The 54473-nt window shown below is 73.2% G+C and carries 57 protein-coding genes and 1 pseudogene (1 of these 58 running past the window's edge); 34 read left to right on the forward strand and 24 right to left on the reverse strand.

Features of this window, described 5'->3' with window-relative positions; genetic code table 11:
* Positions 1-241: 241 nt before the first annotated feature.
* The 9 genes from MKL01_RS08135 to MKL01_RS08175 all read right to left on the reverse strand — a co-directional run bounded on the left by MKL01_RS08135 (position 242) and on the right by MKL01_RS08175 (position 9172).
* Positions 242-1048: a TetR/AcrR family transcriptional regulator gene (locus MKL01_RS08135; RefSeq protein ID WP_243904711.1), complete on the reverse strand. Its 807-nt coding sequence runs from the start codon at positions 1046-1048 to the stop codon at positions 242-244.
* Positions 1049-1151: 103 nt separating this feature from the next.
* Positions 1152-1940: a pyrroline-5-carboxylate reductase gene (gene proC / locus MKL01_RS08140; protein ID WP_409566220.1), complete on the reverse strand. Its 789-nt coding sequence runs from the start codon at positions 1938-1940 to the stop codon at positions 1152-1154.
* Between the two features lie 41 nt (positions 1941-1981).
* Positions 1982-2491, reverse strand: coding sequence for a YbjN domain-containing protein (locus tag MKL01_RS08145; RefSeq protein WP_243904712.1), 510 nt, complete (start codon positions 2489-2491; stop codon positions 1982-1984).
* Positions 2492-2781: 290 nt separating this feature from the next.
* Positions 2782-3066 (reverse strand): accessory factor UbiK family protein, encoded by a 285-nt coding sequence (locus MKL01_RS08150; protein WP_243904713.1) that lies wholly within the window; start codon positions 3064-3066, stop codon positions 2782-2784.
* A 144-nt stretch (positions 3067-3210) separates the two neighbouring features.
* Positions 3211-3429, reverse strand: coding sequence for a hypothetical protein (locus MKL01_RS08155; RefSeq protein ID WP_243904714.1), 219 nt, complete (start codon positions 3427-3429; stop codon positions 3211-3213).
* A 133-nt stretch (positions 3430-3562) separates the two neighbouring features.
* The gene (locus MKL01_RS08160) at positions 3563-4279 is read right to left on the reverse strand and encodes a PhoH family protein (RefSeq protein ID WP_243904715.1); all 717 of its coding nucleotides are present in this window, start codon (positions 4277-4279) and stop codon (positions 3563-3565) included.
* Between the two features lie 419 nt (positions 4280-4698).
* Positions 4699-7065, reverse strand: coding sequence for an ATP-dependent helicase (locus tag MKL01_RS08165; protein ID WP_243904716.1), 2367 nt, complete (start codon positions 7063-7065; stop codon positions 4699-4701).
* Between the two features lie 371 nt (positions 7066-7436).
* Entirely contained in the window at positions 7437-8603 is a 1167-nt protein-coding gene (locus tag MKL01_RS08170) for a putative peptidoglycan-binding domain-containing protein (protein WP_243904717.1), read from the reverse strand.
* Between the two features lie 44 nt (positions 8604-8647).
* A complete protein-coding gene (locus MKL01_RS08175) occupies positions 8648-9172 on the reverse strand; it encodes a hypothetical protein (RefSeq protein ID WP_243904718.1) in 525 nt (174 codons plus the stop codon).
* A gap of 680 nt (positions 9173-9852) precedes the next feature.
* Here MKL01_RS08175 and MKL01_RS08180 point away from each other — a divergent pair.
* The gene (locus MKL01_RS08180) at positions 9853-13305 is read left to right on the forward strand and encodes an AsmA family protein (RefSeq protein WP_243904719.1); all 3453 of its coding nucleotides are present in this window, start codon (positions 9853-9855) and stop codon (positions 13303-13305) included.
* Positions 13306-13400: 95 nt separating this feature from the next.
* Here MKL01_RS08180 and MKL01_RS08185 read toward each other — a convergent pair whose 3' ends face one another.
* Positions 13401-15536, reverse strand: a complete 2136-nt coding sequence (locus tag MKL01_RS08185; protein ID WP_243904720.1) for a S9 family peptidase — start codon at positions 15534-15536, stop codon at positions 13401-13403.
* Positions 15537-15832: 296 nt separating this feature from the next.
* On the opposite strand from MKL01_RS08185, the gene MKL01_RS08190 reads away from it, so the two are divergent.
* Both MKL01_RS08190 and MKL01_RS08195 read left to right on the forward strand, forming a co-directional pair.
* Entirely contained in the window at positions 15833-16048 is a 216-nt protein-coding gene (locus tag MKL01_RS08190) for a hypothetical protein (RefSeq protein WP_243904721.1), read from the forward strand.
* A gap of 92 nt (positions 16049-16140) precedes the next feature.
* Positions 16141-16989 carry a DUF6456 domain-containing protein gene (locus MKL01_RS08195; RefSeq protein WP_243904722.1) on the forward strand — a complete coding sequence of 283 codons (849 nt, stop codon included), beginning with the start codon at positions 16141-16143 and terminating at the stop codon, positions 16987-16989.
* A 78-nt stretch (positions 16990-17067) separates the two neighbouring features.
* On the opposite strand, the gene MKL01_RS08200 is transcribed toward MKL01_RS08195, so the two are convergent.
* Positions 17068-17556, reverse strand: a complete 489-nt coding sequence (locus tag MKL01_RS08200) for a response regulator (RefSeq protein WP_243904723.1) — start codon at positions 17554-17556, stop codon at positions 17068-17070.
* A 279-nt stretch (positions 17557-17835) separates the two neighbouring features.
* On the reverse strand, positions 17836-18246 hold the full coding sequence (locus MKL01_RS08205; protein ID WP_243904842.1) for an ArsR/SmtB family transcription factor: 411 nt from the start codon (positions 18244-18246) through the stop codon (positions 17836-17838).
* A gap of 107 nt (positions 18247-18353) precedes the next feature.
* Here MKL01_RS08205 and MKL01_RS08210 point away from each other — a divergent pair, with 107 nt between their 5' ends.
* On the forward strand, positions 18354-19100 hold the full coding sequence (locus MKL01_RS08210; RefSeq protein ID WP_243904724.1) for a glucose 1-dehydrogenase: 747 nt from the start codon (positions 18354-18356) through the stop codon (positions 19098-19100).
* Positions 19101-19317: 217 nt separating this feature from the next.
* Here MKL01_RS08210 and MKL01_RS08215 read toward each other — a convergent pair whose 3' ends face one another.
* From MKL01_RS08215 to MKL01_RS35680, 3 genes are all read right to left on the reverse strand, one after another.
* A complete protein-coding gene (locus MKL01_RS08215) occupies positions 19318-19734 on the reverse strand; it encodes a SufE family protein (protein ID WP_243904725.1) in 417 nt (138 codons plus the stop codon).
* Positions 19735-19874: 140 nt separating this feature from the next.
* Positions 19875-20972, reverse strand: coding sequence for a sensor histidine kinase (locus tag MKL01_RS08220; protein WP_243904726.1), 1098 nt, complete (start codon positions 20970-20972; stop codon positions 19875-19877).
* Positions 20962-21090, reverse strand: coding sequence for a hypothetical protein (locus MKL01_RS35680; protein WP_279604491.1), 129 nt, complete (start codon positions 21088-21090; stop codon positions 20962-20964). The genes MKL01_RS08220 and MKL01_RS35680 overlap by 11 nt, the downstream gene beginning before the upstream one ends.
* A gap of 161 nt (positions 21091-21251) precedes the next feature.
* On the opposite strand from MKL01_RS35680, the gene MKL01_RS08225 reads away from it, so the two are divergent.
* Together MKL01_RS08225 and MKL01_RS08230 are read left to right on the forward strand one after the other, a co-directional pair.
* Positions 21252-21902, forward strand: a complete 651-nt coding sequence (locus MKL01_RS08225) for a helix-turn-helix domain-containing protein (RefSeq protein ID WP_243904727.1) — start codon at positions 21252-21254, stop codon at positions 21900-21902.
* The gene (locus tag MKL01_RS08230) at positions 21868-23175 is read left to right on the forward strand and encodes a DNA-packaging protein (protein ID WP_243904728.1); all 1308 of its coding nucleotides are present in this window, start codon (positions 21868-21870) and stop codon (positions 23173-23175) included. Before MKL01_RS08225 ends, MKL01_RS08230 begins: the two co-directional genes overlap by 35 nt.
* Before the next feature lie 177 nt (positions 23176-23352).
* Here MKL01_RS08230 and MKL01_RS08235 read toward each other — a convergent pair whose 3' ends face one another.
* Positions 23353-24291, reverse strand: a complete 939-nt coding sequence (locus tag MKL01_RS08235) for a hypothetical protein (RefSeq protein ID WP_243904729.1) — start codon at positions 24289-24291, stop codon at positions 23353-23355.
* A 30-nt stretch (positions 24292-24321) separates the two neighbouring features.
* Between MKL01_RS08235 and MKL01_RS08240 the strand changes: the two genes are divergently transcribed.
* The 3 genes from MKL01_RS08240 (at position 24322) to MKL01_RS08250 (ending at position 27497) form a co-directional block, all read left to right on the forward strand.
* On the forward strand, positions 24322-25518 hold the full coding sequence (locus tag MKL01_RS08240) for a phage portal protein (RefSeq protein WP_243904730.1): 1197 nt from the start codon (positions 24322-24324) through the stop codon (positions 25516-25518).
* A 129-nt stretch (positions 25519-25647) separates the two neighbouring features.
* Positions 25648-26154 carry an HK97 family phage prohead protease gene (locus tag MKL01_RS08245; protein WP_243904843.1) on the forward strand — a complete coding sequence of 169 codons (507 nt, stop codon included), beginning with the start codon at positions 25648-25650 and terminating at the stop codon, positions 26152-26154.
* A gap of 29 nt (positions 26155-26183) precedes the next feature.
* Entirely contained in the window at positions 26184-27497 is a 1314-nt protein-coding gene (locus tag MKL01_RS08250; RefSeq protein ID WP_243904731.1) for a phage major capsid protein, read from the forward strand.
* A 321-nt stretch (positions 27498-27818) separates the two neighbouring features.
* On the opposite strand, the gene dps is transcribed toward MKL01_RS08250, so the two are convergent.
* The 3 genes from dps to MKL01_RS08265 all read right to left on the reverse strand — a co-directional run bounded on the left by dps (position 27819) and on the right by MKL01_RS08265 (position 30298).
* Positions 27819-28364: a DNA starvation/stationary phase protection protein Dps gene (gene dps, locus MKL01_RS08255; protein ID WP_243904732.1), complete on the reverse strand. Its 546-nt coding sequence runs from the start codon at positions 28362-28364 to the stop codon at positions 27819-27821.
* A gap of 166 nt (positions 28365-28530) precedes the next feature.
* The gene (locus tag MKL01_RS08260) at positions 28531-29436 is read right to left on the reverse strand and encodes a S1 family peptidase (protein ID WP_243904733.1); all 906 of its coding nucleotides are present in this window, start codon (positions 29434-29436) and stop codon (positions 28531-28533) included.
* Positions 29437-29560: 124 nt separating this feature from the next.
* The gene (locus MKL01_RS08265) at positions 29561-30298 is read right to left on the reverse strand and encodes a S1 family peptidase (protein WP_243904734.1); all 738 of its coding nucleotides are present in this window, start codon (positions 30296-30298) and stop codon (positions 29561-29563) included.
* Between the two features lie 27 nt (positions 30299-30325).
* On the opposite strand from MKL01_RS08265, the gene MKL01_RS08270 reads away from it, so the two are divergent.
* From MKL01_RS08270 to MKL01_RS08300, 7 genes are all read left to right on the forward strand, one after another.
* Positions 30326-30880 carry a hypothetical protein gene (locus MKL01_RS08270; protein WP_243904735.1) on the forward strand — a complete coding sequence of 185 codons (555 nt, stop codon included), beginning with the start codon at positions 30326-30328 and terminating at the stop codon, positions 30878-30880.
* 32 nt (positions 30881-30912) lie between these two features.
* Complete coding sequence (locus MKL01_RS08275) at positions 30913-31263, forward strand: head-tail adaptor protein (protein WP_243904736.1); 351 nt, start codon at positions 30913-30915, stop codon at positions 31261-31263.
* Positions 31260-31676: a DUF3168 domain-containing protein gene (locus MKL01_RS08280; RefSeq protein ID WP_243904737.1), complete on the forward strand. Its 417-nt coding sequence runs from the start codon at positions 31260-31262 to the stop codon at positions 31674-31676. Before MKL01_RS08275 ends, MKL01_RS08280 begins: the two co-directional genes overlap by 4 nt.
* 394 nt (positions 31677-32070) lie before the next feature.
* A complete protein-coding gene (locus MKL01_RS08285; protein ID WP_243904738.1) occupies positions 32071-32481 on the forward strand; it encodes a phage major tail protein, TP901-1 family in 411 nt (136 codons plus the stop codon).
* A 4-nt stretch (positions 32482-32485) separates the two neighbouring features.
* Complete coding sequence (locus tag MKL01_RS08290) at positions 32486-32818, forward strand: gene transfer agent family protein (protein WP_243904739.1); 333 nt, start codon at positions 32486-32488, stop codon at positions 32816-32818.
* Between the two features lie 89 nt (positions 32819-32907).
* Positions 32908-33045 carry a phage tail assembly chaperone gene (locus tag MKL01_RS08295; RefSeq protein WP_409566221.1) on the forward strand — a complete coding sequence of 46 codons (138 nt, stop codon included), beginning with the start codon at positions 32908-32910 and terminating at the stop codon, positions 33043-33045.
* 9 nt (positions 33046-33054) lie between these two features.
* Positions 33055-33633 carry a phage tail tape measure protein gene (locus MKL01_RS08300; RefSeq protein WP_243904740.1) on the forward strand — a complete coding sequence of 193 codons (579 nt, stop codon included), beginning with the start codon at positions 33055-33057 and terminating at the stop codon, positions 33631-33633.
* A gap of 113 nt (positions 33634-33746) precedes the next feature.
* Here MKL01_RS08300 and MKL01_RS08305 read toward each other — a convergent pair whose 3' ends face one another.
* The gene (locus tag MKL01_RS08305) at positions 33747-34664 is read right to left on the reverse strand and encodes a TauD/TfdA dioxygenase family protein (RefSeq protein WP_243904741.1); all 918 of its coding nucleotides are present in this window, start codon (positions 34662-34664) and stop codon (positions 33747-33749) included.
* A 288-nt stretch (positions 34665-34952) separates the two neighbouring features.
* On the opposite strand from MKL01_RS08305, the gene MKL01_RS08310 reads away from it, so the two are divergent.
* The 3 genes from MKL01_RS08310 to MKL01_RS08320 are packed head-to-tail and all read left to right on the forward strand — an operon-like array spanning position 34953 to position 37046.
* Entirely contained in the window at positions 34953-35594 is a 642-nt protein-coding gene (locus MKL01_RS08310; RefSeq protein ID WP_243904742.1) for a DUF2460 domain-containing protein, read from the forward strand.
* 10 nt (positions 35595-35604) lie between these two features.
* Complete coding sequence (locus tag MKL01_RS08315; protein ID WP_243904743.1) at positions 35605-36480, forward strand: DUF2163 domain-containing protein; 876 nt, start codon at positions 35605-35607, stop codon at positions 36478-36480.
* Complete coding sequence (locus tag MKL01_RS08320; RefSeq protein ID WP_243904744.1) at positions 36477-37046, forward strand: NlpC/P60 family protein; 570 nt, start codon at positions 36477-36479, stop codon at positions 37044-37046. The genes MKL01_RS08315 and MKL01_RS08320 overlap by 4 nt, the downstream gene beginning before the upstream one ends.
* On the opposite strand, the gene MKL01_RS08325 is transcribed toward MKL01_RS08320, so the two are convergent.
* From MKL01_RS08325 to MKL01_RS36150, 3 genes and pseudogenes are all read right to left on the reverse strand, one after another.
* Positions 36939-37220, reverse strand: a complete 282-nt coding sequence (locus MKL01_RS08325; RefSeq protein ID WP_243904745.1) for a helix-turn-helix domain-containing protein — start codon at positions 37218-37220, stop codon at positions 36939-36941. The two genes, MKL01_RS08320 and MKL01_RS08325, sit on opposite strands and share 108 nt — an antisense overlap.
* Entirely contained in the window at positions 37217-37351 is a 135-nt protein-coding gene (locus MKL01_RS36145) for a hypothetical protein (RefSeq protein ID WP_409566222.1), read from the reverse strand. The genes MKL01_RS08325 and MKL01_RS36145 overlap by 4 nt, the downstream gene beginning before the upstream one ends.
* Positions 37352-37431: 80 nt before the next feature.
* A pseudogene (locus tag MKL01_RS36150) lies at positions 37432-37572 on the reverse strand (hypothetical protein); the annotation flags it as partial.
* An 81-nt stretch (positions 37573-37653) separates the two neighbouring features.
* Here MKL01_RS36150 and MKL01_RS08335 point away from each other — a divergent pair.
* Together MKL01_RS08335 and MKL01_RS08340 are read left to right on the forward strand one after the other, a co-directional pair.
* Positions 37654-41547 (forward strand): glycoside hydrolase/phage tail family protein, encoded by a 3894-nt coding sequence (locus MKL01_RS08335; protein ID WP_243904746.1) that lies wholly within the window; start codon positions 37654-37656, stop codon positions 41545-41547.
* A gap of 18 nt (positions 41548-41565) precedes the next feature.
* Entirely contained in the window at positions 41566-42546 is a 981-nt protein-coding gene (locus MKL01_RS08340) for a DUF2793 domain-containing protein (RefSeq protein ID WP_243904747.1), read from the forward strand.
* Between the two features lie 105 nt (positions 42547-42651).
* On the opposite strand, the gene MKL01_RS08345 is transcribed toward MKL01_RS08340, so the two are convergent.
* A complete protein-coding gene (locus tag MKL01_RS08345) occupies positions 42652-43206 on the reverse strand; it encodes a GDSL-type esterase/lipase family protein (protein ID WP_243904748.1) in 555 nt (184 codons plus the stop codon).
* A 93-nt stretch (positions 43207-43299) separates the two neighbouring features.
* Between MKL01_RS08345 and MKL01_RS08350 the strand changes: the two genes are divergently transcribed.
* The 13 genes from MKL01_RS08350 to MKL01_RS08410 form a co-directional block, all read left to right on the forward strand.
* Positions 43300-43890, forward strand: coding sequence for a phage tail tip lysozyme (locus MKL01_RS08350; RefSeq protein WP_243904749.1), 591 nt, complete (start codon positions 43300-43302; stop codon positions 43888-43890).
* On the forward strand, positions 43887-44432 hold the full coding sequence (locus MKL01_RS08355) for a hypothetical protein (RefSeq protein WP_243904750.1): 546 nt from the start codon (positions 43887-43889) through the stop codon (positions 44430-44432). Before MKL01_RS08350 ends, MKL01_RS08355 begins: the two co-directional genes overlap by 4 nt.
* A 61-nt stretch (positions 44433-44493) precedes the next feature.
* Positions 44494-44844, forward strand: coding sequence for a hypothetical protein (locus tag MKL01_RS08360; RefSeq protein ID WP_243904751.1), 351 nt, complete (start codon positions 44494-44496; stop codon positions 44842-44844).
* Position 44845: 1 nt separating this feature from the next.
* Complete coding sequence (locus tag MKL01_RS08365; RefSeq protein ID WP_243904752.1) at positions 44846-45076, forward strand: hypothetical protein; 231 nt, start codon at positions 44846-44848, stop codon at positions 45074-45076.
* Positions 45077-45258: 182 nt separating this feature from the next.
* Positions 45259-45630, forward strand: coding sequence for a PepSY domain-containing protein (locus MKL01_RS08370; protein WP_243904753.1), 372 nt, complete (start codon positions 45259-45261; stop codon positions 45628-45630).
* Between the two features lie 35 nt (positions 45631-45665).
* On the forward strand, positions 45666-46343 hold the full coding sequence (locus tag MKL01_RS08375; protein ID WP_010684559.1) for a response regulator transcription factor: 678 nt from the start codon (positions 45666-45668) through the stop codon (positions 46341-46343).
* The gene (locus MKL01_RS08380) at positions 46340-47503 is read left to right on the forward strand and encodes a 2-methylaconitate cis-trans isomerase PrpF family protein (protein WP_243904754.1); all 1164 of its coding nucleotides are present in this window, start codon (positions 46340-46342) and stop codon (positions 47501-47503) included. Before MKL01_RS08375 ends, MKL01_RS08380 begins: the two co-directional genes overlap by 4 nt.
* A 15-nt stretch (positions 47504-47518) precedes the next feature.
* Positions 47519-48937 (forward strand): sensor histidine kinase, encoded by a 1419-nt coding sequence (locus MKL01_RS08385; RefSeq protein ID WP_243904755.1) that lies wholly within the window; start codon positions 47519-47521, stop codon positions 48935-48937.
* A gap of 162 nt (positions 48938-49099) precedes the next feature.
* Positions 49100-50590, forward strand: coding sequence for a c-type cytochrome biogenesis protein CcmI (gene ccmI, locus MKL01_RS08390; protein ID WP_243904756.1), 1491 nt, complete (start codon positions 49100-49102; stop codon positions 50588-50590).
* Between the two features lie 168 nt (positions 50591-50758).
* Positions 50759-51286 carry a cytochrome c maturation protein CcmE gene (gene ccmE / locus MKL01_RS08395; RefSeq protein WP_243904757.1) on the forward strand — a complete coding sequence of 176 codons (528 nt, stop codon included), beginning with the start codon at positions 50759-50761 and terminating at the stop codon, positions 51284-51286.
* A gap of 10 nt (positions 51287-51296) precedes the next feature.
* On the forward strand, positions 51297-53297 hold the full coding sequence (locus MKL01_RS08400) for a heme lyase CcmF/NrfE family subunit (protein ID WP_243904758.1): 2001 nt from the start codon (positions 51297-51299) through the stop codon (positions 53295-53297).
* A gap of 53 nt (positions 53298-53350) precedes the next feature.
* Entirely contained in the window at positions 53351-53872 is a 522-nt protein-coding gene (locus tag MKL01_RS08405; protein WP_243904759.1) for a cytochrome c-type biogenesis protein, read from the forward strand.
* A 94-nt stretch (positions 53873-53966) separates the two neighbouring features.
* Positions 53967-54473 carry the 5' portion of a glutathione S-transferase family protein gene (locus tag MKL01_RS08410; protein WP_243904760.1) on the forward strand. It continues 150 nt past the right edge of the window, so 507 of the gene's 657 nt are visible here — the first part of the coding sequence; its start codon is at positions 53967-53969; its stop codon lies beyond the right edge, outside the window.

The following is a 54473-nucleotide window of genomic DNA, read 5'->3' on the forward strand; positions in this document are numbered from 1 at the left end:
CGCAGGACGTCTCGGCCACGGTGGCCCGGGTGCGGGCGGCGGCGGGGGAGACCGGCAGCGCCGCCGCCCAGCTGCTCGACGCCGCCGCCGCGCTCGCCACGCAGTCGCTCACCGTCAAGCAGGACATCGACGGCTTCCTGCACCACATCCAGGCCGCCTAGACGGCGGGTCACCATCCACGCCGGTTCGCTGGCGCGGCCGAACCCCGCGACCGATCCGAGGTCTGAGCGGCCGGCGCCGCTCAGATCGCGGCGGCCGGATCCGACTCGTCGCCGTCGCGGCTGCGACGCTCGCGGGGGCGCCGGTCCAGGAGCGAGCGCCCCAGGGCCCGCAGGGGCGCGGTGAGCCTGCGGACGTCCGCGGCCCGTTCCATGATGCGCTCGCCGTTGCGGATCTCCTTGTCGAGCCGGGCCATGGTCCTGGCAAGGGCCGGATCGTCGTCGTCGAGCCAGACCTGGGTCACGCGGGCGAAGGCGATCACCACGCCCTGGAGCTTGAGCTGCCCGAGCGGCCCCTCGGTGTCGATCCCCGCCGCCGCCAGCATGTAGCGATGGGAGTTCAGCATGACGCCGTTCAGCGCCAGCATCGAGAGCGGCTCGCCGCGCAGCGCGTAGGCGATCCGCCGCAGCGCCGGCTTGTAGGGCGTCATCGCGTCGAGGCGGCGCATCAGCACGTCGAACAGGCGCTCCCGCGTCGGCTCCTCCTCGAGGCCCGCGCTGTCACCCTCCAGAACCTTCCGGTCGATGATCCGCGTCAGGCCGCCGAGCACGGCGCCCTTCGACGGAAACACATCGCGCAGCTCCGCGAGGGTCAGGCCCGCTTCCCGGGCGATGTCGCTGATCTCGATGTCGTTCCAGGGCTGTTCCGCGGCCAGGCGCATCAGGGCCTCGACGGCCGCCTCCCGGGGGGACACCTTCGGCGGGCTGTCGCTCCGGGCGGCGCTCTCCGGGGCCTCGCGCTCCGGCACCGCGCGCCCGTGATCCTGGCTCGCCGCGGCGGACGTGGCGGTCTTCCGCGGGCGCTTCGAGGGGGTTCTGCTCTCGGTCATCGATCTGTCGCCCGCTCCTCTCGGTCGTCCGGCCTCATGTAGGCAGCGCGGGCCCCAAGGGCAGGGCCGTCGTGCGGCCATGCCGCACGGGCGCCGGGCGCCGTCAGCCGGAGAGGTCTTCCGCGCGCCGCCGGGCCGCCGCGACGGCTTCGCGCATGAGCGCAGCCAGGCCGTCCGGGCGCATCAGCACGTCGAGGGCCGCCGCCGTCGTCCCGCCCGGCGAGGTGACGTTGCGGCGCAACTCCGCCGCTTCGGCCGGATCTTCCGCGAGGAGCGCGCCCGCTCCCACCACGGTCGCCCGGGCGAGGTCGCGCGCCACGTCCGGATCGAGCCCGACGGCGATCCCCGCCTCGGCCAGCGTCTCGGCGAGGAGGAAGACGTAGGCCGGACCGGACCCGGAGACCGCCGTCACCGCGTCGATCTGCGCCTCGTCGGCGAGCCACGCCACCGTCCCGTTCGCGGCGAGCAGCGCTTCGGCGGCCCCCCGCTGGTCGGGGGCGACCTCGGGACTCGCGTAGGCCCCGGTGGCGCCCCGGCCGATGCTGGCCGGCAGGTTCGGCATCGCCCGGACCACCGCCCGGGCCCGCGGCAGCCGTGTGCGCAGATCCGCGACCGTCTTGCCGGCCAGGATCGAGACCAGCAGGGTATCCCGGCCGATGAGCCGGTCGAGGCCCGGCGCGGCCGCATCGAGCCCCTGCGGCTTGATGCCGAGGACCAGCACGGCCCCCGGCGCGGGATCCCGGGGATTGAGGGCGATGCCCGTCCGCGTGCACAGATCGACGATCGCGCGGGCGGGCACGGGGTCGATGATCGTGGTACGGCTCGGGTCGAGGCCGGCGTCGAGCCAGCCCCTCAGCATCGCCCCGCCCATCTTGCCGGCGCCGGCGAGCATCAGGGATGCCGGCATCCGCGCCCCGGGGAGGCCCGGCGCCGTCACGCCTCGCCTTCGGTCTCGAACAGCACGGCGTCCAGCGCCTCCCGGGCACTCTTGCCCGCCCAGAGCACGAACTGGAACGCCTGGAAGTACCGCTCGCAGGCGTCCACGGCGGTCTTCATCATCGTGGCGCATTGCGGGTGCGTCGGCACCGCCCCGCCGGTCAGGAGATGGGCGTGGCGGAACATCACCACGCTGTCGCTGGTCCAGAGATCGAAATGGCCCACCCACAACTGCTCGTTGATCAGCGCGATCAGCCGCATGACCTCGGTCCGCTGGCGCTCCGGGACCTTGAGATCGAACGCGCAGGCGACGTGCAGGGCCTCCACGTCCTCGATCCACGTGAAGGCCACGTTGTAGTCGGTCCACCGGCCGGGGCTGGTGACCGACATCTCGTCGGTCTCGGCCCGATCGAAGATCCAGTCGCGCAGGGACGCCAGCCGCTCGACGACGTCGAGCGGATGCTCGTTCCGGTCCGGGTCGTGGAAGTCGACGTTGAGAAGCGGCATGACGATCCAAAGGACAGCCTGAACGAGTGCAGGCCCGACGTGACGGTGACGCGAAGCCGGAGCGTGAGAACACTCCGAGAACTGAGACGACCGGCAGGTCTTCGCCGGGGGGTGACGCGATCGACTGTCGAAGCTCCGCGGACATCGCCCCGCAGCGGTCGAATCACCCTATGCCCGACTATAGACCGGCCGTGACTCGCGACACAAAGTGCAGGTCCGGTTCAGTGAACAGGAAACCGGATCGTCGCCGCCGCTTCCTGTGTAAAAGCCGGTCGCGTTGCGCGGCGGACTCAGACGACCTCGCTCAGCCCCGCCGCACCGGCTCCGGCGCTGCCGGATCGCGCCTCCAGCGCCTCGACCCGGGCCGTGAGCGCCGCGTTCTGCGCCTGCAGGTTGGTCACGAGGTCGCGCAGCACGTCGAGCTCCTCCCGGGAGGCGATGTCGAGGTCGCGGACGACGCGCTCGAGCTGCGCCCGGACCACGGTTTCGGCCTCCCGGCGGACGCCCTGGGCGGCACCGGCCGCGTCGGTCATCAGGCGGGCGAGGTCGTCGAACAGTCGATTGGAGGAGGGCATCCTGGTCTCCCGGATCGGCCGGCTGCCGCGTCGGCCGCCTGACTGCACGATTCGAGGCGAGGAGATAGGAATCTTCGGGTTGAGCCGCAACGCCCGGACGCAGGGGGGAAGGCGGGGCCGATCCGGCCCCGCCCTCCCGGATCCTCACATGCGGTGCATGCGACGGTGCATCCGGTGGCGCATCATCCGGCGCTCCATGCGACGGTGCATCATGCGATGCTCCATCCGGTGCATCCGGACCTGGGTGACGCCGTCGGGGGCGGCGACCGCACCCGGCATGGCCGGGGCCGCCGAGGCGGGCTGGACAAGGGCGCCGGCGCCGAGGGTGGCCAGGACGGCGAAGGCGAAGGTCAGTTTCCTCACGAAGAGACTCCAGTTCTTTGATGGCTGGACAATGTGCCCGATTCATCCGCCCGGTCGGGAGGATCGAAGAGCCGTCTCGTGCCGGGGGCCGGCACGGCGGGTCGTCGAGGACCCGCCGCCATCAACTTCTGGATTAGAGATTCGTTTCCTCGAAGGCCTTCACCCATTCGGCGCAGATGCCCGAGCGGACGATGTCGTTGCGCGTGAACTCGACCACCGGGATCGGCATCATCCGGCTCTTGATCAGGTGCATGACGGTTCGCAGGCCCGAGGTCTCGCGCAGGTCGGTCTGCGAGATGTCGCCGTTGATGATGACCTGGCAGTCGTCGCCGATCCGGGTCAGGAACATCTTGATCTCGTTGACCGTGGTGTTCTGGGCCTCGTCCAGGATCACCAGGCAGTTCTTGAAGGTCCGCCCGCGCATCACCTCGAAGGGGACGATCTCGATGTCGCCGGTCTTCAGGGCGATCTCGAAGGCGGCGGCGCCCATCCGCTCCTTCATGGCCTCGGTCAGCGGGGCGACCCAGGGGGCGATCTTCTCTTCGAGGGTGCCGGGGAAGTAGCCCAAGGACCGGCCCGAGGGCACGTTCGGGCGGGTGATGACCACCTTGGCGATCCGGCGCTGGCGGAGCTGGTCGGCGGCCCGGGTGCCGGCGATGAAGGTCTTGCCGGTGCCGGCGGGCCCCAGGACGATGACCTGCGGGGAGCGGGCCAGCGCGTCGAGATACTCAGCCTGGCGTTCGGTGAGGGGCTGGATGGGGCTGAGGTTGCGTTCTTCGTCGAAGCGTGTGCGGTGGATGCGGGACGTGCGGTCTTCAACCAGTTCAAGTCGTGCGCGGCGTCTCTTCATGGATGTACACTCCAACGGGACTTGCCAACCTGGATCTGTTTCTGAACTGCCGTTTACCTACGTGCTCCCGGTTTTACTTTATTCCGAAACTAATATCGGCACCATGCCGAAGGTTCCACTCCGTGCCCGTTCGCCTGTGGAGAGCGTCACGCCACCGCGCCCGGAGCCGAACACGCGATGCAACCGCCGCACCAACGTGATTCGCATCCGACGATTGCTCGGAGGGTGTGACTAAGGGGTGACGGATGGTGCGGCGGGTCCGAAAATGCCGCGCTGCTGGCACGGATGCATCAGACCGGGACGGGAAGAGACGGGATGACGGGGCATCCGGCACGGTCTCGCGATCTCCCCGCCCGCACGGGCGAAGCCGGCCGACCCTGCCGCCCTGAGACGTTCGGGCTTGGTCGGCGGGACCCGCGTCATCCAGCCTGGATGAAGCTGTCGAGGACCATCTTCCGGCCGGCCTTGTCGAAGTCAACGGTCAGCTTGTTGCCGTCGACCGCGGCGACCGTTCCGGGGCCGAACTTGGTGTGGAAGACCCGCTGGCCGCCCTGGAACGACGACGGCGCGCCCGTGGATTTGGCGATCAGCTCGCCCTCGATCTGCCGCGGGCCGCCCGCGCGTCCCCCGGGAGCCGACCCGAAGCCGCCCCCGGACCGGCCGCCGGAGCCCTGGGCGGTGTTGGCCTGGGCCCGCTGCCAGCCGGGGGTGCCGTAGCTCGACCCGAATGGCGCCGGGTTCCGGTCGAAGCGCGAGGCGCCGGCGGAGAAGTGCGCGGGGGCCTCGACCACGTCGACGGCGGATTCGGGCAATTCGTCGATGAACCGCGACGGGATGGTGGAGGACCACAGGCCGTGGATCCGCCGGTTGACCGCGAAGGAGAGCTTGGCCCGCTTGCGCGCCCGGGTGAGGCCGACATGGGCCAGCCGCCGCTCCTCCTCGAGCCCGGCCCGGCCGCTCTCGTCCAGCGCCCGCTGGCTGGGGAACAGGCCGTCCTCCCAGCCGGGCAGGAACACGGTGTCGAATTCGAGCCCCTTGGCGGCGTGGAGCGTCATCAGCGAGACGCGGTCGGCGCCCTCGGTCTCGGAGGCCTCCATCACCAGGGAGACGTGCTCCAGGAACGCCGCCATGTCGGGGAACTCCTCCATCGAGCGGACGAATTCCTTCAGGTTCTCCAGGCGGCCGGCCGCGTCCGCCGACCGGTCCTTCTGCCACATCTCGGTGTAGCCGGATTCCTCCAGGATGGTCTGGGCGACCTCGCTGTGCGGCTGCGTCTCCACCAGCCGCGCCCACCGCGAAAAACTCTCGGTGATCGCCCGCAGGGTCGAGCGGACCCGGGGCTTCAGCTCGTCGGTCTCGCACAGGCGCTCGGCGGCGATCCGCAGGGGCAGCCGGTTGGCGCGGCCGTAGCCGTGGAGCTGCTGGAGCGTGGCGTCGCCCAGGCCGCGCTTGGGGGTGTTGACGATCCGCTCGAAGGCGAGGTCGTCGCTGACGTTCACGGTGGCGCGCAGGTAGGCCAGGGCGTCGCGGATCTCGGCCCGCTCGTAGAAGCGCGGGCCGCCGATCACCCGGTAGGGCAGGCCGAGCTGGACGAAGCGATCCTCGATCTCGCGCATCTGCGCGGAGATCCGCACCAGCACGGCGATCTCCGACAGGGGATGCTGCTTCGCCTGCAGCGACTCGATCGACTCGGCGAGCAGCCGCGCCTCCTCCTCGGAATCCCAGGCCCCCGACACGGTGACGCGCTCGCCCGGCTCGTCGTCGGTGCGCAGGGTCTTGCCCAGCCGGCTCTCGTTCTTGGCGATCAGCCCCGAGGCGGCCGCCAGGATGTGGCCGGTGGAGCGGTAGTTGCGCTCCAGGCGGACCACCACGGCGCCGGGAAAATCGTGCTCGAAGCGCAGGATGTTGTCGACCTCGGCGCCGCGCCAGCCGTAGATCGACTGGTCGTCGTCGCCCACGCAGGCGATGTTCTTGCGGGTTTGCGCGAGCAGGCGCAGCCACAGGTACTGGGCGACGTTGGTGTCTTGGTACTCGTCCACCAGGATGTAGCGGAACCTGTCTTGGTAGTTTTCGAGGATGTCCTTGTTCTCGCGCCAGAGCTTGAGGCACAGCAGCAAGAGATCGCCGAAATCGACGGCGTTCAGCGTGGCGAGACGGGCCTGGTAGGCGGTGTAGAGCGCGCCGCCCTTGCCGAACGCGAAGGATGCGGCCTCCCCGGGGGGCACCTGCTCGGGCGAGAGCCCGCGGTTCTTCCAGCCGTCGATGACATGGGCAAGGGCGCGGGCGGGCCAGCGCTTCTCGTCGATGTTCTGGTCGGCGATCACCTGCTTCATCAGCCGGAGCTGGTCGTCGGTGCCCAGGATGGTGAAGTCGGATTTCAGCCCGACGAGCTCGGCATGGCGGCGCAGGATCTTGGTGCCGATGGCGTGGAAGGTGCCGAGCCAGGGCATGCCCTCGCCGGCCGGGCCGATCAGGGCGCCGATCCGGTGCTTCATCTCCCGGGCGGCCTTGTTGGTGAAGGTCACCGCCAGGATGTCGAAGGGGCGCGCCCGACCCGTGGAGATGAGGTGGGCGATGCGCGTCGTCAGCACCCGGGTCTTGCCGGTGCCGGCCCCGGCCAGGACGAGGACCGGGCCCTCCGTGGTCTCGACGGCGCGGCGCTGCTCGGGGTTGAGCCCCTCGAGATAGCCGGCGGCGTCGCGGCGGAGCGCGCCCATGGCGCGGGCGGCGATGGATGAGGCGGGAGCGCCGTCCCCGGCGGGCTGCGCATGCGGGCGGTTCTGCATCCTGCATCCCTGGACCAAATCGCGAACGGCGTCGAGGTGGTTCGCGCGCGATGCGACCGGCGGGTGTGCGGCGGGCGGAGGGAAATGGCTGTTTGCAGGCGCTGCGCGACGCGACGGGGATGGGGGCGGATGCGATCGGCTCCACCGTGCGATGGGCTGGTCTCGATTCATGTCGGACCTTGAGACCGCGGCCGCTTCCGATCACCGGCTCCCCGTCTCCATCGGTGAGCGGCTCCCTCCGCGGCATCGGAGAGGACTGGATCAAACAAGAGCCCGCCCTGGGCGATGGAAGGGGATGGGCCGGCCCCTTCGCGATGGCCGTCATGCAAGGTGCGTCATGCAAGCCTTGCGCGCCCGTCCCGGAGGCCGGGCTACGTCGCGCCATCCTTGTAGGGATCGTAGTCTGCGGATGGATACCACTGCCCGGTGAACAGGGATTCCTGCCGCTTCACAGTGCAGCGCTGGACGTGGTCGTCGTCGTAGAACGTGTGATGGACGTTGGGCTGGCCCCAGGTCCCACCCAAGATCAGTCCGTGCTGCTTGGCGAACCCGCTGAGGAAGCTGAAGTCGCCCTTCCAACTCCACTCGCCGTTGATGCGTTTGACGATGTCGCAGGCCATTCCATAATGGTGAACGCCGACCGTCCTCAGCTTCGTAGCCTTGTGCTCGAAGAGATATTGCTGCCGCGCCTGACTGCGATAAGTCTCGTAGATGGCAACCCCGTATCCATGCGCATTGGCGTCTGCGACGATCGCCATCACGGCCGCCCGCGTGACGGGCTCGAGCAGATCCGGGTCCGAAACACGGTCGATGGCGTTGTACCGGCGGTCCTTCTTGATGACGGACTCGTAAAAGTTGCCGGTCAGGATTGCAGGTGCCGAAACCGCTGCTGCGGCGATGGCGGGCGCATCGATCTGAGGTGACGCGGCGGCCGGGGCGGCAGCCACTTCCGCCGGGGAGGAGGCCGGCGTGGTCGCGGTCAGGAACGTCTTGGCGAACGTGAATGCGTCATTCCATCTGTTCAGGAGCCCCTTCCAGAAGGGGCTGCTCTCATCGCGATGGCCCACGTCTCGCTCGTATTGCTCCCGTGCAGCGCGAAGCGCAGTCAGCAAGTCTACGGACGTGCCCGCATAGGAGGCGAGTGCCTTCTTGGTCGCGGGGCCGACATAGCCGTCGTCCTCCACCCCCAGCGCGCGTTGTAAAATACGGGCCGCCCCATGCCCGCCCCGGTTGAACGAGCAGTCGCGCAGCATCGCCTCGAGGGCGACGACGGTCGTCCACGTGGTCACCGGGTCGGTCTGGAGGGCGATGTATTCCTGGGCGCGGGCCGCCGCCTCGTCGTATTTCTCTTCGCTGATGAGTTGCGCCAAGGCGAGCGCTTCTTCCGGATGGTACCTGTTGTTGATACCAGCCACCTCGTAAGTCCCGCCACCATCCCCGGCCGGAAGCATATAGACGGAGAGATGATGATTGACGATCCGAGCCTCGTGATCATAGATGAACTTGGCGATATCCTTCCTCTGCTCGGACGTACTCATCTGCAACCCTCCGGGTGAGACAGGGGCGGCTGGCACTCCGCCAGCTACGGCTTTTTTGGCGTCAACCAGTCGAATACGGACGCGAATTTATTGATGAGATACGGCGCAAACATCGTGACGCCGCCCAACAGGAAATACATGAGGTTTTTCACATCGTCAGGCTGTGGAAGCGCGCCCGTCTCACCGTATCTCTGTAGCTCGATCAGTCCAAAACCGATGTAGAGCATGAGAATAGCGATCAGTCCGATCATGGCGATGAAGCGGCTGGTGCTCGGACATAATTTGGTGATCAACACCGGCTTACCGGCGTCCAAGACTGGCTGCTTCGTGGTGTCATCGATGAGCGACACCTCCGCTTCCTCGGACAGTGCGTCGGCGAGAGACCATGTCGATGTAAGCAACGAGCTTCGGATCGTCGCGAGGCCGACAACCGTGCCGACCGCGACGATCGTCACAACGATATAGCCAAAGACTCCCGTGCTTTGGCCCGCAGATGCGTCGGCCATCGCTGGCGAGGCGGTGACGGCCAGCCACAGGACGACCCAGGATGTGCTGCCACTCCCTCTCATCGATGAAGCCTTTCTGATAGATCCAATACTCTAAATCGCCCTCAGATATTGCGCAAGTGAAGATTTATCCTCAAGCAAAATGACATTGCCGGAAATTTATCCGTCAAAAAAATATTTTATAAATTATTGAAAATCGTCAAATTTTGGATTGGCCGCTTCGATGATGCAGAAGATACTTTACTATTAAAATATTTGTACTTATACATACAATAATTACCAAGATTTGTTTGCGGAATATGAAAGATAAATGCCTGAAGTCAATTGTGTGCCGGCGTTCGTGAGCCGCCCCACCAAGTCCGGCGTCGTACCCGCTTGAGCGCTCGCCTCCGTCGGCGAGCGCCCGGTGTGAGCCAGGGAATCGGCCTACAGACAGGCCGAAACGGGATGCGTGAAGCGGCGTCGGATGGAGCGCATTCAGGTCCGGTAGTCCGGGCCGCTTCCTCGGTTCGCCGCACGCGCCCCGCAGAGGAGGCTCCGGCAGACGCGATCCGTTTCCGGATAGGTGGAGCGACGCAGGGCCCGGTCCGGAACCCGCCGATACGCGGCCCCCGACCGGTCGGATCACCGCTGGCGCCCTGCGCTTCGTATCGTGCTATGGCCCTGTCGGCTGGCCCAGGGGGGCACGCGGGGCGGCATCGCGGCGGCCGGCCCGTGCGGGAACAGAGTGCGGAACGGGAACGGTGCGTGATCTTCTGACCGCGCTGGCGGGCGCCGTCATCCTGGTTCTCGTGGCGGCGCTGGCCGTCCCGCCCTTCGTCGATTGGCAGGCCCACCGCGCCCTCGTCGACCGGGCGCTCGCCCAGTCCCTGAGCGTCCCGGTCCGGACCGACGGCCGGATCGAGCTGCGGCTCCTGCCGTCGCCGCGGCTGCGCGTCGACCGCCTGCACCTCGGGACCGATCCGGACAGGCCGTCCCTCGACGCCCGCTTCGTCAAGGCCGAGGTCGCCCTGGCGCCGCTGCTGAAGGGCGAGATCCGCTTCACCGAGACCCGGATCGGCCGGGCCGAGATCAAGCTCCCGCTTGCCGGACCGGACGCGGTGAAGCTGCCGGCCGATCTCGGCGAATCCCTGCGCGGGCGCGACCTCGCCATCGAGGCCCTGCACGTCCAGCAATTCCTCGTCACCACCCAGGTGCCGGCCACGGGCCGGACCGACCAGCTCTACGTGCAGGACCTGACCCTCCAGGCGCCGGCGCTGGTGGGCCCCTGGCGGGCCGAGGGGACGAGCGGCGGCCTCCCGTTCCGGGTCGTCAGCGGCACGCCGGGGCCGGACGGCCGGCTCGCCGTGAAGATCTCGGGCGGCGGCGACGCCCATCCGCGGTTCGAGGCGGATGCGCGCTTCGGCCTCGCGCCGGCCGAGGCCGGCCGGGCCGTCATGGTCGAGTCCGAGGGCACCGCCCGCCTGGTGGTCGGCCCCCCGACCCAGGCCGCGGGCGCCTACCTGCCGTTCTCCCTCGGCGGGACCTTCAAGGCCCGGGGGACCCAGGTACGGTTCGAGACCGTCGACCTCGCCCTCGATCCGGGCGGCCGCGCCCTGCGGCTGGGCGGGACCGGCCGCCTCGACCTGCGCCAGTGGCGCGCCGGCCTGACCCTGGAGGCCCGCCGCCTCGATCTCGACGCCTTCCTGGCCTCGCCCGAGGGCCAGGCCCTGATCGCCCGCGGCGCCCCCCGGTGGCCCGGGGGCCTTCCGGCCATGCTCGACGTCGACGTCACGGTCGGCAGCGCCGTGCTGGGCGGCGAGGACTGGACGAATCTCGCGCTGGCCGGGACCGTCGAGCGGGCGGGCGGGATCCTGCTGCGCCGCCTTGCGGTGACGGGCCCCGCGGGGGCGAGCCTGAGCGCCAGCGGCGAGATCGAGACGGCGCCGTTGCGGCTGACCGGCCCGGTCAGCCTGAGCGCCCCCGAGTCCGACGCCCTGGGCCGCTACCTGCGCCGCCTCGGCCTGGAGGGGCCGCTGCCCGCGCTCCTCGACGGGCGCCGGGTCGAGGCCGCCGCCGACGTGTCGGCCGCCGCCGACAGCCTGTTCCTGCGCAACCTGCGCCTGACCCTCGGGCCGGCCCGGATCAGCGGCAACGCCCGCTACACGGCCGCCGAGGCCGGCGCGCGGGGGCGGTTCGAGGCCCAGATCCGCGCGAGCGGCCTCGACATCGCCGGCCTGCCGCCCCTCGGCGCGACCCTCGGCAGCCTGGGCGACCACGACCTCGCCCTGACCCTGGAGGCCCAGGACGTCCGGTTCGGGGCGGGCAATCCCGGGACCGGCACCGTCGCGGCCCGCATCCAGTCGGACGGCGCCGGCCTCGTGGTCGACAGCCTGGACGTGACCAACCTCGCGGGGGCGAGCGCCACCCTGTCGGGCCGGATCGGCGCGGACGGGACCGGGCGCGTCTCCGGCCGCCTGAAGGCGCCGGCGGCGGCGCCGCTCCTCGGCCTGCTGGAGCGGGTCTGGGTCGGCGAGATCCGCCTGCTGCCCGCCTTCCTGCGGGACGCGCCCCTCGACCTCGCCGTCAGCCTCGACCGGGAGGGCGGCCCCGCCGAGGCCCTGCGCACGCAGGCGAAGGGCAGCGCCGGCGGCGGAACCCTCGACATGACTTTGACGAGCCGCGGCACGCGGATCGCGGGCGGGACCGCCGCCCTGACCGGTCCCCGGACGGGCGCGTGGTTCGGCCGCCCGGACATCCCCGGCCTCCGGCAGCCCGCCGCGCTGCACCTGAGCGCCGAGCGCGGGGCGGGGGGGGCGCTCGCCGTCGCGGTCGACGGCACCCTGGCAGGGCTCAGGGTCGCCACCGGGACGCCGCTCCTGATCGGGGCCGACGCCGTGCCCACGGCCGGCGCGCTACACGTCGAGACGCCCGATCTCGCCCCGTTCCTGACGCTGGCCGGGGCCGCCAACCTCCAGTCGGGCGCCTGGCCGGCGGACCTGACCGTGTCGCTCGCCGCCGACCGGGGTGCCAGCGTCGCCGACCTCGCCGGCCGGATCGCGGGCGCGGGGGTCGGCGGCACGCTCAAACGGGCGCCCGGCGGCTCCCTGAGCGGCCGCCTCACCGTCGACCGCCTGTCGCTGCCGCAGCTGGCGGCCGCCACCGTGCTGCCCGAGGCGGGAAACGGACGGTTCGGGGCGCCCGCCGCGCTCCCGACCGCCGCCCTCGACCTCCGCGTCGCCAGCCTGGATCTCGGGCACGGCCTCGCGGCGACCGATGCGGGCCTGGCCGTCGACCTCGCCGAGACCGGCCTGACCCTGCGCGATCTGAGCGGCGCCCTCGCCGGGGGGCGCATCGCGGGATCGGTCACGCTGACGCGCCTCGGGGCGGCGGCCGCCATCGCCGGATCGGGGCGCCTCGACGACGTCGCGCTCCCGGCGCTGGCCGGCGGCCCCGTCGGCGGCCGCCTGAGCGCGGACCTGCGCGTCTCCACCACCGCCGAGACCGGCCCGGGCCTCGCCGAGAACCTCTCGGGCAGCGGCACCCTCGCGCTGGCGGACCTCACCCTGCCCGGGGCCGATCCCGCGGGCCTGGGCCGCGCCCTGGCGCGGGCCGCCGAGATGGACGATCCGCTGCGCGAGGGCCGGCTCCAGGCCGTGGTCTCGGAGGAGCTCGCCAAGGGCGGCGCGCGGGCCCGCGGCCCGGCCCGCGCCGCCGCCACGATCGTGGGCGGCGTGCTGCGGGCCGGGCCCTTCGACATCGATCTCGGTCCGGCGCGCTGGTCGGGCAGCATCGGCTACGACCTGCGCGCCGGCCGCCTCGACGCCCGCGGGCTGCTCTCCGGCGGACCGGTGCCGCGGGGCTGGAGCGCGGGGCCGCCGGCGGTCCAGCTCGGCCTGACCGGGGCGCTCGCCGCGCCCGAGCGGACCCTCGACGTCGGCGCCCTGTCGAACGGGCTCGCGGCCTTCGTGCTGCAGCGCGAGTTGGAATCGATCGAACTCACGGAGGCCGACCAGGTCGAGCGGCAGCGCCGCCGCAACCGGATCGAGATGGACAGGGCGCGGGCCGCGGCGCTCAAGGCGTCGGCCGAGAAGGCCGCCGCCGAGAAGGCTGCCGCCGACAGGGCCGCCGAGGAGGCGGCGCGCCGGACGCGGATCCTCGGGGAGGGCGCATCCGGTGGCCCGGAGGGCGCGCAGCCGCCCGCGGCCAAGCCGTGAGGGGCCGTTCGACCCCGTGACAGCGGTCGAATCGCGCCCGTCGCGCCGTCATCGCGCCGGCAGCGGCGCGACCCCGTGCTCCGCTGCCGGCGCGCCTAGGCCTTCCCCACCGCCGCGAGGGCGAAGGCGTAGATCAGCGCCACCTCCTCCAGCCGGTCGAAGCGGCCGGCGGCGCCGCCGTGGCCGGCCTCCATGTTGATCCGCAGCAGCACCGGGCCGCCCCCCGTCATGGTGGCGCGCAGCCGCGCCACCCATTTGGCCGGTTCCCAGTAGGTCACCCGCGGGTCCGTGAGGCCGCCGAGCGCCAGGATCGCCGGGTAGTCCTTGGCGGCGACGTTGTCGTAGGGCGAGTACGACAGGATCGTCCGGAAGGCGGCCTCGCTCTCGGCCGGGTTGCCCCATTCGGGCCATTCCGGCGGGGTCAGCGGCAGTTCCGCGTCGAGCATGGTGTTGAGCACGTCGACGAAGGGCACGTCGGCGACGATGCCGGCGAACAGCTCCGGCGCCATGTTGGCCACCGCCCCCATCAGCATGCCGCCCGCGGAGCCGCCATGGGCGACGATCCGCTTCTCGGCGGTGCAGCCGGCCGCGATCAGCGCCCGCGCGCAGGCGATGAAGTCCGTGAAGGTGTTGGGCTTCCTCTCGCGCTTGCCGTCGAGATACCAGCGCCAGCCCTTCTCGGTGCCGCCGCGGATATGCGCGATGGCGTAGACGAAGCCGCGGTCGACGAGGCTCAGGAGATTGGTGCGGAACCCCGCCGGCATCAGCGTCCCGTAGGAGCCGTAGCCGTAGAGCAGGAGCGGCGCGCTGCCGTCGAGGGCGAGGTCCCGCCGGTGCAGCAGCGAGATCGGCACCTGCTCGCCGTCCGGCGCGGTGGCGAAGAGCCGGCGCGTCACGTAGGCGGCGGGGTCGTGCCCGCTCGGCACCGCTTGCCGCTTGCGCAGGGTCCGCGCCCGGCTGCCGCAATCGTAGTCCCAGGTCTCGGACGGCGTCGTCATCGACGCGTAGACGAAGCGGATCGTCGCCGTGTCGAAGGCGAGGCCGGCGCGCAGGCCCAGCGAATAGGCCTCCTCGTCGAAGGCGACCGGATGCTCCACGCCGTCGCCGAGGTCGCGCACCACGATCCGCGGCCGGGCGTTCTCGATCTCCAGCCGGACCAGATGGTCGGCCAGCAGGTGCAGGTGGCGGATCATCACCCCCGGCCGGTGCGGCACGAGGTCGGTCCAGTTGGCCCGGCCCGGATCGTCGAGGGGCGCGGTGACGATCTTGAAGTCCTCGGCCCCGTCGGCGTTGGTCCGGATGTACAGGCGGTCGCCGCGATGCTCGACCCCGTAGATCAGCAGCGGCTCCCGGGGGTGCACGAGGCGAAGCTCGGCGCCCTCCGCGTGCCGGTCGAGCAGCCGGACCTCGGAGGTCTCGTGGTCGCTGGCCGTCACGTCGAGGAAGGCGCCGGACTGCGTCTTGCCGATATGGACGAAGTAGCCGGCATCCGGCTCCGCGTAGACCGTCTCGTCCGCGCTCTGCGCGGTGCCGACCCGGTGGCGCATGACCTTGGCGGGCCGGTGGTTGGCGTCGAGCGCCACGTACCAGAAGCTCTCGCCGTCCGCCGCCCAGACCGCCTCGCCGGAGGTCGCCTCGACCCGGTCGTCGCGGTCGAGGCCGGTGGCGATGTCGCGCACCCGGAGCGTGTAGAGTTCCGAGCCCTTGGTGTCGGCGCTCCAGGCGAGCCGGGCATGGTCGTCGGAATGCGCCGCGGCGGCGATCTCGAAGAACGGCAGGCCCTCGCCCTCGCGGTCGCCGTCGATGAGGATCGTCTCGTCCGGGTCCGGCCCGGATTCGGGGACGTCGGGCGCGGTCGCCGGACGCCGGCAGATCAGCGGGTGCTGCCCGCCCTCCCGGTGGCGCGTGTAGTAGGCGAACGGCCCGTCGGGCTCCGGGACGCCGCTCTCGTCCTCCTGGATCCGCCCGCGCATCTCGGCGACCAGCTGCCGGCGCAGCGCCGCGCCGCCTTCCAGGGCCCGCTCGGCGAAGGCGTTCTCGGCCTTCAGGTAGGCGGCGATGTCGTCGGGCAGCGCGGCAGGGTCCTTAAGCACCGTCTGCCAGTTCTCGGCCTTCAGCCAGGCATAGGGGTCGGTGATCTCCCGCCCGTGGACGCTGAAGCGCCGCGGCCGGACCTCTGCGACCGGCGCGCCGATTGGTTGAGCGAGCAGGCCGTGGCCGATCTCCGTCATCGTGTCTCCCGTCGGGTCCCGTCACGTTCGGGTGAGGGGGTGTGTCCCGCCGGGGGCGCGGATGCAAGACGGCGCGACGCGGGACTGCGGGCAAACGCGCGCGTCGCGGAACCCGGGAACCGGACGGATCGCCGGGCCCGGCCCCTGCGCCGGCAGCGGTTCCGGACCCCGGGCCAGCCTCCGGCCCCCGGAATGGCGGCGCCCGGTTCGGCCGCGGGAGCCCGCACCGAGATCAGGCGTTGATTCGCGGGCGGTGGCGTCGATCGTGGCCGCCGGTCCGATTCCGAGGTGCCGACATGGTCGCGATCCCCACCCCGCAGGACGCCGATCCCGCAGCGGATCTGGAGCGGATGAACGCGATGCTGGCCGATTGGGCCGCGCGCTCCGCCGTCACCAGCACGGCCCTGATCGATCGATTCGAGGCGATGGGCTACGAGATCCGCGGCAAGCCGGAGGACGAGATCGCCGAGATCCTCCGCCGGCCGCCGACGCGCGGCGCTGCGGCAGGATAGCTGTGGGTTGTAGGTAAATATACCTTGACGCGCCGGATTTTCCTGAGAGGATGAGGGCTTGCGCGTCAGGCCCCACAACATTGGAACAAATCATGAACGTCTTGACCGGAGCCGGGGCTGCCGAGTCCGGCCGGCGCAAGCGCGGCCGCCGCGCCACCGGGGACCTTCCGGCGGAGGCATCCCGCCTGCTGGCGCGGCTCGGCGCCGCGGGCGCCTACGCGCGGCCCGATCCCCTCGGGGAGGAGGCCCTGGTGGTCCGGCAGGGGGGCGACGGGATCTCGGTGGGCGGCGGCCGCTTCGCGACGGCGTCGGGCCGGGTCCTCACGGCGGCCGATCTGGCGGCGTGGGACGCCGCCGGCACGCGCCTGACGATCAGCGCCGCCGGACGGGCGCGCCTGCGGCGCCAGGCGATGCCGGGCGATCTGGCCTACGCGGCCCAGCACCACGACCTCGACGTCGCGGAGGGCGAAGCCGGTCCGGTCGTGCGCAACGCGTCGGAGAGCCCCCTGGCCTGGATGGCGCGCCGGCGCGACCGGGACGGCGCGCCGCTGCTCGACGCGGCCTCCTTCGAGGCCGGAGAACGGCTGCGCAGCGACATGACCACCGCGGCGTTGCTGCCCCGGATGGGCAGCACTCTCGGCGCCCCCCGGGTCGACGGCGGCGGACCGCGCGATCCGGCCTCCGCGGCCGACCACGTGATCGCGGCCCGGCAACGGGTGCGCGGCGCCCTCGACGCGGTCGGGAGCGACCTGTCGGGCCTGCTGATCGACCTCTGCGGGTTCCTCAAGGGGCTCGAGCGGATCGAGGCCGAGCGGCGCTGGCCGGCCCGGTCGGCCAAGGTCGTGGCGCGCATCGCGCTGGGGCGGCTGGCCGAGCATTACGGGCTGGAGCGGGAGGCCACGGGGCCCGAGCGGGCGCGCCTGCGCCTGTGGCGGGGGTGACGGCCGGTCGGACGGCGTCGCGTCCCCGTGTGCGGAGCCCGGTCGGGCGATCGGGCGTGCCGGACTGGGGCGCGGCGGTCAGGTCTTGTCCGGCTCCGTCGTGGGCGCGGCGACAGCCCCCACGCCGTTGCCGACCTCCGTTCCCGTATGGGGCGGTACACCGCTCGGCAGCAGGGGCGCGGCGGCCGGCTCCTCCCAGATCTCTCCGAGGCCGGCTTCGACCTCCTGGATGAGGTCCGCGAAGTCGTACGGCTTGCTGAGCAGGCGTGTCCCAGGCGGCAACGCGCGCTTCAGATCCGCGCCGGCTCCCGAGGTGACGATGATGCCGACGGCGGGCCAACGCTGATGAACCATGTGGGCCAGGGCGACGCCATCGCCCACGATGCGCCGCCCGGTGATCAGCACGCGCACGTCGTCATTCTCCTCGAGCACCGCCAGCGCCTCGGCGGCCGTGCGCACCTCGATGGCCCGAAAGCCCAGATCGCTCAGCATGTCGGCCGTGACCATACGGACGACCCGATCCGCTTCCGCGATGAGGATGGCTATGGGCCTGTTGTCGGCGATCACCGCATGTTCTCCCGATCTCAGACTTACCGTCGTCAGGACGAGGAGCTTCGGAGCACTCCGGCATGGCGATGTCGCTGTTCTCCGGATGCCGGAGCGCGTCGCCATCCTATCTCACCGGGCGCAGGGTGCCTAATCGGCGCCCCCATCCCTCGACCGGTCGGCGCGCCCTTCAGCCGCTCTGGATTAGGCCGAAGGCCGAATTGTCGACCCTGCGCCGCATCACGAACGGCTTGGCACGGACCGTCGGCACCCTTGCGGCTTTCGCCTTGGCCTCGCCGTTCAAGACGGTGTGCCCCGTCCCGAGACCCGGAGGTCCGACCTGCCGTTGTCCGGCGACTGCGTGCTCGCCATCGGGCAGGCCTGTTCAGCCTCCGACGCGTAGGCGTTGATGATGGCAGCCAGCAATCCCGGAAACCGTGCGTTCACCTCGCTCCACCGCGAATGATTCCGCATCTCCACTCCGTGACGCTCGCTACGGATCAGCCCGGCCTCGCGCAACACCTTGAAGTGGGTCGAGAGCGACGATTTCGGGATGACCCGGTCCCCCATCGCCGCGACGGCCGAGCACGCTTCGACGCAGCCTGTCTGCATGATCTTGGCGAAGATCGCCGCACGGTTCGGATCGGACAGCGCGTGGAGGATCGCTTCCGGTTGAACGTCCTCGATCGCGGGATGGAACAGAGGCCTCATGTTTTCTTCATATGGGGGCTTGATCGAGGCTTCCATAGTTCCAAAATTCCGAACTATGGGAATGAGGCGACCAGCCCGGAGCCGACCCATGCCGGAGGTTAGCACAGATGTCGAAGCTTGAGGGTAAGGTCGCCGTGGTAACCGGCGCTTCCAAGGGTATCGGTGCAGCCATCGCCAAGGCCCTGGCGAAGAATGGCGCCGCGGTCGTGGTCAACTACGCGTCCAGCAAGGCGGGCGCCGACGCCGTCGTCGATGCGATCACGTCGGCCGGGGGCCGGGCCGTCGCGGTCCAGGGAGACGTCTCCAAGGCCGAACAGGCCCAGGGGTTGATCGAGGCGGCGATCAAGCAGTTCGGCCGGCTCGACGTGCTGGTCAACAATTCCGGCGTCTACGAATTCGCACCGATCGAGGACGTAACGGAAGAGCATTATCGCCGTCTCTTCGACGTCAATGTGCTGGGTGTATTGCTCGCGACCCGAGCGGCTTCGAAGCACCTCGGCGAAGGCGGCAGCATCGTCAACATCTCGTCGGCCGTCACCAGTGTGCATACGCCGACATCGGCAGTCTATACTGGAACAAAGGGTGCCCTGAACGCAATCTCGGGCGTTCTCGCCAACGAATTGGCTCCGCGCAGGATCCGGGTCAACGTGGTGAGCCCGGGCTTCGTGGTCACTGAGGGCACGCATACGGCCGGCATCGTCGGCTCGGAGATGGAGGCCGGCTTCGTCGCGCAGACGCCGCTTGGCCGCGCCGGCCATCCGGACGACATCGCCGGGGTCGTCGCGTTCCTCGCGTCCGACGATGCCCGCTGGGTGACAGGCGAAGAGATCACCGCCAGCGGCGGCATTCGCTGACGCGGCACCGTTCCGCCTGCGCGCGCTTCGGTTGCCTGAGCCCGCGCAGGCAGAAAACCAAGATGCATGCGCAGGCTGCCCTCAGCGGATCGGTGCCGACCGCGGGATCTCCGCTCGTCCTGCATCGTCCGCCGGAAGCGGAGATCGCACATCCGCCCGGCCCTGCGACGCATCGATCCCGGCCCGCATCGCTCTGCGCGGGGGCGGGTGGGGCGCCTCAGCCCGCCGCGGCGAGCCGGACCGCGTCGTGATGGATGCGCTCCGCCATGGACCGCACGCCGTTGGAGCGCTTCGAGGTCACGTGGGCACCGAAGCGGAGCTGGCGGAACAGGTCCAGGCCGTCGGTCTCGGCGGCCTCCCGCGGCGTCTTGCCGGTGTAGAGCGCCACCATCAGCGCCACGAAGCCGCGCACGATGAACGAGTCGCTGAAGCCCTGCAGGACGAGGCGCCCCTCCGCGACCGCCGTGTCGATCCAGACCTGGCTCTCGCAGCCGTGGACCCGATTGGCGTCGTTCCGCAGGGCGTCGGGCATCGGCGGCAGGGCGCGGCCGAGCTCGATCAGGTACTCGAGCCGCATATCGTCGTCCTCGACGATCTCGAAATTGTCGATGATGGTGTCGATCGGGGGAAGCATGCTGGGCCGGGTCCGGAATGGTCTGCGTTCGGTTCGTCCGCGGGTCGCGTCGGGATCCGAAAACCGGCAGCCACCTTTCGGAACGACGCTGTATAGGCCGGCCGCAGCGTCCTGGCGACGGGGCCGGGCGCCGCGGGGGGCTACGGGGCGGCGGGACGCGCCGGCGGCAGGCTCAGCCGCAGGGGATCGCCCGGGCTGGCATCGCCCGTGACGGCGATCTCCGCCTGGGCCGCATAGGCGGCGATGAGCCGGGGCCCGAGTTTCGGCACGTTCGACCGGCCGGAGGCCGCCATCTCGCTCACGCCGGAGACGATCGACAGCCGCAGCGGCTCACCGAAGGCGGCCTCCATGTCGATGGTGATGGAGCAGGCGATGTGCTCGGCGGTGGCGTCCAGGCACTCGGCCACGATCTCCGCGACGATCATGCCCAGCGCGTTGGCGGTGCGCGGCTCGACGAGGCCGTTCCCGTTGCCGCCGACCTGGACGCTGATCCGCCCGGCCCGCCGTAACTGTCCGAGGCCGGAGGCGAGGCGGTACAGGTAGTCCTTGAGGTCGATGGACGCGATGTGGGGCGCCTCGTGCAGGTGCTGCTGCACCAGCGCGATCGCCCGGACCCGCTGGCCGAGGGCCTCGAAGCTGCCGCGGCAGGCATCCGGCGCCGCACGGCCGTAGAGGCCGATCAGGCTGACCATCACCTGCAGATTGTTGCGCACCCGGTGGTAGACCTCGGCCAGCAGGGTCTCCTTCTCGGCCAGCGCGTGCTCGATGTGCTCCTCCGCGTGCTTGCGGTCGGTGATGTCGAAGCAGGAGCCGAGAAAGCCCAGGAACCGTCCGTCCTCCACGAGGGGCCGCGCCGTGTCGAGCAGCCAGCGGTAGACGCCGTCGTGCCGCCGCAGGCGGAACTCGACGGTGAACGGCGCCCGCCTCTCGAAGGCGCCGGCGACGATCTTGGCGTGCCGCTCGAAATCCTCCGGATGCAGCCCGCTGCGCCAGCCGAGGCCGAGTTCCTCTTCCAGGGGGCGGCCGGTGAATTGCAGCCAACACTCGTTGTGGTGGATCGCGTGGCCGTTCTCGTCCGACCGCCACATCATCAGCGGCACGACGTCGGCGAACTGCCTGAAGCTGTCGCTCAGGGCGGCGGCCTCCGCGGCGCCCGGCGCCGGGCGCACCCCGGGATCCCCCGCGGCACCGACGTCCAGCGGTTCGACCGCTCCGGACCCTGGTGGCTCACCGACCATTCTGTACTCGATTCGCTCTGACGAACTGCGTGAGACGAGATGCCTGCGTGCGGATGGCGCCGGTCAACGTGTCGACCGAACGGCCGTTCCGGTCTTCGGATGCCTTCAGGATCGCCATCCACCGGTCCCGCGCCTGCGGCCACACGGAGGTCGGCGGCCGGGCCGGCCGCGCTCTGCCATAAATCCTATCTGGTCCGGAAAATAGGAATTATAGCTTGACACCGTCCCGCTGATCGGCTATCACCCAGGCACGGTCGAGACGTGTGCGGAGAGACGCCGATGTGGCCAGTCAGCGCCCACCCGGCGGACCGGCGGGCGGAAGCCCTGCGGCTCCTGCGCGAGACCGACCTCACCTTCGACGCGATCGGCGCCCGCCTCGGCATCAGCCCGGGCACGATCCGGACCTGGAACACCCGGGCCGGGTGGCCCCGGCCGCCGTGCGGGTCGCCGCGGCTGGCGATCGGGCGCTGGCCGGCGGAGCGCCAGGCGGCCCTGGTCCGTGTGCTCTGCGCACCGGGCCTCGATCCCGCCGATGTCACCGAGGTCCTCGGCCTCGGCCGGCTTCCGGCGAAGACGATGGTCTCGGCCCTGTCGAAGCTGCAACGCCCGCCCGCGGGCGCTCCGCGCATTGACCACGGGGCGGCGACCGACCCGGCGATCCTGCGGGCGCATCTGCGCGCCCACATCGCCCGGCAGATCGCCGCCTTCGACGCGGCGCTGAGCGGCGAGGGGGCGGCTTTGCGCGACTCCGCCCGGGTGCTGCGCGACCTCGCCGGGCTCACGCGGCTGGTCGAGGCGCTGGCGGCCGACGGCGCCCGGTGTCCGGAGGGGGAGGGGGGCGATGGCGATACCGAACCCGACCTGCCCGCCCTGCGCGCGGACATCGCGCGACGCTATGCTGGCTTTGTCGGCGGCCGGGCGTCTGCCTGACTTCCTCGAGACCCTGCCGCCGGAGCTGCTCCGGATCCTCGCCGGCGACTGGCTGCATCAGGCCCGGCCCGACCAGCTTCCGCCGGCGGATGCCGAGCCCTGGACCACCTGGGCGGTGATCGGCGGCCGCGGCAGCGGCAAGACCCGCACCGGTGCCGAATGGGTCGACGCCCTGGCCCGGGGCGATCCGGCCTTCACCCCCGAGCCGGTCGGGCGCATCGCGCTGGTGGGCGAGACCCACCACGACGTCCGCGACGTGATGGTCGAGGGTCCGTCGGGACTCCTCGGACTGCCCCGGCGCGGTCGCGGCCGCCCGGCCTGGTCGCCGAGCCGTCGCCGCCTCGAATGGGCCAACGGCGCGGTCGCGTTCGCCTTCTCGGCGGAGGAGCCGGACGCCCTCCGCGGCCCGCAATTCGGCGCCGCGTGGTGCGACGAGGCTGCGAAGTGGCGCCGGCCCGAGGTGGCCTTCGACATGCTGCAATTCGGACTGCGCCTCGGCGCCCGCCCGCGGAACCTCGTCACCACGACGCCCCGCCCGGTGCCGCTGATCCGGCGCCTCCTCGCCGATACGCGCACCGTGGTGAGCCGCGCCCGGACCCACGACAACGCCCACCACCTCGCACCGGATTTCCTGGAGCGGGTGGTCGGGCGCTACGCCGGCACCCGGCTCGGCCGCCAGGAACTCGACGGCGAGCTCGTCGCCGACCGGGACGATGCCCTGTGGGAGCGCGGCGCCCTGGAGGCGGCCCGGGTCGCCGCCGCGCCGGAGCTGGCCCGGATCGTCGTGGCGGTGGATCCGCCCGCGACCGCGGGGGCGCGCTCGGATGCCTGCGGGATCGTGGCCGCCGGGCGTGCCGGTGGGCGCGCCTACGTGCTGGCCGATGCGAGCCTCGCCCGGGCGACCCCGCAGGCCTGGGCCGGGACCGCGCTGGCGCTCTACCACCGGTTGGCGGCCGACGCCCTCGTGGTCGAGGTCAACCAGGGGGGCGAGATGGCCGCCGCGGTGCTCGCCCAGTGCGACCCCGCCGTGCCGGTGACCCGCGTCCACGCGACCCGCGGCAAGTACCTGCGGGCCGAGCCGGTCTCGCTCCTCTACGCCCGCGGGCTCGTCCACCATGTCGGGGCGTTCCCGGCGCTCGAGGACGAGCTCTGCGATTTCGGGCCGGACGGCCTGTCGGGCGGGGGATCGCCGGACCGGCTCGATGCCCTGGTCTGGGCGCTCACGCACCTGATGCTGGAGACCCGGGCGGAGCCGCGGATCCGACGCCTCTGAGGGAGGCCGAAAACAATGCGGCGCGCCCCTGCGAGGGACGCGCCGGAAGTCGGTTCGTGGTCTCTGGAACGAACTGAATCCTGTATACACAATTTCTTGAGCCAATCTGTGGCGGACCGGCCACGGCGCCGCGGCGAACGGTAGAGATTCACCAGTTTGTCGGACGTCGGGCCCGCATCACTCGGGGGCGGTCAGGGTGCGCAGGGCGCTGCGGACGTCCGCCAGGGTCCCGACCAGGGCGTAGCAGGCGAAATCGTGGTTGCCGGCCGCGGCCTCGGCGATCCGGACGGCGCAACCCAGGCGGGTCGCCCCCGGCCCCGGCCGGACGGTGAAGCGCGGGCGGGGGGCATCGGGCTCCTGGGCGGGCGGGTCGGGGCTCCAGACTGCCAGGGCGTGCGAGCCCTCGGGCGTCGCCAGGACCACGGGGGCCGGCTCCTCGCCGGGGGCCGCGGCGCGGCGGCTGAGCGCGCCGGTGGCGGGGTCGAAGCGCCAGGCCTCGGAGAATTCCGCCGGCACCGCCAGCGTCAGGGGCTCGAACCGCGCCGCGGCGGCGGGCCCGGGGAGCACGAACCGCGCCTGCACCTCGACGGCGTTGCCGAGGCCCGGCAAGCCGAGGGCGACCCGCTTGTGCAGGATCACGTCGGCGGCCGCCCCAGTCTCCGGAGGATCCCAGGCCAGGCGCGTCTCGGTCTCGGCCCAGCTCCGCCCGGACCGCAGCGCGCGGAGCCGGCGTGCGGCCGGTTCCGCGGCCTGCGGGCCGCCGGCCTCGCTCACCCGGCGGCGGCCGGACCCGGATCCGAGGGCCGCGCGCGCCTGCAGGGCGTCCGCCGGTTCCGTGTCGGCCAGGAAGGTGACGCCGTCCCACGTCAGGGTATCCACCGCCCCGGCGACGCGGCGCGCCAGGCGCAGGCTGATCTCCGACCGGCCGAAGGGCCGCGCCAGCACGAGGGTGCCGTCCGGCTCCGGCCAAACGGGGCCGGCCGCGTCCCCGGCCCGAGCCGCGACCGCGACGAGCGCGGGGCCGAAAGGGGTGGCGGCGAGGGGCGCGGCGAGGAGCGCGGCGGCGAAGCCCCCGCACCGGGCCGCGCGGAACCGCCGAGGGGACCGGGGCTGCATCGCACGACCATAGCTCAGGAACGCACCGCCATGTCGACTGTCCTCGAACGCCTGGCGCGGCTCGCCCGCCGCGCCGCCGATGCCCCCGCGCCCGGGCTGGCCACCAAGGCCGCCACGGTCCCGTCCTTCGCCCTCTACGCGGAGGGGCGGGCCAGCTGGACGCCCCGCGACCCGGCCGCGCTGGCCCGGGCCGGCTACCAGGGCAACCCGGTGGTCCACCGGGCGGTGCGGCTCGTCGCCGAGAGTGCCGCGAGCCTGCCGCTGATCGCCACCGGGCCGGGGACCGAGCGGGCCGGGGACCTGCTGGCGCTGCTCGCCCGGCCGAACCCCCGGGAGAGCGGCACGCATCTCCTGGAGACGCTGTACGCCGACCTCCTGCTCACGGGCACGGCCTACCTGGAGGCGGTGACGCTCGACGGACGGGTCGCGGCCCTCCAGGCCCTGCGGCCGGGCCGGATGCGGACGCTGCCGGGCCCCGACGGCTGGCCGGCCGCCTACGTGTACGCGGCGGGCGGCCGCAGCCGCCGGTTCGACCTGCCGCCGCCGGGTGCCGCCGAGGTGGCGCCGATCCTGGCGCTGGCCCTGTTCCACCCGGAGGACGACATCGGCGGCCTCGCCCCCATCGAGGCGGCCGCCACCGCGCTCGACATCCACAACGCCGCGAGCGGCTGGAACAAGGCGCTCCTCGACAACGCCGCCCGGCCCTCCGGAGCCCTGGTCTTCGCCGGGGCGGCGCTCTCCGAGGCGCAGTTCGACCGCCTGAAGGCGGAGCTGGAGGCGAACTACCAGGGCGCGGCCAATGCCGGACGGCCTCTGCTGCTGGAGGGTGGCCTCGACTGGAAGCCGCTCGCACTGTCGCCCCGGGACATGGACTTCGTCGAGGCGAAGAACGCGGCGGCCCGGGAGATCGCCCTGGCGTTCGGGGTCCCGCCGCTGCTGCTCGGCCTGTCGGGGGACAATACCCACGCCAACTACGCCGAGGCCAACCGGGCCCTCTACCGCCAGACCCTGATCCCGCTGGCGGCCCGCACCGCCCAGGCTCTGTCCACCTGGCTGGAGCCCGCCTTCGGGCCGGTCGATCTGGAGCCGGACCTCGACCGGATCGAGGCGCTCGCCGGCGAGCGCGAATCCCTGTGGCGCCGGATCCAGGCCGCGGACTTCCTGTCGGTGGCGGAGAAGCGCGAGGCCGTGGGCTACCCCCCTGAGACCGCGGGAGGGGCTGGCTGACCGGCGCTCCTACCTGGGCCGCCTGTGTTCTCCCCCTCAACCGACCCCTGGTGACGCGGGCGCCGCTCCCCGGACGGGAACGTGGGCGTGGCACCGTCGCAGACCCGCCCCACGCCCGAGGATCCCGCCATGGACGGCCATTTCACCGGCTATGCCAGCGTCTTCGGCGTGCCCGATCTCGGGCGCGACGTGGTGGTGCCGGGCGCGTTCTCGGCCAGTCTCGCCCGGCGCGGGCCGGCCGGCGTGCGTCTGCTGTTCCAGCACGATCCCGCCGAGCCGATCGGCCGCTGGCTGTATCTGCGCGAGGATGCCCGCGGCCTGTTCGCGGAAGGCCAGCTCAACCTCGCGGTGCAGCGCGCCCGGGAGATCGACGCCCTGATGCGCGGGGGCGGCCTCGACGGGCTGTCGATCGGCTTCCGCACGGTGCTGGCCCGCAAGGGCCCCGGCGGCGAGCGCAGGCTCCACCAGGTCGACCTCTGGGAGATCTCGCTCGTGACCTTCCCGCTGCAGCCGGGGGCCCGGGCGAGCCCGGAGCCCGACACCCTGGCCGACGAGATCCGTGGCCTCGCCCGGCGGATCGCGCCAGCGCGCCTTCCGAGACCCGCCGTCCGGCTGCCGCCGGCCGCCCGGCCCTGACGTTCCCACCCCCGCCGACGAGGCCCCCGATGCACGCCCAGACCCCGATCGCCCGTCCCGTCCTGGAGACCAAGGGCGCTTTCCCCGAGAGCGGGTGCGGCTCGCCCGACCTGGAGAACAAGGCCGCCCGGCCCGAGGGCGGCTCCGCCCGGTCGGCGCTCGACGAACTCGCCGCCGCCTTCGCGGCGTTCAAGGAGACGAACGACACCCGCATCGGCCAGATCGAGGGCCGCCTCGGCGTCGACGTGCTCACGGAGGAGAAGCTCGCCCGGATCGACGCCGCCCTCGACGCCGCCCGCACCCGCCTCGACCGGATCAGCCTGGCGCAGGCCCGACCGCCGCTCGGGCAGCCGCAGCCCCGGGTGGATGCGGCCGCCCACGAGCATAAGGCCGCCTTCGACCTCTACGTCCGGGCCGGCGAGAGCGCCGGCCTCAAGCGCCTGGAGGCCAAGGCGCTCTCGGCCGGCTCGGGGCCGGACGGCGGCTACCTCGTGCCCGACACGATCGAGCGCACCGTGCTGATGCGGCTCGGCCAGGTCTCGCCGATCCGATCGATCGCCAGCGTGCAGCAGATCTCGGGCGCCCAGTACAAGCGCGCGGTCTCGGTGGGCGCTCCGGTCACCGGCTGGGCGGCCGAGACCGCGCCGCGCCCCGAGACCGCCGCGCCGGCCCTGACGGAGATCGCGCTCCCCGCCATGGAACTCTACGCGATGCCGGCCGCCACGCAGACGCTGCTGGACGACGCCGTGGTGGACCTCGACGCGTGGCTGTCGGCCGAGGTCGAGACCGCCTTCGCCGAGCAGGAGGGCGTCGCCTTCGTCACCGGCAACGGCGCCAGCCGCCCGCGCGGCTTCCTCAGCTACGACACGGTCGCCAATGCCGCCTGGGCGCCGGGCAAGCTCGGCTTCGTCGCCACGGGGGTGGCCGGCGCCTTCCCGCCGGCCAGTCCGGGGGACGTGCTGTTCGACCTGATCTACGGCCTGCGGGCCGCCTACCGGCAGAACGCCGGCTTCGTGATGAATCGGCGCACCCAGAGCGCGATCCGGAAGTTCAAGGACGCGGAGGGCAACTACCTCTGGCAGCCGCCGCTCGCCGCCGGCCGGGCGGCGACGCTGATCGGCTTCCCCGTCACGGAGGCCGAGGCGATGCCGGATCTGGCCAAGGACAGCCTGTCGCTGGCCTTCGGCGATTTCCGCCGGGGCTACGTGGTGGTGGACCGCACCGGCATGCGCGTGCTGCGCGACCCGTACTCGGCCAAGCCCTACGTGCTGTTCTACACCACCAAGCGCGTCGGCGGCGGGGTGCAGGACTTCGACGCGATCAAGCTGGTGAAGTTCGGCTGAGACATCGGGCCGACCGAGCGGGTCCCCTCTCCGGTGCGGGAGAGGTCTGCTCTCGCAGGGAACCGGGTGAGGGATCGGGTCTGTGCGGAGGCGCCGCCTCCCTCAGGGCCGGGACGGCGCGGCCTTCCTGACCCTGCCGGTTCCACACCCAGATCGCGCCCCGACCGGGAGGGGGCCAGGCATGCCGTCCCCGCGATGTCGTTACATCGTGGCGCAGTCGGGGGGTGGGCGCCGCCGAACCTGCTGCGCGGCGCCGCCGGAAAATCCTGGGCCGGCAGCCCATCGGGACAAACCCGAGCGGGCCGCCGGCGGTGAGCGCTCTCAGCGCCCCGGGTTGCCGTCGCGCAGGGTGCCGGTGGGCTCCTGCACGTGGGCCTCCAGGAACCAGAGATGCTTGTCCACCGCCCGGGAGATCTCGGTGAAGAGGTCGGCGGTGTCGGGATCGCCCGCCTCGTCGGTCTCGTCGATGTTCTCGCGCACCGCGTTGGCGTAGGCGGCGTAGCTGTCGATCAGCGCGGCGATGTGGTCGGCGATCGCGTAGATGCCGGTCGGGTACGCCGGAAGCTTGGTGTGCTCGGCGACCACCTGGGTCGAGCCGAAGGCCGTGGCGCCCAGCTGAACCGCACGCTCGGCGACGCTGTCGTTGAACTCGTCGAGCTCGGTGCGGAACCCGTCGAGCATCTCGTGGACGCCGATGAACTGCGGGCCCTTGAGGTTCCAGTGGGCCTGCTTGATCGACAGGGCGAGGTCGATGCCGTCCGCCAACCGGGCGTTGAGGGCGTCGATCGAGACCTTCTTGGCGTTCGAATCCGTGTTGTTGCGGGTCTTGTGCGACCGGGGGGTATTGCGGGTGCCGGCGTCGGCCATGGTGTCGCTCCGTGAGCCTGAAAGGTTCGGATGCGAAAGTGCCGATGGGGCTTCAGGTTCCCGCAGGCGCGCAGGATCTGCGGGATGGCGAAGGGCCGGGCGGCTCCAAGTCCTTGATGCCACGCGCTCTTGCGCCGAGCCGGATTCCGCCGCCGCGGCGGGCGCGCTAGCGGCGTCGGGTACGCGCCGTCCAGACGGGCCGGTTGCCCCGCGGCAGGGCGTCGCTCACTGGGATCCGGGCCAGCTCCGCCGAGCGCGCCGAGATCCAGCCGGCATGCTCGGCCACCGGCGTCACCGCGGTGAAGCCGCCGCAGGCGGTCCGGCGGGCCCCCTGCTGGAGGGCGCCGCTCGACCAGCTCACCACGCCGACGATCCGGTAGCCCCCGGGGCCGCCGGCGAGGATCGGGCCGCCGGAATCGCCCAGGCACGCGCCCGCTCCGGAGGTCTCGGCCATGCGCTGGCGGTCGGTCACCACGGTCACCCGATTGGCGACCTGCAACGAGCCGATGGAGACGAGATGCGCCAGCCGCAGGACCCGCGCCGAGCCGCGCCGGTTCTCGGCCACGACGCCGAAGCCCGCGATGTCGACCGGCGCGCCGGTTTCGATCGAGGCGGCGCCCCGCGGGTCGAGGGGCGCATAATCGGCGCCGAGGGGCGCTTCGAGCTTGAGGAGCGCCAGATCGACGCCGGGCTGCTCCTCCGGCGTCGTGCCGGGCACGAAGTCGGGGTGCATCGTGGCGGCGATCACCTGGGTCCGGTGCTGGCGGAAGCCGCGGTCGACGCTGATCACCGTGTAGCCGGCCGGTCGCATCACGCAATGGGCGGCGCTGAGCACGAGATCGGGGGCGATCAGCGTGCCCGAGCAGATCTCGCCCTCCGTGCTCTCGATGCGCACCACGAAGCTGCGCGCGCCGTTGGGGTCGCGGGTGGTGGTGCCGTTGATCACCGCCGCCGCGGGGGCCGGAAGCAGGCCGGCCAGCGCCCCGAGCAGCGCCGCGCCGATGAGGCCGCCTCCGACGCCTCCGCGGAGACGCGCGCGCAGGCCGGCCTTGCGGATCGGGCGAGGGGACATCGGGCACTCCGGGGGGGCGCCGTCGGCGCGAGTGGGGACGCCGGATCGAGGGTGCGTCGGCGCGTGAGCCTAGAGCAAGGCAATGACCCGGCCAAGCTGAGGTTCCCTGCGGATCCGGCCGACTCTACGGCGTCCAACGCGCGCTCCGGCCCCAGCCCTCCAGCACCCGGTCGATCCAGCCGTGCTGCGGCCCGATCAGGACCCCCTGCGTGAGGCCGCCGCAGGCGCCCCCGACCCAGGCGGCGAGCGCCCGGACGGCCCCGTCCGGCCCGGCGATCGGGCCGCCGGAATCGCCCTGGCAGGCGCCGCCGCCGGCGCCCTTCAGCCAGACCAGGATGCGGCTCGGCCCGTAGGGCTCGATCACCGGCAGGTCGATGCTGCGGTGGGTGCCGGTGGAGCGCGGGTCGCCGGGCCTGGCGGCGCCGTAGCCCGACAGGGTCAGGGTCTCGCCCGCCTTCGGGGACGCGGCGCCGAGCGTCACCGGGGCGAAGCGCGGCGGCAGCGGCGTCGCGGTGCGCAGCAGCGCGAGGTCGATGGAGCGCCGCCGGGCCGCCGCCGCGCCCGCGTCGTAGCCCGGATGCACGGCGCGGCCCGCCACCTCCACGAGGACCGGGGCGCCGGCGGCGTCGCGGAAATGGACACGGAGTTCCGGCGCGTCGGCGGCGCAATGGCCGGCGGTGAGCACCGTGTCGTCGGTGAGCACCACGCCGGTGCAGACGCCGCCCTTCGACGACAGGACCATCACGGCGCCGCCCGCGGGCGAGTCCGCGCCGCCCACGATCGCCCGAGCTGGCAGGCTCGCGAGCGACGGACCCGCCGCCAGGACGGTGCAGGCCGCCAGGCGTCGCATCGAGATCGGCATCAGACCACCATTCGAGAGGGACGCGCGATGATCCCGTTACGCATCGACGCCTCCGCCGTCGAGCCGGTGAGCGTCGCCGACCTGCGCGGCTACCTGCGCGTCGATTCCGACGACGGGGGTACCGAGGACGGCCTGCTCCAGGCTCTGATCACGGCGGTCCGCGCCAGCCTGGAGATCGAGACCCGCCGGATCCTGGTCCCGGGCCGCTACCGGATCGCGCTGCCCGGCTGGCCGCCCGGGGGGCGGCTGCCCCTGCCGCTCAGCCCGCTGGTGGCCCTCGTCCGTGCGGGGTTCGCGGCGGCCGACGGCAGCGTCGCGGTCCTCGCCGAGGGCCTCGTGCGCCTGGGCCCGGACCCGGTGGAGGCGCCGTGCCTGCTGGTCGATCCGGAGGCGCCGGACCCCGCCGGCCGCACCATCCTGATCGAGGTGGCGGCGGGCTACGGCGGCGATGGACCGCCGCTGCCGCCGCCGCTGCGCCTCGCGATCCTGCGGCTCGCCGCCGCCCGCTACGAGCATCGCGGCGACGAACCGGACGCCGACGCCGCCGACCTCGCCGCGCCCTTCCGCCGGATGCGGCTGTGATCCCGCGCCCCTCGATCCCCGGAGCCCGTCCCATGGCGACACAGCCCCGGCCGCCGCTCGGCGCCCGCTGCCGCCGCTTCGTCCTCGAACGGCCCCTGGAGGAGCCCGATGGCTTCGGCGGCGTGCTCCGCCGCTACGTGGCCGGCCCGGTCCTGTGGGGCGCCCTGGCGCCGGCCGGCGTCGTCGACCGCCCGGCCGGCGGCCGGACCGACACCCTGGCCGCCTACCGTGTCACCCTCCGGAGCCGGACCGACCTCGACGCGACGATGCGGCTGGCCGCCGGCCCCCGGCGCTTCGCGATCCGCGCCGTGACCGAACCCGATGCGCGGGGCCGCGACCGCGTCTGCCACGTCGAGGAACTGCCTCGCGAGAACCTGCCGTGACCGATCCCAGCCCGCTTCTGGCGCTCCGCGCCGGCCTGATCGCCCGCTTCTCGGCCGATGCCGCCCTCGCGGCGCTGCTCGGCGGTCGGGTGCGCCTCTACGACGAGCCCCCGCGGGGCTCGGTCCCGGTCTACGCCCTGTTCGGCGACGCCGGGATCCAGGACGATTCCGTCGACGGCGCCGTGCGCCACCGCCACAACCACGAGATCGTGGCGATCGCCCGGGCGGGCTCGGTGCGCACCGCCCTCGACGCCGCCGAGCGCATGGCGGCGCTGCTCGCGGACGAGGCGATGCCGCTGACGGGCTGCCGGCTCGTCACCCTGCGAGTGCGCGCCATCAGGGCCCACCGCGATACCCGGACCGGAGAGGCGCGGGCCAGCCTCGCCCTCGAGGCCGTCACCGAGACTTTTTGATGGTAGGGGCGTCGGATCCGACCTGCCTTTCCCTCCGATGTGCGCATAGGTCCGGCCGAGGTTCGGCAGGACAGGTCCGACACGCGCCTTCCCTCCCCGCTCTGCAGGGGAGGGTGGCCTTCGCGTGAGCGAAGGTCGGAGAGGGGACCGGGCTTCCGGATCGGTCGCGACGGGCGAGACATCCTGACCTGTCGTGCTGGCCTGCTCCCGACCCCCTTTGGGGGCCATTCGCCCCCGCGGAGGGGGGAGCCGCGGCGCCCGCCGTGCCCGGTCTCCGATGGATCCGTGCCGGATCCCGGATCAGGTTCTGCTGCCGCTCCACCTGTCCGGGACAGGGCACGCGTGGGCTACGACGCGGCACGACGTTCGATGGCAACGAGGCAGGAGGAAGCCGATGGGCGCGCAGAAGGGCAAGGACCTGCTGCTCCGGGCCGGGGACGGCGCGGGCGGCTTCGTGGCCGTGGCGGGCCTGCGCAGCCGCCAGATCACGCTGAACGCCGAGACCGTGGACGTCACCAACGCCGATTCCGCCGGCCGCTGGCGCGAGCTGCTCGCCGGCGCCGGCGTGCGCCGGGCCGCGATCTCCGGATCGGGGGTGTTCCGCGATCAGGCCTCGGACGCGCGCCTGCGGCAGATCTTCTTCGACGGGGCGATCGAGACCTTCCAGATCGTGGTGCCGGCCTTCGGGATCCTGGAGGGGCCGTTCCAGATCGCGAGCCTCGAATACCGGGGCGATCACGCCAGCGAGGTCACCTTCGACGTCAGCCTGGATTCGGCGGGCGCGCTCGGCTTCGCGGCGGCCTGACGCCATGGCCAACCGGATCCGCGGGGAGGTGCCGCTCGTGCTGAGTGGGCGGCGCTACACCCTCTGCCTGACCCTCGGCGCGCTGGCCGAGCTGGAGGCGGCGCTCCAGGTCGGCGACCTGACGGGCCTCGCCGGGCGCTTCGCAGGCGGGCGCGTCTCGGCCCGGGACCTGATCGCGCTGCTCGGCGTCGCCCTGCGCGGCGGCGGCCACGACATCGACGACGCGGCTGTGGCGCGGATGCCGCTCGCGGGCGGGCTCGACGCCGTGTCGGCGGCCCTCGGCGAGGTGCTGGCGGCGGCCTTCGGGGAGGCGCCGGGCCCGGCAAACCCTCCGTAGAGCCGCCTCCGCCCGCATCGCAACCGGAGACGGCTCGAAACCCCGCCGGCTTCCCCTGGGACGATGCCCTCGCGCTCGGCCTCGGAATCCTGCGCTGGAGCCCCGCCGCCTTCTGGGCGGCGACGCCGCGGGAGTTCGCGGCGGCGCTCGGCCGGCGCGCCGGGCCGGAGCCCATGACCCGCGCCGCCTTCGAGCGGCTGCTCGCCGCCTATCCCGATCCGCGCTGAGGCATCCCGATGGCCGAGACCGAATCCGACATCGCGGGCGACGCGCGGATCAAGCAGCTCGAGACCCTCGACCGGCTGGCGCAGAATTTCGGCCGCAGCCTCGACACGGCGCTCACCCGGGGCGCCGCCTCGGGGCGCAGCCTCGACGGGGTGCTGGGCACGATCGGGTCCCGCCTCGCCGGCGCGGCGGCCCGGGCGGCGGCCGGGCCGATCCGGTCCGGGATCGGCGGCCTCGTGAACGCCGTACTGGGAGCGGGCTCCGGCTCCGAGGACGGCTATGCCCGCGGCGGGGTGTTCCGGGGCGGGCGGGTCCAGCCCTTCGCGGCGGGCGGGGTCGTGGCCGCGCCGACCTACTTCCCCATGGCCGGCGGCACCGGGCTCATGGGCGAGGCCGGCCCGGAGGCGATCCTGCCCCTCGCCCGTGGCCCGGACGGGCGCCTCGGCGTCGCCGCCGGCGGGGCGTCGGCGCGCCCGGTCTCGGTGAACGTCACCATCGCGACGCCCGATCCGGGGGCGTTCCGCCGGTCCGAGGCGCAGGTGACCGCGAGCCTCGCCCGGGCGGTGGCGCGGGGGCAGCGGGCGACGTGAGCCCGGGAACCCGTGCCGGACGCGGGGCCACGCGTTGGCCATAGCGAACGCTTCCGCGGCGCTCCCTTCCCCGCAGAGGGGGGAGGGAGCGCGCCCGCCAAGTCCGGTGCTTCTCACGCCGCCCTGCGCGCCTCCGTCTCCCGCGCCCGGCTGCGGCGGCCGTCGACGCTCACCGGGGCGACGCCCTGGATCGTCACCCGGCGGACCACCCGGGGCTGGTCGCCGTAATCGTCCACCGCGCGGTGCACCGTCGCCCGGTTGTCCCAGATCGCCACGTCGCCCGCCCGCCAGGTCCAGCGCACCGTGTTCTCCGGCCGGGTGGCGTGGTCGTGGAAGATCGCCAGCAGGTGCTGCGAATCCGCCGTCGTGAGTCCCAGGAGGCGCTGGATGAAGTGCCCGACGATCAGCGAGCGCTCGCCGCTCTCCGGATGCACGTGGACCAGCGGATGCTCGGTCTCGAACACGGTCCGGGTGAACACCTCCTCGTGGCGCCGCCGGCCTTCCTCCGAGACGGTCACGCGCCCGCCCACGTAGTCGTAGACGTTCGAGTGCAGCGCCCAGAGCCGGTCGGCGAGATCGCGCAGGGGCTCGGGCAGCTCCGCGTAGGCCGCGGCCGTATTGGCCCAGAGCGTGTCGCCGCCGAAGGGGGGCACCGTCACGGCGCGCAGGATCGAGATCGCCGGGTAGGCCGGCACGAAGGTCACGTCGGTGTGCCAGGAACTCGCCCGCTCGCCCCGGCTGCCGTCGAGGTCGAGGACGCCCGCCGTGCCGGCGAGCGGCGGGACGGTCGGGTGCGGGACGAGGTCGCCGAGCAGCCGGCCGAACGCCTCCTGGCCCGCCTCGTCGAGGCTCTGGTCGCGGAAGAACACGACCTTGTGGGTCACCAGCGCCGCGCGGAGCGCCGTGACGGTGGCGGCGTCGAGCCCGTCCGAGAGCGCGAGGCCGCGGATCTCGGCGCCGATGCGTCCGGCGACGCGGCGGATGTCGAGGACCGAGGATGACGGGTGCAGAGGCTGGGGGATGGCGGTCATCGGAAGGTTTCCCTGGCAGGACGGCGACGCGGCGGGCATTTTCGGCGCGCGCGATCGAGTTGTTCCGGGGCCGAATGACCCGGAATTCGTCCGCGTCGTCGCCGATGATCTTTGGCCAGCCGCCCCGGTTTGTCGATAAACGGCGTTTTCAAATTTTCGGATCTTTCCGAAAGGCTTTTTCCGGATGCCCCGGTCCGGCAGCGTCGGCGTTCCCCGACGCTGCGCGGCGTCCGGCTGGCCCGGATGGCCGACGCGACGACAGCACGCGGCGACTCGAGGGCTCGCACCATGGCCGACGACTTCCACGAGGTGCTGTTTCCCCTCGACGTCTCGCTGCGCGCGAGCGGCGGGCCGCAGCGGCTCACCGAGATCGTGACCCTGGCCTCCGGCCGGGAGCACCGGAACGGCCGCTGGGCCGATTCCCGCCGCCGCTACGATGCCGGCTTCGGCCTGCGCGGCCTCGACGCGCTCCACGCCGTGCTGGTCTTCTTCGAGGAGCGGCGCGGCCGGCTCTACGGCTTCCGGTTCCGCGACCGGGTCGATGGCCGCTCGGGGCCGCCGGGACGGGCGACCGGCCCCCTCGACCAGCGCCTCGGCATCGGCGACGGCGCCACCGCGGTCTTCCCGCTGGTGAAGACCTACGGCAGCGGCTTCGCACCCTACCGGCGCCGGATCGCCAAGCCGGTGGCGGGCAGCGTCCGGGTGGCGGTCGGCGGCCGGGAGGTCGGGCCCGACGCCTTCGCGTGCGACGCCGCCACGGGGCTCGTCGCCTTCTCGCCCGGCCACGTCCCGGCACCGGGCGCCGTCGTGACGGCGGGCTTCGCCTTCGACGTGCCGGTCCGCTTCGACACCGACGACCTGACCATCGATCTCGCGGCCTTCACGGCGGGCGAGATCCCGAAGGTGCCGCTCGTCGAGATCGTGCCCTGAGGAGGGAGCCATGCGCGACATCCCGGCGGCCTTCGCGGCCCATCTCGCGGGGGGCATGACCACCCTGTGCCGCTGCTGGTCCTTGCGGCGGCGGGACGGGGTCGCCCTCGGCTTCACCGACCACGACCGCGACCTGACCGTCTCGGGTCTCGTCCACGAAGCCCGGACCGGGCTGGAGGCCGCCGAGGCCGTCGCGGAGCTGGGTTTCGCCGTCTCGGGCGGCGACGTGGCGGGCGCGCTCAGCAGCTTCGGCCTGACCGAGGCCGACATCGCCGGCGGCCTCTACGACGGCGCCGCGGTGGAGACCTGGCTGGTCGATTGGAACCGGCCCGAGACCCGGCTGCTGATCGACCTCGCCACGATCGGCGAGGTGCGCCGCGAGGGCGACGCCTTCGTGGCGGAGCTGCGCGGCCTCACGCACCAGCTCGACGCCGAGCGCGGGCGAACCTACCGGGCCACCTGCGGCGCCGACCTCGGGGATGCCCGCTGCCGGGTCGAGCTCGCACCCTGGCGCACGACCGGCCGTGTGACCGCGCTCCCGGAGCCCGCGACGCTCGCGGCGGTGCTGGCGGGCGCCTTCGCCGACGGCCTGTTCACCGGCGGCCGGCTGACCTGGACCGACGGTGCCAATGCCGGGCACGCGGCGGACGTCCGGCTCCAGCTCGGCGGCCTGATCGAGCTCTGGACCGTGCCGCCCCGGCCCGTGGCGCCCGGGGACGGCTTCACGCTGACGGCGGGCTGCGACAAGCGCCTCGCCACCTGCCGGGACCGCTTCGCCAACGCGGCGAACTTCCAGGGCTTCCCGCACATGCCCGGCAACGACGCGGTGGCGCGGGCGGTGCCGGGCTCGGGGCCCGTCCTCGACGGCGGGAGCCTGTTCCGATGAGCGCGATGCGGCGGGATATCGGCGCGGCGGCGCTCGGCGAGGCCCGGCTGTGGCTGGGGACGCCCTACCGCCACCAGGCCTCGCTGCGCGGGGTCGGCTGCGACTGCCTCGGGCTGCTGCGCGGGGTCTGGCGCGGGCTCTACGGGACCGAGCCCGAGGCGGTCCCGCCCTACACCGGCGCGTGGGCCGAATCCGCCGCTCCCGGCAGCGACCCGCTCACCGAGGCGGCGTCCCGCCACCTCGTGCCGGTGCCGGGCTCCCTCGCCGACGCGGTGCCCCGGGCGGGCGACGTGCTGCTCTTCGCCTTCCGCCGCCACCTTCCGGCCCGCCACTGCGCCCTCGCCACCGGCGACGGCGCCATGATCCACGCCCATGACGGGGCCGCCGTCACCGAGGTGGCGCTGACCCGCTGGTGGCGGCGCCACCTGACGGGGGTGTTCCGGTTTCCGGACTCCGCCTCAGGCGGCCGCGGCCACGCGGAGCTCGACCTGCAGCCCGGCGGCGGCGAGCATCGAGACCAGCGAGTCGATGGCGAACAGGTCGATCTTGCCGCGCATCAGGTCTGAGACGCGCGGTTGCGTGATGCCGAGGATCTTCGCGGCCTGGGCTTGGCTCAGACCCGTCCGCTCGATGTGATCGTGCAGGGCCATCATCAACGCCGAGCGGATGCGCATGTGCGCCGCCTCGGCCGGCGTGTCCTCAACGGCATCCCACACGCTGTCGAAGCTCGTGCCCGTCATGATTTCAACTCCCGAACGAGGTCGGCATGGCGTTGCTTCGCCAGGGCAATGTCGGCCGATGCCGTCCTCCGTGTGGTCTTGCGGAAGCGATGGAGGACGAAGACCGCCTCCGGGAATTTCGCCAGGGAGATGACGCGGAACGCACCTCCGGTTCACGGATGCGGATCTCCCGGACGCCCGGACCGATGGACCGCATGGGCTTCCAGTCCTCGGGATCCCGACCGGACTGAACGCGGTCGATCTGATAGCCGGCAGCGCGCCGGGCATCCTGAGGGAAGGCGCGCAGGTCATCGAGCGCGTTCCCGCGGAACACCACGCCTTCGGGCTGCCGAGTCACGCCTGAGCACCACACCGTCCGCGCGGATCGGCCGGATATACAAAAACTTGTATATCTCCGCAATCGCTGCCGCGCTCGATCATCCCGGAGCCCGCCATGGCGACCCTGATCCTGTCCTCGGCCGGTGCCGCGGTCGGCACCGCGCTCGGCGGTCCGATCGGCGCCGTGGTCGGGCAAGGGCTCGGCGCGGCCGCGGGCTCGGCGCTGGGCGGGGCCCTGTCCGGCTCGGGGCCGCACACGCGCTTCGTCGAGGGGCCGCGCCTCGCCGACGTGGCCGGCGTGACCTCCACCGAGGGCGACCCGATTCCCCGGGTCTATGGCAGGGCCCGGATCGGCGGCACCCTGATCTGGGCGACGCGTCCGCTTGAGGTCGCCAACACCAGCGTGGCCCGCGCCGCGACGCCCGCCAAGGGCATGGGCGGCCAGAGGACCGTCACGACCCGCTACGCCTACTACGCCAACCTCGCGGTCGGGCTGTGCGAGGGCGAGATCGCCTGCGTCCGCAGGATCTGGGCCGACGGACGGGAGATCGACCAGGTCGGCCTCACGATCCGGGTCCACACGGGCGGCCCCGCGCAGGAGCCCGACCCGCTGATCGTCGCCAAGGAGGGGGCGGAGAACGCGCCGGCCTATCGCGGCCTCGCCTACGTGGTGTTCGAGCACCTGCCGCTCGCCGATTTCGGCAACCGCATCCCGCAATTCGCCTTCGAGGTGATCCGCCCGGTCAACGGCCTGTTCGGCCGGGTCCGCGCCGTCGACCTGATCCCCGGGGCCGGGGAGTTCGCCCTCGATCCGGACCGCGTCACCGTCGATCTGGGCCTGGGCCGGACAGAGGCGGCCAACCGGCATCAGCTCCAGCGCACCACCGACGTCATCGCGTCGCTGGACGCGCTGCAGGCCCTGTGCCCGAACCTGCGCCGGGTCGCCGTCGTGGCGACGTGGTTCGGCACCGACCTGCGGGCCTGGTCCTGCCGGGTGGTGCCCAAGGTCGAGACCCCCCGCAAGCGCGCGAAGCCGGAGGACTGGTCCGTGGCGGGGATCGCCCGGGCCGAGGCCGAGGTCGTCTCGACCCTGCCGGACGGCACGCCGGCCTATGGCGGCACGCCGGCCGATGCCGGGCTGACCCGGCTGGTGGCCGAGCTGGCGCGCCGCGGCCTGGAGGTGCTGCTCTACCCGTTCGTGATGATGGACGTGCCCGCCGGCAGCGGGCTCCCCGATCCCCGCGCCCCCGGCGCGACCCAGCCGCCCTATCCCTGGCGCGGGCACATCACCTGCGATCCGGCGCCGGGCCTGCCGGGCAGCCCGGACGGGACCGACGCCGCCGCCGCCCAGGTCGCGGCGTTCTTCGCCGGATACGGCGCCGCGGTGCTGCACTACGCCGACCTCGCGGCGCGCTGGGCGGCCTCCGGGGTGCCGCTCGCGGGCTTCGTCATCGGCAGCGAGCTCGTCGGCCTCACCCGGGTGCGCGGCGCCGACGGATACCCGGCGGTGGCGGCGCTCCGCAGCCTCGCCGCCGCCCTGCGCGCGCGCCTCGGCCCGGGCGTCGCCCTGGTCTACGGCGCGGACTGGACCGAGTACGGCGCCCATGTCCGCGACGGCGGCGCTACCGTCCGTTTCCCCCTGGACGACCTGTTCGCGGACGGCAACATCGCGGCGGTCGGCATCGACTGGTATCCGCCGGTCTCCGACTGGCGCGACGCGCCGGAGCATGCCGACCTCGCGGTGGCGGGCGACATCGCCGACAGGGCCTACCTCAAGGCCCGCGGCGCGTCGGGGGAGGCCTACGACTGGTACTACGCCGATGCGGCCGGCCGCGCCGCCCAGGATCGCCGCCCGATCACGGACGGCGTCGCCGGCAAGCCGTGGATCTTCCGGGCGAAGGACCTCGTGGCGTGGTGGTCGAACCCGCACGTGGAGCGCGACGGCGGCGTCGAGACGCGCAGCACCGCCTGGGTTCCCATGGGGAAGCCGGTCTGGTTCACCGAGGTCGGCGTGCCGGCGGTGGACAAGGGCACGAACGGGCCCAACGTCTTCCCGGATCCGAAATCCCCCGAAGGCGCGTACCCGCCGCATTCCCGCGGCCTGCGGGACGAGCTGATCCAGCTCCGCGGGCTGGAGGCGATCCTCGCCCGGTTCGACCCGGCGGCGGAGGGCTTCCGGGACGCCGACAACCCGGTCTCGCCGGTCTATGCCGGCCGGATGGTCGACCCCGAGAGGGTCTTCGTCTGGGCCTGGGACGCGCGGCCGTTCCCCGCCTTCCCGACGGTGCGCGGGGTCTGGGCCGACACGGCCAACTGGCGCATCGGCCACTGGGTCACGGGCCGGATCGAGGGCTGCGACCTCGACCTGCTGGTGCTGAAGATCCTGGCGGAGTTCGGCTTCGACGCCGCCGTCTCGGTTGAGGCCGCCGCCTTCCTCGACGGCTACGTCGTGGACCGGCCGCTCACGGCGCGCGGCGCCCTGGAGACCCTGGCTCAGGTCTACGGCCTCGACGTCTCGGCGGTGGCCGGTCGCCTGCGCCTGCGCGGTCCGCGCCGCGACAGGCCCGTGGTGCTCGCCGAGGCCGACCTCGTCCGGCTCTCGGAGGAGCGGCCGGTGCTCCGCCAGGTCCGCGCCGAGGAGAGCGCCCTGCCGCGCTCCGTGGAGCTCGGCATCACCGAGGCCGAGAGCCCGGAATACCGCCGCGCCACCGCGGCGGCGGTGCGGCCCGCGGGGGCGCGGCGGCGCGAGACCCGGATCGAGGCGGCGATCGTCACCCGCCGGGAGACCGGCGACGGGCTGGCCGAGGCGATCCTCGACCGCGCCATCGCGGCCCGCGACAGCGCGGTCTTCACCGTGAGCCCCCGCCGGGTCGAGCTGGAGCCCGGCGACCTCCTGGCGGTGCCGGTCGACCTCCCCGGCGGCGCGGTGCTGCGCCGGATCGACCGGATCGACGATGCCCCCACCGGCCGGCGGATCGAGGCGAGCGGCGTGCCGCCCCGGGGCGGGCCGGGGCGGATGCTCGCCCGCAGCCCGGCCCAGCCGGCGGTGCCGGCCCCGGTGTTTCCGGGACAGCCCCTGGCGCTCGCCCTCGACCTGCCGGTGGACCGCGGCAGCCCCACGGTCCTGCAATACTGCGCGGTGGCGGCCGAGCCCTGGCCGGGGGCCGTCGCGGTCTGGCGCGCCGAGGGGGCGGGGCCCCTCGGCCTGCACGGCCACGTCGATTACCCCGCCTGCCTCGGGACGACCCTGTCGCCGCTGCCCGCCGGGCCGCTGTGGCGGATCCAGCGGGGCGCGCATCTCGACGTCACCCTGCGCCGGGGCGGGACGCTGGCCGCCATCGGCGAGGCCGCGCTGCTGGCGGGCGGCAACCTGTTCGCCCTGATCGGGCCCGACGGCACCGTGGAGCTGCTCGGCGCGGCGGACGCCGTGTTGACCGGCCCCGACACCTACCGCCTGTCGGGCTTCCTGCGCGGGCTCGCGGGCAGCGAGGCGGCGGCGGGGCGTTCCACCCCGGCGGGCAGCCTGATCGTGCGGCTGGACGACGGTGCGGTGGTCCCCCTGGTCGCGCGCCTCGACGAGGCCGGGCGCGCCTTCCGCTACCGGATCGGGCCGGCGGACCGCGATCCGGGCGATCCGGCCTTCGCGGAACTCGCCGCCACCGCCGGGGTCGCGGCGCTGCGGCCGTTGCGTCCCGTCCACCTTCGGGCGCGCCGGGGGACGGAGGGCGTACGGCTCTCCTGGATCCGCCGCGCCCGTCGCGACGGCGACGCCTGGGAGCCCGCCGAGATCCCCCTCGACGAGGCCGAGGCCTACGCCGTGACGCTGTTCTCGGCCTCCGGCGCGCCCCTGCGCACGCTCCGGGCCGAGACCCAGCAAATCCTCTACGCCGACGAGGCGCAGGATTTCGGCGGTCCGCAGCGGAGCCTCGACCTGGCCGTGGCGCAGCTCGGCACCGTCGCGGGCCCCGGGCCGGCCCACCGCGCCCGCATCCCCGTCCGCTCGGCCTGAATTCTCGGGAGCCGCCCCATGTCCGACGTTACGCCCCGTCTCGGCCTGCCGCTGATCGCCGCGGGCCAGGCCCAGAAGCACGTCACCCACAACGAGGCCCTCGGCCTCCTCGATGCCCTGGTCCAGCTCGCCTGCCTGGACAAGGACCTCACCGCGCCGCCGCCGAGCCCGGCCGAGGGCGACCGCTACCTCGTGGTCGCGGGCAGTCCGGGAGGCGCCTGGGCGGGGCTGGGCGGCCAGGTGGTGCGCTACGCCGACGGCGTCTGGCTCGGGTCGGTGCCGCGGGCCGGCTGGTTCGCCTACCTGATCGACGAGGCCGACCTCTACGTGTTCGACGGCGCGGCCTGGACGAGCTTCCGCCGGGCGCTCGCCGCGATCCAGAGCGTGAGCCGCCTCGGGATCAACACCGATGCGGATTCCACCAACCGCCTCGCCGTGAAGTCGGACGCGGCGCTGCTGACCTGGGACGACGCCACGCCCGGCTCCGGCGACATGCGGATCTGCATCAACAAGAAGGCCGCCGCCCGGGACGCCGCGCTGGTCCTCGAGACCGGATACGCGGCCCGCGCGCTGCTCGGCCTTCTCGGGAGCGACGATTTCAGCCTGAAGGTCTCGGCGGACGGGGCCGCCTACGCCACGGCGCTCACCGCCTCGGCGAAGACCGGGGGGGTCGACTTCGCCTCCGCGGAGACCACCCTGGCCGCCGCCGCGACCACGGACCTCGGCGGCACCGGCACGCGGCGGGTCCTCGTCACCGGGACGGCGACGATCACGAGCTTCGGCGGGGTGCCCGACCGGGAGCGGCTCGTGCGCTTCGCCGGCGGCGCCCGGCTCGTCCACGACGCGGGCAAGCTCGCGCTGCCGACCCGGGCCGACCTCGTGACGGCGGCCGACGACACCTGCCTGGCCGTCTCGGACGCGGCCGGCCGCTGGCGCGTGTGGCACTACCAGCGCTCCGACGGGACACCGCTGGCGACCGCCGCGCGGGCCGCTGCGTGACGTCATCGCGGCGGCCTTGATCGGGCGCCCCGGAACGACGGGCTGGCTCTGGCGGCCCGGATTGCGGCGGCAGGCATGCGTCCCCATCGGGCGCGGCCCCAGCCCTCACCCCGCATCCAGCGCCGCCAGCATCACCGGCTCGATCGCCGCGTAGCCCGCCGCATTGAGGTGGATGCCGTCATCGGTCAGCGCCCGCCGGAGCGCCCCGGCCTCGGTGGCGAGCGGCGCATGATAATCCACGAGGCGCGCGGACCCCGCCGCGCAGGTCGCGCGCAGCCACGCGTTCAGCGCGCGGATGCGCGCCACCGGCTTCAATTCGGGCCGCCAGCCCCAGAAGTCGCTCGGCATCACGGTGCCGATCCACAGCGGCAGCCCGGCCTCGAAGGCGAGGCGCCCCATGGCGAGGATGTTCTCGCGGATCGCCGCGTCGGAGACCGGGCCGTCGACCTCGGCGATGTCGTTGATCCCGCAGAGCAGGTGGACGCCCCGGGCGCCCACCGTGTCCCGCAGGAAGCGGGCCCGGATCTGCCCGCTCGTCTGACCCGGTACGCCCAGGGCCAGGAAGCCGTGCCGCCCGAAGGTCTCGGCCCGGGCGACGCCCCAGGCGGCGGTGATCGAGTCGCCGATGAACACCAGCGGCCGGTCCTGTCCGCGTCCCATCGCTCAGCCCATCCGCGCCGTCGCCCGAGAGCCGGGTCCCGGCGGTGCCCATAGCCCGGCGGCGAACGGCCGGCCATCGAGCGGAGCGTGCGCATGCGGAATCCGGAACGGAGGCCGACGCCGGGCGACTTCTTCGCCGCCGAATGCCGCCGCCTCGGACCCCGCCTGATGGGCGATCTCGGGCTGAGCGACATCCAGGCGGCGGGCCTCCTGGGCAATCTCGGGCACGAGAGCGGCGGGTTCCGCGACCTTCAGGAGATCGCCCCCGCGGTCGCCGGCTCGCGCGGGGGCTGGGGACTCGCCCAGTGGACCGGCCCGCGGCGCAGGGCCATGGAGGCCTGGTGTCGGGCGCACGCCCTCGATCCGGCCGACCCGGAGGCGAGCTACGGCTACCTCTGCGCGGAGCTGCGCGGCACCGAGGCCGCGGCGCTCGCCGCCCTGCGGCAGGCCGCAACCCTCCGGGCCGCCACCGAGGCGGTGTGCCGGCGCTTCGAGCGGCCCGGCATCGTGGCGCTGCCCAGCCGGCTCGCCTGGGCGGCCCGGGCGCTGGCCGCCCTCCGGAGCGGTGACGCCCCGGCGACGCCCGCAGCCGGAGCCCTCGGCCCGCGCCGGGCCGCGCCCGCCGCAGACGTTCCCGAGCCGGCCGGGTCTGCCGCGCATGTATCACCCGGAGATCAGCCATGACGCACCGCATCCGCGCGGGGCTCGCCCTCGCCTGCGCCGCCCTCCCGTTCTCAGCCCTGCTGGTGCCGGTGCGGGCGGCCGGCGAGAGTGCCGCGGGCGCCGTGAGCGTGCCGTGGGGCGACTGGCTGGTCGCCCTGCTGCAGCCGGTCTCGGCGGTGCTCGTCCCGCTCGCCGCCACGGCGGTGACGGCCGGCATCGCCCGGGTCGCCCCCTGGGCCGCCTCGGTGCTGACCCGGGACCGGGTCGAGGCCGCGATCCGGGCGGGGGCCGCGTATGGCCAGAACGCCGTGGCCGGCGCCGCCAAGGGGCGGACCGTCAGCGTCGATCTCGGCGCCGCGGTGGTCGCCGCCGGCGCCCGGCACGTCCTCGCCACCGCGCCCGCCCACGTCGTCCGGACCGCGGGCGCCGCCGAGGGTGTCGCGGCCCGGATCTTCCGGGCGCTGCCGCTCGATCCGCAGGCGAGCGCCGCCAACGTCCTCGCCCCGGCGCTGGAGCAGTTGCGGGACCGGGACGCCCGCAGGCCGGCCCAGCGGCACGGCTGAGGTTCATTGCCGGGCGCGACCGCACATCCGGTCCGGCCGCCGGAGGGACGGGAGGACGGCCATGACCCTGATCCGCACACCGTCCCGCAAGTCCGCCGCCGCGCCCCCCGACGACGAGGCCGGATCCGGCACGCCCCTCGGGGGGCGGACGCGGACGATCCGCTTCCCGCCCTACTGGCACGCGTGGTTCGCGCGTCAGACCGAGCCGCGCCTGGCCGCGCTGGACGAACTGGTCGACGAGCACGTCGAGCGGCGGGCGATCCGCCGCTACCTCCGCCGGCTCAAGCACGCGACGGTGCTGGCCTTCGTCGCCGCCGCGGCGGCGGCGCACTGGTTCTCGGACCAGACCGCGTGGCTCGCGGAGCGGATCCCCGCCCTGCGGGCGCTCTGGACGCTGATCGTGGGAGGGTGAGATGAGCCTGCGCCGCAACCGGGTCCTCGACCGCCTCTGGCTGAGCCTGTCGGGCGCGGCGGCCCTGTCGGTTGCGCTCCACGCGGGAACGCAGCTCGGCCTTCGCAGCTGGTTCCCCCGGGCCGGCACCGCCGCCCCGGCCGCGCAGGCGGCCGTGGCGGAGGAATCCGGGCCGGCCGCCGGGTGTCGCGACGCCGGATCCGCAGCGGTGCGCGGGCCCGGGCCGCCGTGACTGGGGGCAACCATCCGCGCGGTGGAACCGGGGGGCGCCTCGCCCGTAATGCCGGCACGATGCCGACCGCGTTCCGATCGTTCGCAACCCCTTTCGCCCGCGCGCCGGGTGGGCCCGCCGCGCGGCGATGCAAGCTGCGCATTCAGGGCGCATTCAGTGCCCCCGGCCCACATCTCTCGCCAATGCGCTACGCCATCGCCCTCGTCGCCATCGGCCTGACCGCCGCGGCCCTCGCCGCGGGCGGCCTCGGCTCCATGGCCGACGACGGGCCGGCGCCGCAGACGGGCGCCGTCCCGAGTCCGCCGCCGGTGCGCGTCGAGGCCTGCCTGTCCCCCGCCGACATGCGCGAGGAGGTCGGCGAGCGGCGGGTGATCCCGCCGGTGGCGGCGATCCGCGCGGCCCGCGCGGTGATCCCCCGGGCCGAGATCCAGCGGGCGAGCCTCTGCCGCTACGACGACACGCTGGTCTACATGCTCACCGCCTTGCGCCGGGACGGTCATTTCGTGCACGTGATCGTCGACGCGCGCACCGGCAGCGTGGCTGGACAGTATTGAGCGGGCGCCGAAATCGTCTCGGAGGGGAGTGAGCCGTGCGTCTGCTCGTCGTGGAGGATGACAAGGACATCAACCGGCAGGTCGTGGCCGCGCTGGAGGAGGCCGGCTACGTCGCCGACAAGGCCTATGACGGCGAGGAGGGCGGCTATCTCGGCGAGAGCGAGCCCTACGACGCCATCATCCTGGACATGGGTCTGCCCAAGGCGGACGGCGTCACGGTGCTGCAGAAATGGCGGCGGGCCGGGGTGAAGACGCCGGTGATCATCCTGACCGCCCGGGACCGCTGGTCCGACAAGGTCGACGGCTTCGACGCGGGCGCCGACGACTACGTCACCAAGCCGTTCCACATGGAGGAGCTGATGGCCCGGGTCCGCGCGCTCCTGCGCCGGGCCGCCGGGCACGCCACCAGCCAGATCGCCTGCGGCCCCGTCACCCTCGACACCCGCTCCGGCAAGGTCTTCGTCGACGGCGCGCAGGTGAAGCTGACGAGCCACGAATACCGGCTGCTGTCCTACCTGATGCACCATACCGGCCGGGTGGTCTCCCGGGCCGAGCTGACCGAGCACCTCTACGACCAGGATTTCGACCGGGACTCGAACACCATCGAGGTGTTCGTCGGGCGGCTCCGCAAGAAGCTCGCGGTGGACCTGATCCAGACGGTGCGCGGCCTCGGCTATCTGGTCGATCCCAACCAGCCGCCGGCGCGAGTATGACCGCCCGCCCGGTGCCCGGCTGGCTGCCGGCCGTGTTCATGCGCGGCGGCACCAGCAAGGCGCTGATTCTGCTCCGCCGGGACGTGCCGGGGGACCTCGCCGCCTGGGAGCCGGCCTTCCTCTCCGCCATGGACAGCCCGGACCCGTTCGGGCGCCAGCTCAACGGCATGGGCGGGGGCGTCTCGTCGGTCTCGAAGATCTGCGTCGTGGAGCGCTCGGCGCGGCCGGACGCAGACATCGACTACACCTTCGTGCAGGTGGTGGTCCGCGAGGGCCGCATCGACCTGTCGGGCAATTGCGGCAACATGCTCGCGGCGGTCGGGCCGTTCGCCGTGGACGAGGGGCTCGTGGCGGTTCCCGACGGCCCCGTTCATCTGCGGATCTACAACACCAACACGCGCAAGCTGATCGCGGCGAGCTTCGCCGCGCGGGACGGCCGGACCGTCTACCGCGGCGACCTCGCGATCCCCGGCGTCACCGGCACCGGCGCACCGATCCGCCTCGACTTCATCGATCCGGGCGGTGCCACCACCGGCCGGCTGCTGCCCACCGGCGCCGTCCGCCAGAGCCTCGACGTGCCCGGCCTCGGCCCGGTGGAGGTCTCGCTGGTGGATGCGGCTAATGCCTGCGTGTTCGTCCGCGCCGCCGATCTCGGCCTCACCGGCGTGGAGCTGCCCGCCGCCCTGGAGGCGGTGCCCGGCCTCCTCGACCGGCTGGCGCGGATCCGCCGGGCCGGCTCCGTGGCGATGGGCATCGCGCCGGATCTCGATGCGGCGGCCCGCATCGTCCACGTGCCCTTCGTCGGCCTCGTCGCCCCGCCGCAGGACTCCGGCAGCCTGTCCGGGGCGCCGATCCGCGCCGCGGATGTCGACCTGACGGCGCGGGTGATCTCCAACGGCGTGCCGCACCAGGCCCTGCCGCTCACCGCCACCCTGTGCCTCGCCGTCGCCGCCCGGCTCGAGGGCAGCCTCGTCCACGAGTCCGCCCGCCCCACCGGCGACGCCGCCCTGCGGGTCGGCATGCCGTCGGGCATCCTCACCGCCGACGCCGCCGTTTCGCGCGACGGCGAAGGCTGGCGGGCGGAGCGCGGCTCGTTCTTCCGCACCGCGCGGCCGCTGATGCGGGGCGACGTGTTCTACGATGCGCCGGCGCCGGTCTGAGCGCGCGACAAACCCATGACCGACCTCATCGGCCTCTTCTCCCTGCGCCGCCGCTCCATCGCGGTGCGGCTCGCCGTGTCGGCGTTCCTGTCGAGTTCCGCGATCCTGCTGATCGCGGCCTGGATCCTCACGACCCTCTACCGCGAGAACACCGAGCGGTCCTTCGACAGCCGGCTCCTGGTCTTCACCAACAACCTCGCCACCGACCTCGTCTCGCCCAACGATCCCGAGAGCCGGACCTTCTCGCTCGGCGATCCGCGCTTCGACCTGCCGCTGTCGGGCTGGTACTGGCAGGTCGGCAAGCCCGACGCGAAGCCCCGGGACGTGCGCACCTCCCGGTCCCTCGTCGGGGTGCCGCTGCCGCCGGCGACGGATTCGGACGGCAAGGTCGGGGTCGGGCAGATCCGCCAGGGCTACGGCAAGGGCCAGGACGGGCGGCTGCTGCGGATCATGGAGCGCGACGTCGATCTCGGCGAGGACGGCCGCTACACGGTCCGCGTGGCCGGCCCGGCGGACGAGATCGTCAACGACGTCGACCGGTTCCGGAACTCGCTGACCATCACCTTCGGCCTGCTCGGCCTGTCGCTGGCGCTCACCACCCTGCTGCAGATCCGGTTCGGCCTCGCGCCGCTTAAGAAGATGCGCGCGGCCTTGGGCGCGGTCCGCCGGGGCGAGGCCGACCGCATCACCGGCACCTATCCGCGCGACATCGCCCCGCTCACCGGCGAGGTGAATCTCCTGATCGAGACCAATCGCGAGATCCTGGAGCGGGCCCGCACCCAGGTCGGCAACCTCGCCCACGCCCTGAAGACGCCCCTCTCGATCATCGTCAACGAGGTCGGCGCCTCGGACGCCCCCGAGGACCTCGCCCACAAGATCCGCGAGCAGGCCGCGGTGATGCGCGACCAGGTGAACTACCACCTCGACCGGGCGCGGGCCGCGGCGCTCGCCGGGACGCTGGGCACCTCCACGGAGGTCGAGCCGGCGCTCGCCGGCCTCGTGCGCACCTTCGGGAAGATCTACCGCGACAAGGACATCGCCTACGACGTGCACGTGCCCCCGGGCCTGCGCTTCCGGGGCGAACGCCAGGACTTCGAGGAAATGGTCGGCAACCTCGTCGACAACGCGTCGAAATGGGCCCATGCCCGCGTGGCGATCCGGGCCGAGGCCGTGGCCAAGGACGATTATCCGCACCTCGTCGTCGCCATCGAGGATGACGGGCCCGGCCTGCCGCCGGAGGCGCGACAGGCCGTGCTCGGCCGGGGCCGGCGGCTCGACGAGTCGAAGCCCGGCTCCGGTCTCGGCCTGTCCATCGTGGCGGATCTCGCGACCCTGTACCGGGGGCGCTTCACGCTGGAGGAGGCGGCCCTGGGCGGCCTGCGGGCGGTGCTGGAGGTGCCGGGGGATGCGCCGGTGGGGGCGGCCAGCCACTGACGCCCCCCGGATCCGGCCCGGCCTGCCCGGAGACCCGCCCCTTGTCATCGTGCGGGAGTTGCGTGACACCGTGCCGCCGTCGGGAGGCGTCGTGGCGTCCCGCCGCCGGCTCCACATGGCCTGGGGAGGCGCGGGCCGGTCGGGCCCGCTGGCGAAGGTTCGATGACGGCGATCTGGTTCATCCTGGCGGCCCTGACCGCGGCAGCCGTGCTCGGCCTGCTCTGGCCGCTGTCGCGCCGCGCCGCCGTACCCGCCGGCGAGGCGGGCGGGACCGGGCTCGCCACCGAGACCGCCTTCTACGAGGACCAGATCGCCGAGATCGGACGTGACCTGGAGCGCGGCCTGATCGCCCCGGACGAGGCCGAGACCGCCAAGGCCGAGGCGGCCCGCCGCCTGCTCCGGGCGAGCCGCGAGGCGCAGCGCGAGGCCGAGGATGACGATCTGGCCGAGGCCGCGCGCCCGGCCGAGCCGCGCCTGCGCCGGCGCCGGGCCGCCTCGGCCTTCGCGGTCTCCACCATCCCGCTGGTGGCGCTGATCGCCTACGGGCTCTACGGCTCGCCGGAGCTGCCCGCCCAGACCGAGGCCGACCGGCAGGCCGCCCGCGGCGGCGCCGACGAGCTGGCGAAGGCGGTCGGCCAGATCGAGGCGCGGCTCGCCCGGGATCCCAACGATGCCCGCGGCTGGGCGGTGCTCGCCCCGGTCTACATGCGCACCGGCCGCTTCGACGCCGCCGCCCGGGCCTACGGGAACATCGCCCGCCTGAAGGGCGAGACCGCCGACCTCCTCGCCGATCAGGGGGAGGCCCTCACGGCGGCCGCCAACGGCACCGTCTCGCCCGAGGCCAAGGCGCTGTTCGACAAGGCGCAGGCCCAGGATCCGAACGCGCCCAAGCCCCGCTTCTACCTCGCCCGGGCGGCCGAGCAGGCCGGCGACACCGGCGAGGCGATCCGCCAGCTCACAACCCTCGAGGCCGCCGGCCCGCCGGACGCGCCCTGGCTCGGCGTCGTGCGCCAGACCCTGGCCCGCCTCAAGGGCGAGCCGCCACCCCCTCAGGCACTGCCCCAGGCGGCTCCGCAGATTCCGGCGGAGCAGCAGGCGGCGATCCGCGGCATGGTCGACGGACTCGATGCCCGGCTCAAGGGCGGCGGCGGCACCCCCGACGAGTGGCTGCGGCTCGTGCGCTCCCGGACCGTGCTGGGCGAGCGCGATCAGGCGGCGGCGGCCCTGGCCCGGGCCCGCGTCGCGCTGGCGGGCGATCCACAGGGTCTTGCCCAGGTGGAGGCGGGCGGCCGGGCCGTCGGCCTCGATCCGGGCGGCGCGCAGGCCCAGCCGGCCGATCCCGGTCAGGCCGGACCCGCGGCCCAGGCCGAGACCGAGGCCGCGATGGCGGCCGTGCGCGCCCTGCCGCAGGCGGAGCGCGACACGGCGATCCGCGGCATGGTCGAGGGCCTCGACAGGCGCCTGGCCGCCCGGGGCGGCACACCGGACGAGTGGCTGCGCCTCGTGCGCTCCTACAATGCCTTGGGCGACCGCGATCAGGCGATCAAGGTTCTCGATCGCGCCCGGATGGCGCTCGCTGCCAACGGCGAAGCGGTGGCGCGACTCGACGGGCTCGCCCGGGAGCTCGACCTGCCTCCGAAGCCGGCTCCCTGAACCCGTTCCGGATGAGGCTGCCGCCATCGCACGGGGCCCATACGACAATCGGTCCCGGCTGCCGCCCTTGACCCGCGCCCCCGCGGAGCCGACACCCTGGAAAGCTAGAACGAGAACGGTTCGGGTCTGGGCGGATCTCCGCCCGCCGGATCGCGGGGTGGACGCATCGTGACGCGTAAGAGTCGCCGCCTGATCCTGATCGCCGCCTGCGGCAGCGTGCTGGCGCTGGCCGTGGGCCTGATCCTGTTCGCCATGAGCGGATCCATCGTGTTCTTCCGCTCGCCCTCCGACATCGCCCAGCAGAATATCGCGCCGGGCACGCGCCTGCGACTCGGCGGCCTCGTGAAGGACGGCTCGCTCCGGCGCGGGCCCGACCAGAGCGTGGATTTCGCCGTGACCGACACGAACGCCACCGTCGCGGTCCAGTACAAGGGCCTGCTCCCGGACCTGTTCCGGGAAGGGCAGGGCGTGGTCGCCGAGGGCGTCCTGGAGCCGGGCGGCGTGTTCCGCGCCGACACCGTGCTGGCCAAGCACGACGAATCCTACATGCCCCGCGAGGTGGCCGACGCGCTGAAGGCGCAGGGACGCTGGCAGGAGGGCGGCCCGAACAAGGGCGGCCCCGGCACGGGCGGCCCCGCGCCGAAGCCCGCCACCGCCTCGACCGACAGCACGCTCGGTGCGCGCAGCGAGCGGTGAGAGACACCCCATGATCGTCGAGACCGGCCATTTCGCGCTCGCGCTCGCGCTGGCGATCTCCCTGGTCCAGACGGTGATGCCGATCTGGGCCGCCCGCTCGGGCGACCCGGCGCTCCGCCAGATCGCCTCACAGGCCGCGCTCGGCGCCTTCGCGTGCGTGCTGTTCGCCTTCGCGGCGCTCACCTACGCGCACGTCACCTCCGACTTCTCGGTCCAGAACGTCGTCGAGAACTCGCACACGCAGAAGCCGCTGATCTACAAGATCTCCGGCGTCTGGGGGAACCACGAGGGCTCGATGCTCCTCTGGGTCCTGATCCTGACCCTGTTCGGCGCCTGCGTGGCGGCGGCGAAGAACGCCGTGCCGCCGCGCCTGCGCGCCAACACGCTCGGCGTCCAGGGGCTGATCACCGTCGTGTTCGTGCTGTTCATCATCACGACCTCGAACCCGTTCAGCCGCGTGATCCCGGCGCCGCTGGAGGGCAACGACCTCAACCCGCTGCTGCAGGATCCCGGCCTCGCGATCCACCCGCCGCTCCTCTACATCGGCTATGTCGGCTTCTCGATCAGCTTCGCCTTCGCGGTGGCGGCGCTGATCGACGGGCGCATCGACGCCGTCTGGGCCCGGGCGGTGCGGCCCTGGACGCTGACCGCGTGGTGCTTCCTGACTTTGGGCATCGCGATGGGGTCCTACTGGGCCTATTACGAGCTCGGCTGGGGCGGCTGGTGGTTCTGGGATCCCGTCGAGAACGCCTCCCTGATGCCCTGGATCGCCGGCACGGCGCTGCTGCACTCCACGGTGGTGATGGAGAAGCGCGACGCCCTGAAGGTCTGGACGGTGCTGCTCGCCATCCTGACCTTCTCGCTGTCGCTGATCGGCACCTTCCTGGTCCGCTCGGGCGTGATCACCTCGGTGCATTCCTTCGCCACGGACCCGACCCGCGGCGTCTTCATCCTGGCGATCCTGGTGCTGTTCATCGGCGGCTCGCTCACGCTGTTCGCGTGGCGGGCGCCCCTGCTCCGGCAGGGCGGCCTGTTCGCGCCGATCTCCCGGGAGGGCTCTCTCGTCCTCAACAACCTGTTCCTGGTCGCGGGCTGCGCCACCGTGCTGGTGGGCACCCTCTACCCGCTGCTCCTGGAGATGCTGACGGGGGAGAAGATCACGGTCGGGCCGCCCTTCTTCAATTCGACCTTCGTGCCGCTGGCGATCCCGCTGCTGCTGATCGTGCCGTTCGGCCAGGCGCTCGCCTGGAAGCGCGGCGACGTGCTCGCCGCCGCCCAGCGCCTGTTCGCCGCGCTGGCCGTCGCCCTGGTGATCGGCTTCGCCGTGCTGGCCCTCACCTGGGGCGGCCCCGTCATGGCGCCGCTGGGGATCGGTCTCGGCGCCTACCTGCTGATCGGCTCGGCCCTGGAGATCGTCGCCCGCGCCCGCGGCTACGGCGCGAGCCGGACCCGCTCGCTCGGTCAGATCGGGCGGCGTGCCCTCGGCCTGCCGCGCTCCGCCTGGGGCACCGCGCTCGCCCATGCCGGCGTCGGGATCGTGGTGCTGGGCATCGCCGCCCAGGGCTGGGCCACCGAGGGGCTGGGGACGCTCAAGCCCGGGCAGAGCCTGACGGCGGGACCCTACACGGCGACCCTCGATCGCGTCGGACCCCGCCAGGGCCCGAACTACGAGGAGGCCGCCGCCTCCCTGACGATCCGGACCCGCGCCGGCGACGAGGTCGGCCAGGTCGAGACCGGCAAGCGCTTCTACCCGAGCCGCAAGATGGCGGTGACCGAATCCGGCCTGCTGACCATCGGCGCGAGCCAGGTCTACGCCAGTCTCGGCGAGATGGGCCAGGACGGCGGCGTCGGCCTGCGGCTGTACTACAAGCCCCTGGTGCTGCTGATCTGGCTCGGGGCGGTGGTGATGGCGCTGGGCGGCGGTCTCTCGCTCACCGACCGCCGGATGCGGGTGGGCGTCCCCGCCAAGGCGAAGGCGCGGCCGATCCCCAACGCCGTGCCGGCCGAGTGATGGCGGCGATGACGGCCACCGCGACTCTCCCATCGGGCGCGACCGTACCTGCGATGGCGCTCCCCTCTCCCCCCCTGCTGCGCAGGATACCCGCCCCCGCAGGGGAGGGAGGGCGCGCGCACATTCGGCTCGGCGCGGCGCTCCTGCTTCTCGCAGCGATCGTCACCCCCGCCTGCGCCGTCCAGCCCGACGAGGTGCTGAGGGATCCCGCCCTCGAGCACCGCGCCCGGGAGATCTCGTCCGAGCTGCGCTGCCTCGTCTGCCAGAACCAGTCGATCGACGATTCCGACGCGCCGCTCGCCAAGGATCTGCGCCTCATCGTCCGCGAGCGCCTGCAGAAAGGCGACAGCGATCCGGCCGTCCTGAACTACGTCGTCGACCGCTACGGCGAGTTCGTGCTGCTGCGCCCGGTCTTCGCCCTGCACACCCTGCTGCTGTGGCTGACCCCGGTGCTCGCGGTCCTTCTGGGCGGCCTGGGCCTCTGGCGCCTCGCCCGCCGTCGCCCGGCGGTGCCGGCTCCGACTCTGTCGCCGTCCGAAGAGGCAGAGGTCGCGGCGCTCCTGCGACGGGAGTAGAATCGGGTTCAGCGATGATTCGCCCGCCCATCGGCACGAGTCTTGGATCGGGCATCGCTGACCGCTTGATCGGCGACGCGCCCGGGGCAGGACGATGACGGCCGCTACGCTCACCATCTCGAGCCGCAACTACTCCTCGTGGTCCCTGCGGGGCTGGCTGATCTGCCGGATGACAGGGCTCGACTTCCAGACCGAGGTCCTCTCCGGCACGGATGCCGGCAGCCGGGCGGAATTGCTCCACCTGTCGCCGTCCTTCCTGGTCCCGCGCCTGCGCCACGGCGACGTGGTCGTCTGGGACACGCTCGCCATCGCCGAGTATCTCGGCGAGACCTTCCCTAAGGCCGGCCTGCTGCCCGAACCCCTGGCGGAGCGTGCCCATTGCCGCTCGATCTCCGGCGAGATGCATTCGGGCTTCGTCAACCTGCGATCGGCCCTGCCGATGAATTTGCGCGCCTTCCACCCCGCTTTCCCCGTGTTCAACGGCGCGAAGGCCGATATCGAGCGCCTCTGCACGATCTTCGACGATTGCCTGGACCGCTACGAGGGGCCCTACCTGTTCGGTGATCGCCCGTGCCTGGCGGACGCCATGTTCGCCCCGGTC

This window comes from Methylobacterium sp. J-070 (assembly GCF_022829385.1).
Lineage (GTDB): Bacteria > Pseudomonadota > Alphaproteobacteria > Rhizobiales > Beijerinckiaceae > Methylobacterium.

Bases quoted from the DNA above. Each gene is read 5' to 3' on its own strand.
- MKL01_RS08300 (WP_243904740.1), top strand. From the start codon at position 33,055: ATGGCCGAGACCGAATCCGACATCGCGGGCGACGCGCGGATCAAGCAG.
- MKL01_RS08265 (WP_243904734.1), bottom strand. From the start codon at position 30,298: ATGCCGATCTCGATGCGACGCCTGGCGGCCTGCACCGTCCTGGCGGCG.
- MKL01_RS08230 (WP_243904728.1), top strand. From the start codon at position 21,868: ATGCTGGCTTTGTCGGCGGCCGGGCGTCTGCCTGACTTCCTCGAGACC.
- MKL01_RS08225 (WP_243904727.1), top strand. From the start codon at position 21,252: ATGTGGCCAGTCAGCGCCCACCCGGCGGACCGGCGGGCGGAAGCCCTG.
- dps (WP_243904732.1), bottom strand. From the start codon at position 28,364: ATGGCCGACGCCGGCACCCGCAATACCCCCCGGTCGCACAAGACCCGC.
- MKL01_RS35680 (WP_279604491.1), bottom strand. From the start codon at position 21,090: ATGGCGATCCTGAAGGCATCCGAAGACCGGAACGGCCGTTCGGTCGAC.
- MKL01_RS08135 (WP_243904711.1), bottom strand. From the start codon at position 1,048: ATGACCGAGAGCAGAACCCCCTCGAAGCGCCCGCGGAAGACCGCCACG.
- MKL01_RS08215 (WP_243904725.1), bottom strand. From the start codon at position 19,734: ATGCTTCCCCCGATCGACACCATCATCGACAATTTCGAGATCGTCGAG.
- MKL01_RS08240 (WP_243904730.1), top strand. From the start codon at position 24,322: ATGTCGACTGTCCTCGAACGCCTGGCGCGGCTCGCCCGCCGCGCCGCC.
- ccmI (WP_243904756.1), top strand. From the start codon at position 49,100: ATGACGGCGATCTGGTTCATCCTGGCGGCCCTGACCGCGGCAGCCGTG.
- MKL01_RS08315 (WP_243904743.1), top strand. From the start codon at position 35,605: ATGCGCGACATCCCGGCGGCCTTCGCGGCCCATCTCGCGGGGGGCATG.
- proC (WP_409566220.1), bottom strand. From the start codon at position 1,940: ATGCTCGCCGGCGCCGGCAAGATGGGCGGGGCGATGCTGAGGGGCTGG.
- MKL01_RS08165 (WP_243904716.1), bottom strand. From the start codon at position 7,065: ATGCAGAACCGCCCGCATGCGCAGCCCGCCGGGGACGGCGCTCCCGCC.
- MKL01_RS08405 (WP_243904759.1), top strand. From the start codon at position 53,351: ATGGCGCTCCCCTCTCCCCCCCTGCTGCGCAGGATACCCGCCCCCGCA.
- MKL01_RS08270 (WP_243904735.1), top strand. From the start codon at position 30,326: ATGATCCCGTTACGCATCGACGCCTCCGCCGTCGAGCCGGTGAGCGTC.
- MKL01_RS08340 (WP_243904747.1), top strand. From the start codon at position 41,566: ATGTCCGACGTTACGCCCCGTCTCGGCCTGCCGCTGATCGCCGCGGGC.
- MKL01_RS08290 (WP_243904739.1), top strand. From the start codon at position 32,486: ATGGCCAACCGGATCCGCGGGGAGGTGCCGCTCGTGCTGAGTGGGCGG.
- MKL01_RS08345 (WP_243904748.1), bottom strand. From the start codon at position 43,206: ATGGGACGCGGACAGGACCGGCCGCTGGTGTTCATCGGCGACTCGATC.
- MKL01_RS08335 (WP_243904746.1), top strand. From the start codon at position 37,654: ATGGCGACCCTGATCCTGTCCTCGGCCGGTGCCGCGGTCGGCACCGCG.
- MKL01_RS08320 (WP_243904744.1), top strand. From the start codon at position 36,477: ATGAGCGCGATGCGGCGGGATATCGGCGCGGCGGCGCTCGGCGAGGCC.
- MKL01_RS08355 (WP_243904750.1), top strand. From the start codon at position 43,887: ATGACGCACCGCATCCGCGCGGGGCTCGCCCTCGCCTGCGCCGCCCTC.
- MKL01_RS08145 (WP_243904712.1), bottom strand. From the start codon at position 2,491: ATGCCGCTTCTCAACGTCGACTTCCACGACCCGGACCGGAACGAGCAT.
- MKL01_RS08195 (WP_243904722.1), top strand. From the start codon at position 16,141: ATGAACGTCTTGACCGGAGCCGGGGCTGCCGAGTCCGGCCGGCGCAAG.
- MKL01_RS08185 (WP_243904720.1), bottom strand. From the start codon at position 15,536: ATGACGGAGATCGGCCACGGCCTGCTCGCTCAACCAATCGGCGCGCCG.
- MKL01_RS08220 (WP_243904726.1), bottom strand. From the start codon at position 20,972: ATGGTCGGTGAGCCACCAGGGTCCGGAGCGGTCGAACCGCTGGACGTC.
- MKL01_RS08350 (WP_243904749.1), top strand. From the start codon at position 43,300: ATGCGGAATCCGGAACGGAGGCCGACGCCGGGCGACTTCTTCGCCGCC.
- MKL01_RS08305 (WP_243904741.1), bottom strand. From the start codon at position 34,664: ATGACCGCCATCCCCCAGCCTCTGCACCCGTCATCCTCGGTCCTCGAC.
- MKL01_RS08205 (WP_243904842.1), bottom strand. From the start codon at position 18,246: ATGAGGCCTCTGTTCCATCCCGCGATCGAGGACGTTCAACCGGAAGCG.
- MKL01_RS08250 (WP_243904731.1), top strand. From the start codon at position 26,184: ATGCACGCCCAGACCCCGATCGCCCGTCCCGTCCTGGAGACCAAGGGC.
- MKL01_RS08360 (WP_243904751.1), top strand. From the start codon at position 44,494: ATGACCCTGATCCGCACACCGTCCCGCAAGTCCGCCGCCGCGCCCCCC.
- MKL01_RS08385 (WP_243904755.1), top strand. From the start codon at position 47,519: ATGACCGACCTCATCGGCCTCTTCTCCCTGCGCCGCCGCTCCATCGCG.
- MKL01_RS08170 (WP_243904717.1), bottom strand. From the start codon at position 8,603: ATGAGTACGTCCGAGCAGAGGAAGGATATCGCCAAGTTCATCTATGAT.
- MKL01_RS08400 (WP_243904758.1), top strand. From the start codon at position 51,297: ATGATCGTCGAGACCGGCCATTTCGCGCTCGCGCTCGCGCTGGCGATC.
- MKL01_RS08245 (WP_243904843.1), top strand. From the start codon at position 25,648: ATGGACGGCCATTTCACCGGCTATGCCAGCGTCTTCGGCGTGCCCGAT.
- MKL01_RS08275 (WP_243904736.1), top strand. From the start codon at position 30,913: ATGGCGACACAGCCCCGGCCGCCGCTCGGCGCCCGCTGCCGCCGCTTC.
- MKL01_RS08380 (WP_243904754.1), top strand. From the start codon at position 46,340: ATGACCGCCCGCCCGGTGCCCGGCTGGCTGCCGGCCGTGTTCATGCGC.
- MKL01_RS08235 (WP_243904729.1), bottom strand. From the start codon at position 24,291: ATGCAGCCCCGGTCCCCTCGGCGGTTCCGCGCGGCCCGGTGCGGGGGC.
- MKL01_RS08365 (WP_243904752.1), top strand. From the start codon at position 44,846: ATGAGCCTGCGCCGCAACCGGGTCCTCGACCGCCTCTGGCTGAGCCTG.
- MKL01_RS08160 (WP_243904715.1), bottom strand. From the start codon at position 4,279: ATGAAGAGACGCCGCGCACGACTTGAACTGGTTGAAGACCGCACGTCC.
- MKL01_RS08150 (WP_243904713.1), bottom strand. From the start codon at position 3,066: ATGCCCTCCTCCAATCGACTGTTCGACGACCTCGCCCGCCTGATGACC.
- MKL01_RS08325 (WP_243904745.1), bottom strand. From the start codon at position 37,220: ATGACGGGCACGAGCTTCGACAGCGTGTGGGATGCCGTTGAGGACACG.
- MKL01_RS08210 (WP_243904724.1), top strand. From the start codon at position 18,354: ATGTCGAAGCTTGAGGGTAAGGTCGCCGTGGTAACCGGCGCTTCCAAG.
- MKL01_RS08190 (WP_243904721.1), top strand. From the start codon at position 15,833: ATGGTCGCGATCCCCACCCCGCAGGACGCCGATCCCGCAGCGGATCTG.
- MKL01_RS08370 (WP_243904753.1), top strand. From the start codon at position 45,259: ATGCGCTACGCCATCGCCCTCGTCGCCATCGGCCTGACCGCCGCGGCC.
- MKL01_RS08310 (WP_243904742.1), top strand. From the start codon at position 34,953: ATGGCCGACGACTTCCACGAGGTGCTGTTTCCCCTCGACGTCTCGCTG.
- MKL01_RS08260 (WP_243904733.1), bottom strand. From the start codon at position 29,436: ATGTCCCCTCGCCCGATCCGCAAGGCCGGCCTGCGCGCGCGTCTCCGC.
- MKL01_RS08285 (WP_243904738.1), top strand. From the start codon at position 32,071: ATGGGCGCGCAGAAGGGCAAGGACCTGCTGCTCCGGGCCGGGGACGGC.
- MKL01_RS08175 (WP_243904718.1), bottom strand. From the start codon at position 9,172: ATGAGAGGGAGTGGCAGCACATCCTGGGTCGTCCTGTGGCTGGCCGTC.